This window comes from Bradyrhizobium sp. B025 (assembly GCF_042257955.1).
In the GTDB taxonomy this organism is placed as follows: domain Bacteria; phylum Pseudomonadota; class Alphaproteobacteria; order Rhizobiales; family Xanthobacteraceae; genus Bradyrhizobium; species Bradyrhizobium diazoefficiens.
Map to the genome: position 1 here is coordinate 6,616,234 of NZ_CP170150.1, position 57,671 is coordinate 6,673,904.

Consider the following 57,671-nt stretch of genomic DNA (forward strand, 5'->3'; position numbering starts at 1 on the left):
GCCGGTGAGCGAGCCCGATCAGGTCGCGGCGGTGACGAGTGAGGCTGACGCTCAGCCCCAGGTCGCTACACCTTCGGCTGACACCTCGGCCGCCGAACCGGCCAAGGCCGAGACGACGACGGAAGCCACGGCACCAGCTCCCACCGACACGCTCACCCCTGCCGACACCACGGCATCGATCCCCGAGGCCCCCCCTGTCCCGACCGCCGGCGCGCCGGCCCCGGCTGACCCTAGCCTCGCCCTGGAATCCTCGGCGCTCGATGCCGCCTCAGCCAGGATGGCTGCACTGAACGATCCCGCGACCACGGCCTGGAAGGATCCGCCGGCCAAGGCCAAGGCGGACAGCAGCGCACCGGACAGCAAGGCGACGAAGCCGCGGGCGAAGGCGAAGAAGCGGCACCGCGTGGTGCGGCGCCCGCCGCCTCAACAGCTGCAGCAGTCGCTTGACCCGTTTGGACAGCCGCAGCAGACCTTCGCTACGACGACCACGCGCGCGCGCCAGTAAGCTTACGCCGGCCCGGTCGCGACCGGCGGGCCGCCGGCCTGGCCCCATTCCGACCATGAGCCGTCATAGAGCGCGGTATCGGTGATACCGAGGCGATAGAGCGCGAGCGTCAGCACGCCGGCCGACACACCCGAGCCGCAGCTCGTCACGATCGGCGCATCGAGCTTGACGCCGGCACCGGTGAAAGCGGCACGCAGATCGTCGAGCGGCTTCATCGTTCCGGTCGCGGCATCGAACAGGAGATTGTAGGGCACGTTGCGGGCGCCGGGGATGTGGCCGGAGCGGATGCCCGCGCGCGGCTCGGGCGCGCGGCCCTCGAAACGGTCGGCGGCGCGTGCGTCGATCACCTGCTCTTTGTTGCTTTCGACGTTGGCGATGAGCTGCTGCATGCTGCGCACGCGTTTTGAATCATAGCTCGCCTTGAACGTCGCAGGCTTTGGCTTCACCTCGCCGCTCTCGACGGGACGCCCCTCGGCGCGCCACTTCTTCAGGCCGCCATTGAGGATGCGTACATTGCCGTGGCCGAAAGCCAGGAACATCCACCACGCGCGCGGCGCGGCGACCCAGCCGCCGGCATCGTAGATCACGACCGTGTCGGCATTACCGATGCCGAGATTGCCGACGTCGCGGCCGAACTGCTCGGCGCTCGGATACATATGCGGCAGCGGGTTGGAATGATCCGACACCGCGTCGACGTCGAAGAACACCGCGCCGGGCAGATGCGCGGCGAGATAGTCGTCCTTCGGCAGCGGCAGCACGCCCGGCAGCTTGAAGCTGGCGTCGAGCACTTTAAGGTTGGCGTCGTTGATATGGGCGGCGAGCCATTCGGTGGACACGAGGGGGTCGGGGGTCATCGGTCTTTCCTTGTCATTCCGGGGCGCGCGTAGCGCGAGCCCGGAATCTATCGCGCGGCAGAGATGGTGGATGAATGGATTCCGGGTTCGCGCTACGCGCGCCCCGGAATGACGAAGGGAGAGATCTAACCCTTCTTCTTCGGCTCCCACTGCTCCGTCGGGCCGCCGGCGTCGCGCCAGGCGGCGTAGCCGCCGGCGATGTGGGCGACGGGCTTGAGGCCCATGTCCTGCGCGGTCTTGGCAGCGAGCGCGGAGCGCAGGCCGCCGGCGCAGTGGAAGACGAACTTCTTGTCTTCCTGGAAGATCGGCTTGGCATAGGGGCTCTGCGGATCGATCCAGAATTCCAGCATGCCGCGGGTGCAAGCGAACGCGCCGGGGATGCGGCCGTCGCGCTCGATCTCGCGGGGATCGCGGATGTCGACGATGACGACGTCGCCGTTCTTGGAGATCTCGATGGCGTCCTTGGCGGTGAGCGTCTCGATCTCGGCATTGGCCTCGTCGATCAGCGCCTTGATGCCGCGGGTGATGGTCTGGGGCATGGGTCTTCCCTTCTTCTCTTCCGTCGTTCCGGGGCGATGCGAAGCATCGAACCCGGAACCTCGATCGTCACACTCCATCTCGAGATTCCGGATCGGCCGCTTTGCGGCCGTCCGGAATGACGGTGGAGGGCGCTAGTGCGTCAATTCCTTCATCGCACCCTCCAGCCCCTCGATCGTGATCGGGAACATGCGATTGGTGAAGATGCGCTTGATGATGGTGGTCGATTCCGAATAGTCCCAGTGCTTCTGCGCGACCGGATTGAGCCACACCGTATGCGGATAGGTGCGGATGATGCGGTCGAGCCAGACCGAACCCGGCTCCTCGTTGACATGCTCGACCGAGCCGCCCGGCACCATGATCTCGTAAGGCGACATCGAGGCGTCGCCGACGAACACGACCTTGTAGTCGTGCGGGTATTTGTGCAGCACGTCCCAGGTCGGCGTGCGGTCGGTGAAACGGCGCTTATTCTGCTTCCACACGCCTTCATAGAGGCAGTTGTGGAAGTAGAAATACTCCATGTGCTTGAACTCGCTCTTCGCCGCCGAGAACAGCTCCTCGACCTGCTCGATATGCGAATCCATCGAGCCGCCGATGTCGAAGAACACCAGGAGCTTCACCGCGTTGCGCCGCTCGGGCCGCATGTGCACGTCGAGATAACCGTGATTGGCGGTCTCGCGGATGGTGGTGTCGAGATCGAGCTCATCAGGCGCGCCGGTGCGCGCGAACTTGCGCAGGCGCCGCAGCGCCACCTTGATGTTGCGGATGCCGAGCTCGACATTGCCGTCGAGATCCTTGAACTCGCGCTTGTCCCACACCTTCACGGCGCGGTTGTTGCGGTTCTTCTCCTGACCGATGCGGACGCCCTCGGGATTATAGCCGTGGGCCCCGAACGGCGAGGTGCCGGCGGTGCCGATCCACTTCGAGCCGCCCTGATGCCGCCCCTTTTGCTCCTCGAGGCGTTTCTTCAGGGTCTCCATGAGCTTGTCCCAGCCCATGGCCTCGATCTGCTTCTTCTCTTCCTCGGTGAGATACTTCTCCGCGAGCTTCTTCAGCCACTCCTCGGGGATCTCGGCCTTGTCCATGGCCTCGAGCAGGCTCTCCAGCCCCTTGAACACGGTGCCGAAGACGCGGTCGAACTTGTCGAGATTGCGCTCGTCCTTCACCAGCGAGGCGCGCGACAGATAGTAGAAATTCTCGACGGTGTAGTCCGCGAGGTCAGCGTCGAGCGCCTCCATCAGCGTGAGGTATTCGCGCAGCGTCACGGGGACCTGCGCATCGCGCAGAGAAGTGAAGAATTGCAGGAACATGGGTGACAGATTGCCCGTCGGGGGGCGGACGTCAAGGGGCGCTTCATCTCTCCCATTGGGAGAGGTGAAGCGAGATCGCGAACGCTGCTGGACCGGGAGGCTTTTTGCTCTAGAATTGGCCACCTCACGGGGTTGTTTTGGGGACGTTTGCAATGGGAATTCTCGCAGCACTCATCATCGGCGCGATCGCCGGCTGGCTCGCCGGCAAGATTGTCCACGGGGCGGGATTTGGGCTGATCGGCAACATGGTCGTCGGCATCATCGGCGCGCTGGTGGCGGGCTGGGTGCTGCCTCAGCTGCACATCCAGCTCGCCACCGGCACGGTCGGCGCCATCGTGGATGCCACCATCGGCGCGGTGATTGTGCTCGTCATCCTTTCGCTGATAAAACGGGTCTGAAAGCCTGACCGAACCAGGAACGGCCGCCATGAGCGGCCGTTCCGTTTGTTGGACCAGGGCGATGCCTGCAGGGCAAGATCTGGGACGACGACCAACAAGGACGCGCGATGAAATTTACCGGCACCAAGGACTATGTTGCGACCGACGATCTCAAGGTCGCCGTCAATGCCTCGATCGTGCTGGAGCGCCCGCTCCTCATCAAGGGCGAGCCCGGCACCGGCAAGACGGTGCTGGCGGAGGAAGTGGCCAAGGCGCTGAACGCGCCGCTTCTGACCTGGCATATCAAGTCCACCACCAAGGCACAGCAGGGCCTCTACGAATACGACGCGGTGTCGCGCCTGCGCGACAGCCAGCTCGGCGATGCCCGCGTCTCCGACATCAGGAACTACATCAAGCGCGGCAAGCTGTGGGAGGCGTTCACCGCCGAACAGCGCCCGGTGCTGCTGATCGACGAAATCGACAAGGCCGACATCGAGTTCCCGAACGATTTGCTGCTCGAGCTCGACCGCATGGAATTCCATGTCTACGAGACCAGCGAGACGATCAAGGCGAAGCAGCGCCCGATCATGATGATCACCTCCAACAACGAGAAGGAGCTGCCGGACGCGTTCCTGCGCCGCTGCTTCTTCCACTACATCAAGTTCCCCGACGCCGACACCATGGGCCGCATCGTCGACGTCCACTTCCCCGGCATCAAGAAGCGCCTGGTGGAAGAGGCGCTGCGCATCTTCTTCGAAGTGCGCGAGGTGCCCGGCCTGAAGAAGAAGCCGTCCACCTCGGAGCTTTTGGACTGGCTCAAGCTGCTGCTCAACGAGGACATGAGCGTGGAGCAACTGCGCGAGCGCGATCCGCGCAAGCTGATCCCGCCGCTGCACGGTGCGCTGCTGAAGAACGAGCAGGACGTGCATCTGTTCGAGCGGCTGGCGTTCTTGAGCCGAAGGGAAGTGTAGGTCGGCGCGCCGCCAACCACACGCCCGGTGTCGTCCCGGCCTAGTTGTGGAGCCTCAAGAGGTTGTCCTCGGTCAAACCGAGCCGGCTGATCGGCGTTTGAGAGTTTATACCACCGTGGGGCCGGTGCCAGTTGTATTGGTGCAGCCAGATGGGCAGCTCCCGGGCGCGCCGATCTGATGTGGGATAGGCTTTGGCATAAGCCCATTCGCGAAGCGCTGTCTGAATGAAGCGCTCGGCTTTGCCGTTTGTTCTCGGCGTGTAAGGCTTGGTGCGGATATGCTTGATGCCGAGGTCCCGGCAAGCGTCGCGGAAGGCGAAGGACTGGTAGCAACTCCCATTGTCGGTCATGACACGCGTGACGGTGACGCCGAGCCTTTTGTAATAAGCCACAGCGGCCTTGAGAAAGGGAACAGCGCTGTCCGCCGTCTCATCGGGCTTGATCTCGGAGAAGGCGACGCGGGAATGGTCGTCGATGCAGACGTGGACGAAATCCCAGCCGGCGCCGCGGCTCTTGTTCGGACCACTCGGATCGCCAGTGATGCGGTGGCCAACACGCTTGAAACGCCCGAGCTTCTTGATGTCGATGTGAATGATCTCGCCTGGGGTCTCGCGTTCATAGCGGCGTTCCGGCTCGACCGGTTCGAGATCACGGATCCGGTTTAGTCCCAAGCGGCGCAGAATGCGGCTGACAGTGGCCGGTGATACAGCGGCCTTAGCTGCGATCTGCTTGCCGGTATGACGTTGGCGGCGCAAGACCTCGACAACCGTGCAAGTGGCTGGCGGGGTTTGGCTCGGCGATGAGTGGGGTCTGGAGGAGCGGTCGCGCAACCCTTCTACGCCTTCCTCGCGGAACCGCTTGACCCATTTGGCAACGGTCTTCGGCGTCGTGTTGAACTGGAAAGCCGCGTCGGCCTGGCTCAGCCCGCCCTCGACCACGCTTCGCACCATCGCCTCTCGACCTTTGGGCGTCAAAGGCGCATTCTTGTGGACGTTCATCTGGTCTCTCCTTGGAACACTGAAGCTTCGCAACCTCAGCTTCCTCGGTTCAGACCAGATGGACAACCTCCTGAAAGACCACACCTAGTGCGCAATTGCGCACGGGGGCCGGGACCCATACCGCGTGATTTATCGATAAGACTCCGGGGCCAGTACCGCCCACCAAACCACTCCCTGGGGTAATGGGTCCTGGCGTTCGCCAGGACGACGTTGGGGAGGCATTTGCGCGCTGCCCCAACCTCGTCATTGCGAGCGCAGCGAAGCAATCCAGAAGCCCTCCGCGGAAACAGTCTGGATTGCTTCGCTGCGCTCGCGCAATGACGGAGGATGAGGTATGGGCTGGTTCTCCAGATGACGCTGTCATTCCCCGCGAAGGCGGGGAATCCAGTACGCCGCAGCCTCTCGGCTCCATCACAACCGCCTCTGGAATACTGGATCGCCCGCCTTCGCGGGCGATGACAGCGAGTGTGTGGTCACAGACACGACTTCGCATCCTCGCGGCTCATCTCGCCCGAGCTTTGCTCTCTCCATCACACCGTCCAGGAAAGAGGGCGCAGGGAAGGCCGGGTGCCGGCTGGCACCCACGGTCCGCCGTGCGAAGGCACACGCAGAAAAACTGCACAGCGGCATACAGGTGAAGCCCAACACACGGCCTTCCCTGCGCAGTGGTCGGACGGCTTATGCCGTGCTCTCCCGGGAGCCGAGTTCGTTCTGGCCTCCCTCGTCCTCGCGGAATTCACCGACACCGCGCCGGTTGACGCGACTGTCGCATCAGCAAGAGCTTGACCGTAGCAACGACGGCCAGGACCACACGGTTTTGCCGTACGCACGCAGCGCCGTTCGTCCGCACGAAGTTTTGGGCTCACGGAGAGCAATCCGCCCTGCCCTCAGCCTCTCGCACACGACGCTGCCGCGTCCACCGCAACCCGGCCCGCGTTTCGAACGACTCGCGAACCGCCCCTCTTCGTCGGGCCGGGCTGGCTCGATGTATGCCGCAATTCCGAATTTCGGTAAAGTGGAATATTTTTGCGGGGAGGGATTGACGGGTGAGCGACACAGCAAATCTAGTAGGGTGGGTTAGCAACAGCGTAACCCACCTCTTTTGTCTCCGCGTCCAGAGAGGTGGTGGGTTACGCCGCGCGGACTGCTCTTCGCGCAGCCGCTAGCTAACCCACCCTACGAAGATCTCACGCCACCGCCGCATCCGGAATCCGCGCGGCTTCCATCGGCACCTTGCCGCGGATCAGGTCCGAGGCACGGTCGGCGATCATCATCGTGGATGCGTTCAAATTCGCCGAGATCATGCGCGGCATCACGGAGGCATCGATCACGCGGAGGCCCTCCAACCCGTGGACGCGAAGTTGGTCGTCGACCACTGCCCACGTGCTGTCCGCCGGACCCATGCGGCAGGTGCAGCCGGGGTGGAAGGTGGTGGTGCCGCGTTCGGTGGCGGCGGCGAGGAATTCGTCGTCGGTGTTGATGTTGGGGCCGGGGAAATCCTCGTAGGCGTAATAGGGCGACAGCGGCGCACTCTTCAAAAGGCGCCGTGCGAGCTTCATGCCGCCGACGATGACGCGGCGGTCGAGCTCGGCGTCGAGGTAATTGGTCTGGATGATCGGCGGCGCGAACGGATCGGCCGAGCGAATGCGGACATAGCCGCGGCTCTCGGGGCGCTGCTGCCAGGAGGCCACCGTCATGCCGGGCTCGTCCTCGAGCTGGCCCTGCACGCCTTCCTTGTAGCTTGCCGGTGTGAAGGTGAGCTGCAGGTCGGAAGACTCGGCGCTCTCGCCGGAGTGCCAGAAGCAATAGACCATGGTCGGCGACAGCGAGAGCAGGCCGCGGCGCGCGGTTGCCCATTTCAGCGCCTCGATCCACAGCGAGAAGCCGCGGCGGAGTTCGTTGATGGTCTTGATGTCTTTTACGCGCGCCACCGTGCGCGGCGCGTAATGATCCTGGAGGCCTTCGCCGACCGGCAACGCATGGCGCACCGCGATGCCATGGGCGGCCAGCAGGTCCGGCGAGCCGACGCCGGAGAGCTGGAGCAGTTGCGGCGAATTATAGGTGCCGCCGGACAGGATCACTTCCTTGTTGGCGCGCACCTCGACCGGCGTGCCGCCGCGGCCGCCCTTGGTGTAGCGCACGCCCACCGCGCGCTTACCCTCGAAGATGATCTCGGTCGCGTGCGCGTGGGTGTGCACATGCAAATTGGGGCGCTTCATCGCGGGCTTCAGGAACGCGGTCGAGCCGGAGACGCGCAGGCCCTTGTCGATGGTGCGCTGGCAGTAGGAGACGCCTTCCTGCTTCGCGCCGTTGTAGTCGGGGTTACGCGGGATGCCGAGCGAGACCGCGCCCTCCATGAAGGCCTCGCAGAGCGGATCGCGCCAGTCCATGGTGGTGACGATGAGGTTGCCGTCGCGTCCGCGATAGGTGTCCTCACCCTCGCCGACCCGCTTCTCCAGCCGCTTGAAGTAAGGCAGCACGTCGGCATAGCCCCAGCCGCGATTGCCCATCTGCGCCCAGGTGTCGAAATCCATGCGCTGGCCGCGATTGTAGATGTGGCCGTTGATCGAGGACGAGCCACCGAGCGTCTTGCCGCGCGGCGCGTAGATGCTGCGCCCGCCGGTGTAGGGCCCCGGCTCCTGCTGGTAGGCCCAGTTGATGCTCTTCATGTGGAAGGTCTTGATGAAGCCCGCCGGCAGATGGATGTACGGGTGCCAGTCGCTCGGGCCCGCCTCCAGCACGCAGACGCTAACGTTCGGATCTTCGCTGAGCCGGTTGGCAAGCACGCAGCCGGCGGAGCCCGCGCCGACGATCACATAATCAAATCTGTCCATGGTGCCTCGGCCGCTCAGCGCGGCTTGTCGTTGAGTTGAAATTCGAGATGCGCCTGCACTGTCGGCCATTCGGCGGCGGTAATGCTGTAGACCACGGTGTCGCGCAGCGTGCCGTTCGGCGCGACCTGGTGGCTGCGCAGAATGCCGTCCTGCTTGGCGCCCAGGCGCTCGATGGCGCGGCGGCTCTGGTGGTTGAAGTAGTGCGTACGGAATTCGACCGCGATGCAGTTCAGCGTCTCGAAGGCGTGCCGGAGCAGCAGCAGCTTGCACTGCGTATTGAGCGGGCCGCGCTGCGCGCTCTTGCCATACCAGGTCGAGCCGATCTCGACGCGGCGGTTGGCGGCATCGATATTCATGTAGGTCGTCATGCCGACGATGTTGCCGCCGGCGTCGAACACGGTGAACGGCAGCATCGAGCCTGCGGCTTGCAAGGCCAGGCGGCGGTCGATCTCCTTGCCCATGTTCTCAGGCAGGGGAATCGCAGTGTACCAGAGTTTCGAGAGCTCGCCGTCCTTCACGGCCTCGGTCAGCCCCTCGATATGCTGACGCGACAGCGGCTCGAGACGGGCGTGCTGTCCACGCAGGGTGATGGGATCAGGCCAGGGCATTGAATCGTTCCTCATGAATGTCATTCCGGGATGGTCCGAAGGACCAGACTATGGTGCGCAATTGCGCACCTGAGAATCTCGAGATCCCGGGTTCTATGCTCCGCATAGCCCCGGGATGACAATCGCGTTTTACGCGATTGTCACTTGTTCAAGAAGTTCAACGGCAAACCGCCGCGCGGCCAGTCCATGGCGATCAGCTCGCCCTTGCCTGACAGCGTGATGTAGGCGGTCTTCAGCCCGGGGCCGCCGAAGGCGATGTTGGTGGTGACGCGGTCGCCGGTCGGCACCTGCTCGACCAGGGTGCCGTCAGGCGCGATCACCGAGATGCAGCCGGAGACGAGGGTGGCGACGCAGACATTGCCGTTCGCCTCCACCGCAAGCGAGTCGAACATCTGGTAGCCGCCGAGGCCGCAGATCGGCTTGCCCCGCTCGCCGCGATAGATCACCTCGCGCGGCCTCAGCGTGCCGGGCGCGGAGAGCTCATAGGCCCAGAGCCGCGCCGTCGGCGTCTCCGCGATGTAGACGGTGTTCTCGTCCGGCGAGAGCCCGATGCCGTTGGCCGGCAGCACGCCGTGCACGACCTCCACGACCTCTTTCATGCCGGGCTTGAGATAATATATGCCGCCGACGTCCATCTCGCGCGCGCGGCGCTTGCCGAGATCGGAGAACCAGAGGCCGCCGTGCCTGTCGAACACCAGATCGTTCGGCCCGCGCAGATCGTGCTCGCCGCATTTGGTCACGACGGTCTCGACCTTGCCGGATTGCAGGTCGACTCGCTGGATCGAGCCGCCGAGATAGTTGTCCGGCTGCGGGCCCGGCATGATCATCTGGCCGGTCGGAATCCAGGAGAAGCCGCCATTGTTGCAGATGTAGATCTTGCCGTCGGGGCCGAGGGCGGCGCCATTCGGTCCGCCCGGCACCTTCGCCACGATCTCCTTGCGGCCGTCGGGATAGACGCGGGTCAGGCGCTGGCCGCGGATTTCCACCAGCACCACCGAACCGTCCGGCATCACGACCGGCCCTTCGGGAAATTCGAGGTCGGTGGCGAGAACGCGGACGTCAGACATTGAGACCCTCCCGGCTGCTTGTTATGGCTTGCACGGGATGTCCGGCACGGGCCCCACACGCAAGCTTTGCCTGCGGTTATGACAAAGTCACCGGGGCTTGCCAAGCAAGCGGGACGGTATGCCAGCGTTGCGCCGCAAGGCGCGATTAAGGGTCATCGCGGATCGTGCTACCCGCGCACCGGCACCCAGATCTCGAAGCCGCCATTGCCGGTCGCGGGATCGAATTTTTCGTCGTAGCGCTCGAAGTTCGGCGCGTCTGCGGCCTTCAGGCCGGAGGCGGGCAGCCACTGATTCCAGATCGTGTTGACGGTGCGCCTGATCGAGGCGACGTGGTCGGTGTGGGCGAACACCGCATAGCGCTGCTCGGGGATGCGGATGCGGCCGAAGCGGCGCGGCAGGTCGGAATAATCGCTGACCTCGACACCGGCGATGTAGTCGAAATTGCCGGCATCGTCGCCGTTGCAGCAGACGCCATAGGCGACGTTGCCGACACGCGCCGGAATGTCGCCAACCTCCTGGTGGAAGCGCTGCCACATCCCCGGGATGATCGCGCCGTTGTCGCAGGAGATGCGCTCACTGATGCCGGCGACAAGGAAGGCGGTTGCGGTCTCGAAACGCGGCGGGGCGAGAGTGTCTGAGATGGTGGAGTCCATGAGGATCGGCTCCTGAAGCTTGAGATGGCCGGTGCACGTCGCGACCCGCACCGCTTCGGGTGTGGTGCCGAACTGGTCGCGGAACGCGCGGGTGAATGCTTCGTGCGAGCCGTAATCCGCCTCCAGCGCCAGCGACAGGATGTCCGGCGCGCCGTTCGCAAGACTGCGCGCCGCCTCGGTCAGCCGCCGCGCGCGCACGTAACGCATCACCGGCAGGCCGGTGGCTGCGGCAAACGCGCGCACGATGTGGAACCGCGACACGCCGGATATCGCAGCGATCTCGTGGAGCGTCATCGGCTCGGCCAGATGGCTCTCGATATACCAGAGCGCGCGCTGGGCTGGATTCATGCTGGTTCGGGCCCTCGTTCGAAGCGCGACCATGATGCACGGAACGCCGCGGGCTTCGCTTGATCGGCGTTGCGGTCCCGCAAGAGAATAACGCCGGCACAGCCACTGGCAACGTCCCGCCGTTCATGGCTACACTCGGGACGTCCTTGAAACCGCTCACAAGAAAGCAGGAGGAACCGCGTCATGAAGATCACCGATGTGCGGGCGCACCAGATCCGCATCCCCTATGACGCCGGTGTCGCGAGCTTCCGGCAGGGCGCCTCCGCCATCACCGCGCTCGACATGGTGATCGTCGAGGTCACGACCGATGCAGGGTTGACCGGCTGGGGCGATGCCTTCGCCTATGTCTGCCCCCGCACCACGCGCAGCGCCGTCGAGGAGATGATCGCACCGCAGGCACGTGGGCTTGAGGTTCCCGATGCCGCCGGCATTCCCGCGGTGATGGAGCAGATCCAGCGCAATCTGCATCTGTTCGGCCGCTACGGCATCACCATGTTCGCGATCTCCGGGCTCGACATCGCGCTTTGGGACCTCGCCGCGAAGATCAAGGGCGTGCCGGTGCACCGCCTGCTCGGCGAGACCAGGCGCCCGGCCATTCCGGCCTATGCGAGCCTGTTGCGGATCGGCACGCCCGACAACATCGCCAGCGAATGCAAGAAGGCGCTCGCGCTCGGCTATGGCGCCATCAAGCTGCACGAGACCACGGCGCCGGCGGTCTATGCCGCGCGCGAGGCGATCGGGCCGGGCATACCGCTGATGGTGGACATGAACTGCCCGCTGTCAGGCGAGCAGGCGATCGCGTTCGCCGGGACATGCCGGGACGCGCAGCCGATGTTCCTGGAGGAGCCGGTCTGGCCACCGGAGGATTTTGCCGCGCTCGCCGAGGTCCGCAGCAAGGGCGGGCTCGGCGTCGCCGCCGGCGAGAACGCCTGCACGGAATATCAATTCCGCCAGATGATGAATGCGGGCGCGGTGAGCCACGCCCAGCCGTCGGTGATCAAGGTCGGCGGCATCACGGAGTTTCTGAAGGTCGCGGCGCTCGCCGATCGGCTCGGCGTCAAGATCGTCCCGCACTCCCCGTATTTCGGCCCCGGCCTGCTTGCGACCTTGCATCTGCTGGCGGGGCGCGACGACGGGTTCGTCGAGATGTTCTACCTGAAGCGCGAGGCCTGCCTCTGGGGCGGCCGCGCCGACGTCGATGCCACCGGCCATGTCGCGGTGCCGACTGGGCTTGGGCTCGGCTATGAGCCCGACCGCGGCGTGATGGAGCGATATCGCGTCGCGTGAGCGCGGCGCCTATTTCGCCGCGTCCTTGGCCGGCGGCGCGTCCTGCTTCTTCTTCACGTCCTCCGCGATCTTCGTTTGCGCGGCCTGGAGATCGCCGAGCGTCTTCTGCAAGCCGGCAAGGCTCGTCTTCAACGCGTCGATCTGGCGATTGGCGGCATCCAGCTTCTGCTGGTGATCGAGGTTGAGCCTGGTGATCGTCTTCTGGAGGAAATCGACGTTGCTCTGGAGGCAGCTCGTGCGCCGCTCCATGGTCTTCTCGACGGTGCAGATCTCGATGCCGGGCACGTCCTGCGCGCGGAGCGGCGCGATCGCCAGCGTGGCGAGCAGCAACATCACGACACAGACGCCGGCGCTTCGAAACGGCATGCAGGTTCCTCGTCAAATTGATCACGGCAATGTGCGCTGTTTGCGCACAGCCGCCGGACGCTACCACACTCGTACCGCATTCTCGCGTTGAGCTTGGCTTGTTCCCTTGGGACAGGGAGCAGTGAACCGCGCGCGGAAGAAATGGGCGCTCTTTCCGCGGCTTTGATTAGGGGAGATTTTTGGAATGGCAACGCGCGATAGACGTCTGGCGGAATTCGACGGCGCTGGAGAGCCGCCACCTGGCTTGCCGGTCGAAGTGCTGTGCGAGGATCACAGCGGAACGTATCAACTGCCGTTCGCCTGCCGCTATGTCGAGGGACGCTGGCAGAACCACGAGGCCGGCATCGCGGTCGAAGCGACCGTGATCGGCTGGCGCTTGCCGCGTGTGAAGCACTCCGGCGTCGCCTGACAGCGGCTTCTGTTCCAAAATGCAACGGGGCCGCGCTCCGCCTTAACCTTCGGAACGCGGTTCGAACGAATCGCGTCCGAATCAGCCGAATCGCCTCGTCCACGCCTGTTCACGGCTAGATGTCGATGCGGGTCTGTCTTCGCGCACAATATCTGCGCGACGGCCGGGCGGGCTCAAGCCTGGAGCCGGCGCCAAAGGTTAACGGTGGACAAGGCATGGCTCGCACCGCCGCCCCAGCCGGTCCCCGCCCCCTAAACAGGCAGGCCAGCGCAACGCCTGCCTAATATTCGACCTCGAGCTCCTCGATCTCGGCCGGCTCTTCCTTGGCCGCCGCGATCCATTCCTTCATCTCGGGCATGGCCATGATGGTATCGGCGTAGGCCTTCAGAAGCGGCTCGAGCTTGACGTCATAGGTCACGAAGCGCGTCACCACGGGCGCGTACATCGCATCCGCCATGGTGCGCCTCTCACCGAACAGGAACGGGCCGCCCGATTTCTCCAGGCAATCGCGCCAGATGGACCAGACGCGGTCGATGTCGGCCTGCGCGCGCGACCAGATCTTGAAGCCGGGGAAGTGCCCCTTCAGATTGACAGGCAGCGAGGCGCGCAGCGTGGTGAAGCCGGAATGGATTTCGCCGCAGATCGAGCGGCAATGAGCGCGCTGGACGCGGTCATCCGGCAACAGGCCGGCGTCCGGCATCACCTCGTTGAGGTATTCGGCAATCGCCAGCGTATCCCAGACAGTCGCGCCCTCGTGCCGCAGGCATGGCACCAGGATCGACGACGACAGCAACAGGATTTCGGCGCGCGCGGAGGCGTCGTCGGGCGCGGTCACGATCTCCTCGAAATCGAGCCCGGAAAACTTCGTCAGCAGCCAGCCACGCAGCGACCAGGACGAGTAGTTCTTGCTGCTGATGGTCAGTGTCGCCTTCGCCATATGGCCTCTTCCCTCACGCCTGAGATGGGCACCCCGCCCGGCCCGCGGGCATGCCCACTACCTGTGCTTCCAATGTGTACACCCCGCTTGAAGAGCAAGCGATGTGCCAGTTTTGCGGGCGATTTGACTCAGTTTTGGCTTCGATATTGCATGGCACCATGGGACAGGTGGGCGCTTCAGTATGATGTCGATGTATTATCAAGCCTTTCAGAACCAGATGGACCTGACGGCGCCGTGGCGCGCGGGCGCCTCGTCTGCGCTCAAGTTCCTCAATCTGGTGCCGCAGGGCGTATCGCACCAGGTCGTCGGCCGGCTGTCGGCGGCGCTGGAGCTGATCTCGCGCTCCACCCTCACCTACCATCGCCCGGCCTACGGCATCGACAGCGTCATGGTAGGCAACCGTGAGGTCGCCGTCACCGAGGAGATCGCCTACGCGACCCCGTTCGGCTCGCTGCTGCACTTCAAGAAGCAGGGCGTGCCCGAGCAGCCGCGCATGCTGCTGGTCGCGCCGATGTCCGGCCATTTCGCGACGCTGCTGCGCGGCACCGTGAAGACGCTGCTCCAGGACCACGACGTCTACATCACCGACTGGCACAATCCGCGCGACATTCCGCGCAGCGAGGGCCGCTTCGGGCTCGACGACTACACCGACCACCTCATCGACTTCCTCGGCCAGCTCGGCCCGCGCCCGCATATGGTGGCGATCTGCCAGCCGTCGGTCTCGGCGCTCGCGGCCGCCGCCGTCATGTGCGAGGACAACCATCCCTCGCGTCCCGCCACGCTGACGCTGATGGCAGGGCCGATCGACACGCGGATCCAGCCGACCAGGGTGAACGAATTCGCCAAGAGCAGGCCGATCGACTGGTTCGAGCAGAACCTGATCAACTACGTGCCGGTGCAGTGCCGCGGCGCGCTGCGCAAGGTCTATCCGGGCTTCGTGCAGCTCACGGCCTTCGTCTCGATGAATCTCGAGCGGCACATCAAGCAGCACATGGACCTCGCCAACCACATCGCCAAGGGCGAGAAGGAAAAGGCGGCGACCATCAAGACCTTCTACGACGAATATTTCGCGGTGATGGATCTGCCCGCGGAATTCTACATCGAGACCGTGCGCGACGTATTCCAGGAGCATCTGCTGCCGCAGGGCAAGCTGATGCATCGGGGACGGCCGGTGAACACCAAGGCCGTCAGCCGCATGGGGCTGATGACGGTCGAGGGCGAGAAGGACGACATCTGCTCTATCGGCCAGACGCTCGCCGCGCAAGACCTCTGCACCGGCGTGCGCGCCTATCGCCGCGTGCACCACATGCAGGCCGGCGTCGGCCATTACGGCGTGTTCTCCGGCAAGCGCTGGAACAACGAGATCTATCCGCTGCTGCGGGATTTCGTGCACGTGAATTCGTGAGGCGCACGCCGCGCTAGGGCTGCTCTTCAAGCCCGTATCGAGCCGGGCCACGCGACGACTTGCCCTGACATCACAAGGCGGTTGCGTCCGCTCTCCTTGGCGGCGTAGAGCGCTTTATCCGCAGCCACAATCAACGACGTGCAATCCGCCTTGTCGGCGAACGACATATGTGTGGCGCCACCAATACTGAGGGTGACCTGCTTGGATGGCGGGTTGAGCGCGTGGAGGATGCCGAGGTCCTGAATCGCTTGCCGGATTCGTTCGCCGACCTGCTCGCACCCTCCCATGTCGGTGTTTGGCAGCAGCAACGCGAATTCCTCACCACCATACCGAGCGGCTACGTCTGCAGGCCGTCTGGCCTGCTCTGCCAGGACCCCGGCGACCGAGCGAAGACATGCATCGCCCGCCTGATGCCCGTACTGATCGTTGAAACGCTTGAAATGATCGACGTCCATCAGCAACAGTGACAGAGGCGTTCCTTCGCGCCTCGCCCGGTCCCATTCCGCCTCTAGCCGCTCGTCGAAGTGTCTGCGGTTTGCCAGGGCCGTCAGGCCATCCGAACTGGCGAGAGCCGACAGCTTATCCTCCAGGTCCTTACGTTCGGTCATGTCGCGCGAGATCGCCACCACGCCGTTGATGTCTCCACTCTGCGCGCTCCTTGCGACGCGCAGCGCGGTTTCGATCCAGACCTCGCCTTTCTCGCGATGCCGAGTGCGATAAGTGATTCTAGCCTCCTCGGCTTCGCCGTTCATCAGCGCGGAGATCGTTTGCTCAACCCGGGCCAGGTCCGCGGGATTTATGCCGGCAAGGGCCGACGTATCCACCAATTCGTTCGGAGCCCAGCCGAGAACCCGCGCGCTGGACGGCGACGTATAGAGGATGCGTCCATCGAGCGCGATGCGCATGACCATGTCTCCCGACTGCTCCGCAAGGAGGCGAAAATCCGCCTCCTTGGCGATCAGGGCGGCGGCCATCTTTTGCCGCAGGTGCAACTGGCGCACCAGCAAAAGCCCCGCAACAGCGAGCCCTCCTATCAGTCCCAGCACCGCAGCCATGCGCATCAGCGCGGCCCTGCGCCATGGAGCCAAGACGTCGTCTTCCGATTCCGTCGCAACCACGAGAACGGGGTAGCGACTGCTCAGTTGATAAAAGCTCAGTCGCCGAACGCCGTCGAGAGGCGACGTGAAGTAGTAGACGCCCGCAGCCGGCCGTTCGCGGAAATTCCTAAAGAGCGGTGCATTCGACAGATCGCGGCCCGTATATCCGTTGTCCGGGCTACGCGCGAGGACAATGCCTTTCGCTGTCGCCAGTGAGATTGAGCCGTTCTGGCCAACGTCGAACCCGCGATAGAATTGCAGAAAGTAGTCGACATCGATCGTGGTAAGAGCCACTCCGGCAAAACTGCCGTCAGGATGATTGAAGCGCCTTGACGCGGTGATGATCCATTGCCCGCCCGACCTGCTCCTCACTGGAGGCCCGATGAAGGTTCCCCGGTCAGCCATGGCGCGATGATGCTGGAAATACTCTCGGTCGCTGTTGTTGAGACTGGCGAAATCCACAGGCTCGCTGGTCGCGAGCCAGCGGCCGGTCTCGTCATAGACGAACACGGCGCGGATCCGGTTCGCGGCTTTGCGCCGGGAAAGAAAGGTCTGAATCTTGGCGATTGCCGCCGGGCTGGTTCCCTCGAGTTCGAGTTGGCCAACTAACACATTGAGAACGGTGTCCGCGAGTTCGAACGTATCGTCCGCGTGTTGCGTCACCGACCGGGCCAGATTGGCCATGTCCGTTTCGGAGCCCTTCAGCAGCGTCTGTCGCGAGGACCACTCCCGCCAGCCGCTGAGCGCGACCATCGCCAAGCAAGCGACCGCCACAAATGCGGAGACCCAGAGCGTCAGACGCCCCTGGCGAACATCACTACGGTGATCGATCAAGAGACGCTCCCTCCACCCTCAACCCCGTAAACGCCTTGGGCTAAGGAATGGTTGCTCGTTCCGGTTGAGGTTTTTGGCAGAGCACCGGAAGGAGACTGACGGCATCGATGAGCGGCCTGACCGTCGATCGATAGCCCATGGACTGGTCGGACGAGAAGGATAACACAGCAATCAGCTCAGCTTGACGGCCTCGAGCACTGTGCCGGCCACTCGACCAAAGTGAGGTTCAGTAAAACTCGCCGGATGACGGCTTCGAACTCCGGCAAGATGTGCCAAGTCGTCGATCCGCGGTTGAGGCCGAATGACCAGGCTCTCTGCCGGCAGACGTTCGGTCGGCGAAAGCGGCGCGGGCTTGGCGCCGCCTGCAACAATGTGGGGCAACGGCGCGGCCATTGACCAGATGTTCTTGAGCATCGCCCTGTTCACCGAGCACGCGATGACGCCGTTGCCCCTCAGGCGGGCGACGGTAAAGAGCTTGCGGATCAGCAGGTCTCGTTCAAGCGACTGCGGCAAATGGAACTGCAGCCCGACGAGATGGCCTCTTTGCTGCATGACCATCGCGTCGATCCACCCCACCTGCGCGATGTGCACGCGCAGCGGTTCTCCAGCGCGAGGACAGTCAATGCCGGCGCCGAGCAGAACGCCGGCGCCAGAGAGGGAGACGTTGCTCACGCGCCCAGAAAGCACCTCGCCGGTCCCAGTCAGGATCAAGACTGATTCATCGACATCGAAACGCTCCTCGGCACGTCCCATCCGCGCCTGCAGCGAGGTCATGCAGACGAAGAAGAGCACGACGATGTTCACGACCGACCAGAAGGCGACCATCGGTAAAGCGCCCGGATGATCGATGATCCGCCATTCCGGGATGGTGTTGAGAACCACGCCGACGACCGTCAACGCCATCAGACCCGCCGATGGCCAGAATATCTCCGCGGCGTAGCTTGCGCGTCGCGCGGCTGCGCCCTTGGGCGTTACCCTGAACGCATGCCCCGTCGGCTTGACGAGAGTCCCGAGCACCGTTGGCAAGATCTTGAAGCTCTGGATAGTCGCCGATACCTGAGCGGCGAGCGGAAAGTGCTCGTGCGGCGCGAACCAGGAGATGCCGCCGTTAAGCGCCAGGATCGCGGGGAACAAGTAATAGAAGACCGACTCAGGAGTGACGTCGACGACAGGCGCTAGCCCAGTCCACATGAACACGATCGGAACCAACACGACCGCGAGCGCCCGCAGGCCCATTGAGAGCCAATGCGTCGGAAAGAAGAGGAGCCGATGCATCAAGCCCAGTCCGGGGCCGAGCGGGCCGTCGGCGAGATACAGCGTCTGGATCGCGCCACGCGCCCAGCGTTGCCGCTGCACGAAAAAGGCGTCAAGGCTTTCCGGCGCCAGTCCAATCGCCAGCGGCTCGCGTAGATAGCGAGTAACGTACCCCTTGCGCAGCAGGACCAGCGTCAACAGCATGTCTTCCGTAATGGACTGGGTCGGCAAGGCATCGCCCACCGCGCGGAGTGCCGCGCGACGCGTGACGGAGTTGGAACCACAACAAAAGGCACCATCCCAGCCGTCGCGCGCCGGCATGATGGAATCGAAGAAGAACCGTTGCTCGTCCGGCAGTCCCCTGTGCAGGCCGAGATTCGCCTGCATCGGGTCCTCATTGTAGAAGGTGTGCGGGATCTGAACGATTCCGATCTTTGGATCGGCGAAGAAGCCCATCGTGCGCATCAGGAAATTGCGCTGCGGCACGAAGTCCGCATCAAAGATCGCGAAGAATTCGCCGCTCGTCTTCGTCAGGGCATGATTGATATTGCCGGCCTTGGCATTCAAGTTGTCGGCGCGCGTGAGATAGCCGGCGCCCTTTTGCTTGCAGAGTTCCCTGAGCCAGGGCCTGCGACCATCATCCAAGACCCAGACCTGGAAATTTGGATAGCCCAGGCACAGCGCGCCCGTGATCGTCTTTTCCAGCACCTCGAATGGCTCGTCATAGGTCGGAATAAAGACGTCGACCGAGGGCAACTCGTCATCCGGCAGGCTGCGAAGCCGACGCTCGTGCTGATCTGCTTCGCTGCGGCGATCGGTCCTGCGAAGGAAAGTCAGATAGAGAATGAACTGATCTGTGAAGGTCAGAAGCTCGACGAACAGACAGAGCCAGATCCAGCCGACCTGATACCAGCTCCCGCTTGCCGGCAGCACGGTGGTGCAAATACGCCATTCGAGATAGCGGGCGACCACGAGCCAAACCACGACAAAGACCGCGACTCGCGCCCAAGGGCGCGCGACTGGAAAGGTCGGCGCCAACAGGTACATCGCCGCAAAGATGCCCAGCATCGGCGCGAACAGCTGAGAGAGAGGCAGAGTCATGGCCTGCATGGAACATCTCGCTTACAGGGACGACTGGTCGAGCTCCAGGCGAGCGGTCAGCCATTTCAACTTCGAGCTGACCAATCGTAGCAGGCCGTCGGCGCTGCGCTCGAAGCGCACCTCAGCCAACCGTCCGATATCGCAGGAGCCGTTGCGGTCGGCCGACGTCTCATTGGGCGGAAGCGATATCTCTACGGTGATGTTGCCCGGATCAGGCCGCGGCACCCGAGCCGCAAGCAGCCGATCATCGCCGTAGGCTGCCGATCCGCGGACTTGCCGGATCTGGCCGGTCTTCCATTCGCGGCTCCCAATCAGGCGGACGGTAGCCGCATCTCCGGCCTTGATCTTCTCGAAATCACGCTCGGGGAGTTCAACAACGATGAACCGGCGCTCGCAATCTGCAAAATCGAAGACCGATTGCCCTTCCGTGACCATCGAGCCCGGGCTGGCCGCGACCGACCAGACCACATGGGCTGCGGGCAAGGACAGATCGTAGTGATCGAGACGATCAAGTCGAGTGCGTTCCTCTGCGATCTCCGCGGCCAGCTGCGCGGCACGTGAGCTGTTCTGCAACAGGTCCGTCTCGAGCTCCTGGCGGCGGAGGACAAGCCGCTCGCGCTGCTGCTGAGAATAGGGCACGTCATTGGCATCGCCACGAAGATAGATGCCCTTCTCGACCGCCCCCATCTCGGTCTTGAGGCGCTGCAGGCGTTCATCGGCCATCTGGCACCGCGTTGCGGTTGCCTCCTGCGAGGCCTGGGCCTCACCGGAGCGGATCTGCGAACTGATGCCGAGCTTCACGAGCCTCTCCATCCGGCCCGCGACATCGTTCCGCTGCCGCGCCTCGGCGAGACAGCCGCCTTTTTCAGCTTCCGTTTCGCCGATCTCGTGGCTCAGGCGCGCCACCATCCCCAAACGATAGTCCTCGCTGCGCTCGCCGAGCTTGCGATCGAGCTCGGCGATTTCCTCCAGTTGCCGACGTGCGAGCTCGGCGCGTTTGGTGGACATGGCAAGCTGCTGATCAAGGTCCATGAGGTGCCGGCGATCCGGCGAACGCGCCTCGACCAGCGGCACCACCCGGGTGCGCTGGAAATATTCACCCTTGCGTGGAAGATCTGACGAGAGCTGACCCGCCATCGGTGCAGTCACCCGCATGAGCTCGGCATTGACATAGGCGGAGGGAGCGATTCGGTAGGTCACATACGGCAACAGGGTCCATCCGCTCAGAGCGATGATCCCGAGCGCCAAGGATCGGCGAACAATCCGGCTGCGAATGAAACGTTCGACATGCAAGCGAACCACGACTGGATCTCCAATGGGCTTTGGTCGCTGCGCCTGCCCCGGCGAAGGCAAGCCAATCGCCGCATGGCCCGGCCCTGGGATGGAGTCTGCGCCTTGAGGCACTGAGCAATCCGACAACATTGGTGCTAGCCGAGATCGGGATTCGCCGCCGCAGCAGACTCGCGTTCACAACCAAGAGAAGCGTATTTAGCTTTCACCACATTAGGTTAAGCTGTGTCAAAACCGGAAGACTACGGCTCCCCGAATCGAAGACCAGGATGCCGACCTATTCCGGCTTGAAGTCGGCGCGCCGGTTGCGCCGATCGAATGGCGGCGCGGCTAACGCCCATTCCTAAGCAGCTCTTTCGCTTCTTCGACTTCGGGAAGATTTCGTTCCGCCTCGAATTCGGCGAGGACGGGAGCGAGCAGTTCGAAAACCGCGCCCGCTCGGCCATTTGTCTTGTGCAGGCGCGCAAGTCCAATGGCGCTGCGCAGCTCGAAAGTCTTCGCCTGTTGGTGGCGTGCGATTTCCAGTGCCCGGTTGAAGGCATTTTCGGCCCCGGAATCGTCCGGAGGGTCATGTCGCGACAAAAGCTCGCCCTGGACGCGATGCAGCTCGGCATCAAGCCAATGCTGACCGGATTGTCCCGCCCATGCGATCAATTCGCTCAAGATCTCCAGCCCGGTTTCGAGTTGGCCCACCTCTGCATCGGCCATCGCGACCTGCATCCCCCAAAACGGTTCACAGAGGTAGCAGTCATTCTCGCGCAGCATGGTCCATCCGCGACGCATTTCCGTCAGTCCGGCCATCCGGTCGCCGGCACGCCACTTGGCGAGGCCATTCAGATAGGTACCGGCGGCCACATACAGCGGCATCGTGTGGTCGCGCGCGAGACCGAGCGCCAGGATGGTATCCGTCTGCTGCAACATGCCCCCGCACAGTCCGTCGAACACGGCCCGATGAACAAGCGCATTGGCCCGGGACAGCGCCCGTTGTTCTCCTGAAGCGCTCACCGCTTCGGCTGCGAGCCGGCGCGCGCGAGCGATGCTGCCAAGCGGCCAAAGCACCAGAGCAAGAAACCTCATGATCACGAACGGCAGATCCAGCGCCGAGGGCCTGAACGTCGCGGGATCCGGCTCGGCACCATAGATCGCCAGTGCCCGCTCGAGATGCGTTCTCGCGTTCAAATAGTCGCCCCCGAACCAGCAGGTGACGCCGCCTGTCCAATGCGCAACGACGGCGGCCACCGGCGCGTCCGGTCGTCGCTCCGCGGCACTCATGATGGCGTCGGCCAGTTCCCGCATTGGAGCAAGTTCGCCGTGTGTCAGACAGGCATTGAAGAGGCCCGAATGTATCGGCGCAAGTTCCACCGGATCATTGATGTCGGCAGCGAACTGCCGGGCGCGCGTCCATGCGGCTACCGTTTCGGGGGCGCTGTGCCCGAGGCCGCCCCTTAACGCGCGGCCATATGCGATTTGAAGATGCAGCCTGCTCATCATCCGGCGAGGCTCGTCAGGCAACTCATCGGCGATGGCAATCGCCTTGCCGAGATGCGCAATTGCCTCGGAATAGGCCGAGCGTTTCAGCGCCTGCTGGCCCGCCTTGCGCCACCACTCGAGGGCGACCTCGTTCAGCCCAGCCTCGGTGAAGTGGTGTGCCAGAACTTCCGGCTCGGTCTCGGCGACGACTGGAAACTTTTCGCGCAGGACATCGCCGATGCGCGTGTGAAGCACCTGCCGTTTGCTCTTGAGCAGGCTCTCGTAGGCCGCCTCCTGAACGAGAGCGTGCTTGAAACTGTAGTTTGCCTCGGGCGGAGCCCCGCGACACACCAGCAGTTCGGCCTCCTCGAGTTGCCCCAGCGCAGCGCTCAGCGTCAGATCATCGCGTCCCGCCACATACCTCAGCAGCGCGTACGAGAAGTCGCGGCCGATGGCGGCGCCTATCTGCGCCACCTCCTTGACCGGAGCCAGCCGGTCGAGCCGCGCCATCAGCGAATCCTGCAGCGTCGCGGGAATAGCCAGCGGCGGGAGCGGACTTTCGAGGCGATAGCGCCCGGCACCTTCGACGAGCCATCCGGACTCCAGCACCATCTTGGTCAATTCCTCGACGAATAGCGGGACGCCATCCGTCCTGTCGATGATCTGCTTCATCATCTCGCGTGGCAGCTGGCGACCGACAGTCACCTGCTCGACCAGCGCCCGCGTGTCCTGCCGATCGAGCCGGTCGAGCCGCAACAGAGTGACGTTGGCAAGGCCCGACCAGGAGGGCTCGAACTCCGGCCGCGACGTCATGAGCACGAGTATCGGCAGTCGCCTGATCCGGTCGACCGTGAGATCGAACAGTTCAAGTGTCGTGGCATCGGCCCAATGCATATCCTCGCAGATGATCAGCAGGGGCTGCTCTCGCGCCAATCCCTCAAGCTGATCGAGAAGGGTGGCAAAGGTCTGTCGCCGCAGCTGCGCCGGGCTCAGACCGAGCGGCGGATAGCGGTCGCCGGTTGGGATCGAAAGCAGTGCCGCAATGAGCGCTGTCGCCCGGGCAACCTGCTGCGTTCCAAGCGCCAGCATCGCCTCGAGCTTGTCGAGCTTTTGCCCGGGCGTGTCGTGCGAGCAAATGCCGGCAGCGCGCTCGAGTTGCGCGACAAAGGGATGAAGCGCACTGTTGGTGTGGTACGGCGAGCACTGATATCGCACGCGGCGGTGCGCCCCCAGCACGGGGCTTTCGGACAGCATTGCGACCATGCGCGACTTGCCGATGCCGGCTTCGCCGGAAATCAGCACCATCTGCCCTTGCCCCTGCCATGCCAACCGCTGGCGCGAGAGCGTGAGTTCGATCTCCTCCTTGCGGCCGACAAAGCCGATCGAGCGCGCCGCGTGGACCGCCTCGAAGCGACTTTCCGATGCGGGCGCACCCTCGACCGCCCAGACCGCGATGGGTTCGGATATCCCCTTGACCTCGCGGCGGCCGAGGTTGCGAAAAGTGAAGAGATCACCGAGCAGCCGGCGCGTCGACGAGGCAACGACGACCGCTCCCGGCTCCGCCAGGCTCTGGAGCCGGGCAGCGAGGTTTGGTGTATCGCCGACCGTTGCGCTCTCCTCTGACGCATCTCCGCTGATGAGGTCGCCGACCACCACAAGCCCGGTCGCGATTGCGATCCGCAACTCAACCCGTTCGTCGCCGCTCGTCTTGAGCTGTCGCATCGCAGAGATGGCGTCGAGGCCCGCGCGCACTGCGCGCTCCGCGTCATCCTCGTGGGCGCGCGGATAGCCGAAATAGACGAGTATTCCGTCGCCGACGAACCTCGCTATGCTGCCGTCATAGGCGGAAATGACCCTCGCGCAGGCAGCGCGATAGGCCCGGATCACTTCCCACATATCCTCGGGATCGAGACGCGCCGAGAGTGCAGTCGAGCCGACCAGATCGCAAAACATGACGGTGAGGTGGCGCCGCTCGGCGTCATGAGGAGGAGCCGGCGATGCGATCAACGCGGCGGGGTCGAGGTCGGCAATAGCACGCAGCATTTTGCGGCGATGGCCGAGCAGGACTCCGAGCTTATCGAAGTCCTCGTCCATCAGCTCGGGAAGGACGCCCATGTCGACGCCATTTTGGACAAAACGCTCTGCGTACTGCCCAAGTCCCAGCTTCTCGAGCCACTCCGCAATCTGCATTGGCTCCACCGATCCTGTGGTTGGCGGTTAGCAGAATTTTGGACCACGGCGCGGGGACGATATCCCAACATCATCATGATGGCACGTCTTGTTTGTTGCGCGATAAACTCAGGTTGCTCAGCACCGATACGGCTTCCAAGCAGCGGCATTGCCCGATGCGAACGGCAGCGCCACCAAAAATCGTCAGCACGCAGCGTTGAACGACGGAGGTTGCGATGATTCGTGGCTACTCCCCCCGTACCTGAGGCCCCCTCCAACACTGCGGCTCGTGCCCGCGTCACCACGCCTGGAAGACGCTTTCCGTGAGCGCAGTCCTTCATTCCTTGTCCATCGACGCTTCGTAGCTGCGAGCCATCGTGCCCGCCGCAACTTGAAGCGAAGAGCCAACCACCCAACAGCCGGCAACAAAGCCTATCAGGCCGTTGGGGAGATTTTGATCAAGGACAAGGATGCTGACTGACAGGGTTGCGGCAATGGCGGCGACGAACGTTCCGGCCGCGCTCATGATCTCAACCGCCTCGGAACCGGTGTATTCTTCCGAGAGGCTCGAGATCGACTTCCGAGCGACACTGCGAGACAAATCAATTCCGACATAATAGCTGAGAGCTCCGTAGAGCGTGGTCATCAGCACAATCCAGCCGCTTTCAAACAGTCCGTCTCTCTGACGCAACAGGGTCGCGCCCACATAGAGGCCGCAAGAGGCCCCAACGGCTGCGAGCCCAATTCTTTCAAGAAGATGGGCCGATTTGATCAGGCTGGAACGAGCGATCCGAAGATTGCCGGCTTGCCTCGTTTCGGACACTGCACTGGAAACTGCATCGCCTAGCTTCATTGGTGAGCTCCTTCTTGGGTAAGTAGCAGCCTACCGGCCGACCCCGAATAGAGGCAGCCTCGTGGACGCGTCTTGCGATTCCCCTGATTCCAATTTCTGAAAAATCTGTGCTGAGTGATGGGGCTGGCTTGCTCGCGAGCAAGACGAGAGCCAATCCAAAGCTGCGAGCACGCGGCTTCGCAGGCATTGCATCTCACCCGTGTCTGTCAGTTAGCTTCGGGTGCGGCAATTTCTTGCGGAATTGGTAGCTCGAGAAGAGTGTGATGGAATATGAGATCGTTCACATTCCGCAGCTCCCTGTCGTTCGATCCGGTCACGATTTCCGGAGGACGAGTCTGCATCTGCCCGGCGCTTTCGCCGACATCAAACCTATCTACACTTGCCTGCTTCGTACACGTCAACTCATGCGTTCGGTCACGTCATCGGAAACGTACCGCATCCTGCGCGCCTCAGGCCGACCACTCCTCGCCCCACACCTGGACGACGTGACCAGGCGAGACCTCGCGATATTGCCGCACCGGCGGCTGGTAGTCCGGCGCGCGCACCGGGCTCCTGATCTCGTCGTTGGAGGCCTCGCGCCTGGTGCCGCGGCGCGCGGGATCGGGGACCGGCACGGCGGCCATCAGCTTCTTCGTATAGGGATGTTGCGGATTGCCGAACAGGGCTGCGCGCGGGCCGATCTCGACGATCTCGCCGAGATACATCACCGCGACCCGGTGGCTCATGCGCTCGACCACCGCGATGTCGTGGGAAATGAAGAGGTAGGCAAGGCCCATGCTGGCCTGAAGGTCGAGCATCAGGTTGACGACCTGCGCCTTCACCGAGACGTCGAGCGCCGAGACCGCCTCGTCCGCGACGATCAGCTTCGGCCCGAGCGCGAGCGCGCGCGCAATGCAGATGCGCTGGCGCTGGCCGCCGGAGAATTCATGCGGGAAGCGCGCGGCCATGTCGGCGGTCAGGCCGACGCGCACGAGCAGGTCGGCGACCTTGTCGCGCCCCTGCGCAGCGGTGGCGAGGCCGTTGGCCAGCAGCGGCGCTGCGATCGCCGTGCCCACCGACATGCGCGGATTGAGGCTCGCGAACGGATCCTGAAACACGATCTGCATCTGCTTGCGGAAGTCGCGCAAGGTGCGGCCGTTCATCGCCAGCACATCCCGGCCGTCGAGCAGGACCGTCCCGCTGTCCGGCTCGAGCAGCTTGAGGATCGAGCGGCCGGTCGTCGACTTGCCGCAGCCGGATTCACCTACCAGCGCCAGCGTCTCGCCGGCGTGCAAGGTGAAGGAGACGTTCTCGACCGCGTGGACGCGGCCGGAGACCTTGCCGAACAGGCCCGAGCGGATCGGAAAGCGCGTGGTGAGGTTCGAGACCTCGAGCAGCGGGCGCTCGGCAGTCGAGACCGTATCCGGTGTCTCGGTCGGCTCATCCGAGGTGCCGGTGACCTTGTCGACAATCGGAAAGCGCATCGGCCGCGGACGCCCGTCCATCGAGCCGAGGCGAGGCACCGCCGCGAGCAGCGCGCGGGTGTAGGGATGCGAGGGCGCGGCGAAGATGCGCGAAGTCGCATCGGTCTCCACCGCCTGCCCGCCATACATCACGACCGTGCGGTCCGCGATCTCGGCGACCACGCCCATGTCGTGGGTGATGAAGAGGATCGACATCCCCTCTTCCTGCTGGAGCTCCTTCAGGAGCTCCAGGATCTGGGCCTGGATCGTGACGTCGAGCGCGGTGCTCGGCTCGTCGGCGATCAGGAGTTTCGGCTTGCAGGCCAGCGCCATCGCGATCATCACGCGCTGGCGCATACCGCCGGAGAAGCGGTGCGGATGCTCGTGGAAGCGAGATTTCGCGGCGGGGATGCGGACGCGATCGAGCAGCCGGACCGTCTCGGCCTCGGCCGCCGCCCGCGACATGCCGCGATGCTGGATCAGCGCTTCCGCAATCTGGAAGCCGATGGTGAGCACCGGATTGAGGCTCGTCATCGGCTCCTGGAAGATCATGGCAACGTCGTTGCCACGGATGTCCTTCATGCTCGCTTCGGGCAGCGCGAGGAGATCGCGGCCGGCGAGCGTGACGCGCCCTTCGATCCGCCCGCTCTCCTTCGGAATGAGTCGCATGATCGATAGCGCAGTGACACTCTTGCCCGAACCGGACTCGCCGACGATCGCCACGGTTTCGCGCGGCGCGACGTCGAACGACACGTTGCGGACGACAGGGATCCATTGCCGCTCGCGCATGAAGGACGTGGTCAGGCCCGCGACCGACAGCACCGGCCCCTGCGCTTCGGCAATGACTTGGTCAGATCTGCCGGCGCCGATGCTCATGCGAGTGTCCTAGTAGCCGCGCGTACGATCGACACGCCCCGGCAGATCCTCGCCGCGACGGTGACGTGCGATGACGTCGAGCACATAGTCGACGGCCGTATCCGGCGTGGTCATGCTGGCGTTGTGCGGCGTCAGCAGGATGCGCGGATGGCTCCAGAATGGATGGCCCGCCGGCAGCGGCTCGGGATCGGTGACGTCGAGGATAGCCCCCGAGAGTGCGCCGCTGTCGAGAGCCGCGAGGATATCGGGCTCGACGAGATGCGGGCCGCGCCCGACATTGACCAGGGAGGCGCCGCGCGGCAGGCGCGCGAACAGGTCCGCGTTCAGGATCCCGCTTGTCTCATCGGTCAGAGGCAGCAGGCAGACGAGAATGTCGGTCTGCGCAAGGAAGTCGGGCAAGGCGTCCATGCCCGCATGGCAGATAACGCCCTCGATCTCGCGCGGCGAGCGATTCCAGCCGAGACGCGGGAAGCCGAACGCCTTGAGGCGTTCGAGCACGGCCTGGCCGAGCTGGCCGAGCCCCATCACGCCGACACGCCGCCGCTTCGCCGGCGTGATCCGGATCTCGCGCCAGACCTGTTCCTTCTGCTGGGCGATGAAGTGCAGGAGATCGCGATGCAGGGCGAGCACGGCCATGGTGACGTATTCCACCATGGTCTCGGCAATGCCGGGCTCCAGCATGCGCACCAGCGGGATGTGCGGTGGAAGTTTGCTGGCGTCGAACTGGTCGACGCCGGCGCCGACCGAGAAGACCAGCTCGAGGTTTGGAAAGGTCGCCGCGATGTTATCAGGCGGCACCCACGCCACGAGATAGCGCACCTCGGCGGGATCGCCGATGTCGGGCCAGAGCCGGAACGGCAGATGCGGCGCGCGCTCCGCGAAGAAGCGCGCCCACTCCGCGCCGCGCACCATGTTGGCCTTGTAGAGAACCGTCATGCGGCCAAGGCCCTCAGAACGGGCTGACCGGCGCGAGCCGGCGGCCGTCGATCATGCGCTTGTGGCTGTAGGGCTCAGGATCGACCAGCGGCGTCGAGCCGGTCACGATGTCGGCGGCGAGCTTGCCGGCCGCGGGGCCAATGCCGAAGCCGTGGCCGGAGAAGCCGGTGGCGAGGAAGAAGCCCGGCAGCGCATCGACCGGCGAGATCACCGGGATCGTATCGGGCGTGCAGTCGATCGTGCCGCCCCAGGCTTCCGCGATCTCGATGTCCTTCAATTCGGGGTTCGACTTGATCAGCGCTGATAGCGCCGCATTGACCAGCGACATGTCGGGCGCGGGATCGCGCACCCGTTCGGTCTCGAACGGCGACGGCTTGTCGAGGCTCCAGCTGGTGCCGCGCATGAGCTGGTCGAAGAACGACTTGCCGAACGACATCTTCAGTCCGTTGCGGCGATGCAGATAGGTCGGCCAGAAGGTGCGCGCGTAGCGGAACAGATCGGGCGACAGCTCGACCGTGCCGCGGTTGCGCAGCGCCAGCGTAAAGCCGCCGTCGAGGCGGCGGCGGATGCAGTAGAAGTCGGTGCCGAGCGCCCCTGAGGTAATCTCCGGCGCGGGTGTGGTCCGGCATGCAGTGGCGTTGACGAGACCGATCGGCAGCTCGATGCCGTGACGGCGGCAGAACAGCGACGACCATGCCCCGCCCGACAGCAGCACGGATTGCGCGCGGATGGTGCCCTTCTCGGTGACGACGGCGCTGACCCGCCCGCCGGTCGTCTCCAGCCCGCGCGCGGCGCAGCCCTGGTGGATCGTAACGCCGTGCTTTCGCGCGGCAGTCGCAAGCGCGGGCACGGCCATCGACGGCTCGGCGCGGCCGTCGCTCGGCGTGTGCAGGCCGCCGACCCATTTGTCGGCATTGCCTGGCATGCGCTCGGCAACCTCCGCCGGGGTCAGGACGGTGGAATGCACCTGCTGCTCGCGCGCGATCGCGGCCCAGCGTTCCCAGCCGGCGAGCTCGTCCTTGCTCTTGGTCAGGAACAAGACGCCGGTGCGGCGGAAGCCGGCATCGACGCCGGCGTCGTTCTGCATGTCCTCCCACAGCCGCAGCGCCTCGCGCGCCAGCGGAATCTCCTCACGCGCGCGGCCCTGCTGGCGGCACCAGCCCCAATTGCGGCTCGACTGTTCGCCGCCGACATGCCCCTTCTCGACGAGCGCGACGGAAAGCCCCTTCTTCGCCAGATGATAGGCAGCCGAGACGCCGATGACGCCGCCGCCGATGACGACGACGTCGGCCTGCGCCGGCAGGCGTTCGTCGCTATTTATACGGTTGAGCGGCGGGGACATCGGGCACTCCTGGACTTCAGTTCGATCGAGCTCTTGCTCGTCATGGGATGTTCATTCGCGGATCGAGCGCGTCACGCAGGCCGTCGCCGAGGAAGTTGAAGCTCGTCACCGCGAGCGTGATGGCGAGGCCCGGCGCAATGGCGAGCCACGGCGCGCTGGTGAGATAGATCTGCGCGTTGTTGAGCATGTTGCCCCAGCTCGCGGCCGGCGGCTGGATGCCGTAGCCGAGATAGCTGACATAGGATTCGAGCAGGATCGCCTTGGCGACGTTCAGCGTCGCCGCGACCACGATCGGCGCGATCGCGTTGGGCACGAGCTCGCGGAACATGATCCGCAGGTTCGACGAGCCGAACGCGACGGCGGCGACCGCGAACTCGCGCTCCCTGAGCGAACGAACCTGGGCCTCGACGACGCGGGCAACGCTCATCCAGGCGGTCGCCGCGATCAGCACGGTGGTGGTGACGAGGCCGGGCTCGGTCAGCGCGGCGAGCGCAAGCAGCAGGAAGATGGTCGGAAAGCACAGCACGGCGTCGACGAGCCGCATCAGGACCGCACCGACCACACCACCATAGAAGCCGGCGAAGGCGCCGACGGCGATGCCGACCGCCATCGCGATCACCATCGCGACGATGCCGATCGAGAGCGACACCCGTCCGCCCATCATCAGCCGCGCCAGCACGTCGCGGCCGAGCTCGTCGGTGCCGAGGATGTGCGCGCCCGAGAGCGGCGGCGCGAACCGCTTCATGATGTCGATATAGGTGTCGTCGAACGGCAAAAGATATGGACCCAGCGCCGAGCCGAGGACGAGGACGAGGATGATCACGGCGCCCACAAGCGCGAGCCGGTGACGGCGGAAGCGCCGCCATGCGGCCTGGCCGGGCGCGAGCTGGTCGGTGGAGAGAACCGCGCTCGTCATCGCTAACCCACCCGGATGCGCGGATCGACGACGGCATAGAAGATGTCGGCGAGCAGCGAGCCGATCAGCACCATGGTCGCCGAAAACATCAGGATGCCCATCACCACGGGATAGTCGCGATAGCCGATGGAATCGAGAAACAGCCGTCCCATGCCGGGCCAGGTGAACACGGTCTCGGCGACCAGCGCGCCGCCGAGCAGCGTCGGAAACTGCAGGCCCGCGACCGTGATCATCGGCAGCAGCGCATTGCGAAGCCCGTGCACGGTGAGGATCCGCCATTCCGGCATGCCCTTGGCGCGCGCGGTACGGATGTAATCCTGGTTGATGACCTCGAGCATCGAGGAGCGCATGAAGCGGCCCCACATCGCGGTCTCGACCAGCGCCAGCACCAGGGCCGGCGCGATCAGATGATGCAGCAGGTCGAGGAAGGAGCCGTCGCCGACGGTCTCGCGGTTACCGGCCGGCAGCCAGCCGAGCTTCACCGAGAACACGTAGATGGTGACGAGGCCGAACCAGAAGGTCGGGATCGACAGCGCGATCATGGCGCCGACGGTCGCGAGCGTGTCGAACAGCGAGTAGCGGCGCAGCGCGCCAAGGATACCGATCCAGCAGCCGAGCAGCACCGCAATGATCGTCGCCGTCGCCATCAGCTCCAGCGTTGCGCCGAGATGCGACGAGATCACCGACAGCACCGCCTCGCCGTCGCGGTAGGACTTGCCCCAATCGCCCTTAAGCATGCGGCCGAACCAGTCGAGATACTGGATCGGCAGCGGCCGATCGAGGCCGAGCTGCCTGGTGACGCGGTCGAGATCCTCCTGCGTCATCTGCGCGGAGGCGGCAAATTGCGAGAGCGGACCGCCCGGCGCCAGATGCAGCAGGGCGAAGCCGATCGCCGAGACGATCACAAGCAGCATGATCGCCTGCGCCAGGCGATTGACGACATAGCGGGCCATCTCAGGCGATCCAGCGAGCCGGATCCATCAGGCCCAGTACCATTCGCGGATGTTCCAGCAATTGATCGAGGTGTTGATGTTGGGACGGAAACCCTGCAGCCCTTCCTTCACGCCTTCGGCGATGAAGCCCTGGAACATGGGCAGGATCGCGAGGTCGTTGCGGATCAGCTTTTGCAGATCGCCATAGGTGGTCTTGCGCTGCGACAGATCGAACTGCTTGGCGCCTTCGGCGAGAAGACGATCGGCCTCCGGGCTCTGGTACTGATAGGTGTTGTAGCCGCGGCCGCCCTTGGCGGGAATGGCGCCGGAGCCGAAGCGCGGCGTCACGTCGGGGTCGCTGCCCAGCATGAAGTTCACCGACACCAGCACCGAGTTGAACTTCGACTGCTGCCAGAAGTCGCCCCAGATCACCGCCGCCGGCATGTTGTTGACGCGCATCGCAGCACCAATCGCGCGCCAGTCCTGGACCAGGAGCTGCTGGGTCTGCTCGCGCACCGCATTGCCTGACGTCGTCGAGTTGGTGAATTCGAGCTTGACGCCGCCCTTCTCGCGAACGCCGCTGGAGCTGCGAACCCATCCCGCCGCATCGAGCAGCGCATTGGCCTTGGCGGGATCGTATTTGTGCTGCGGCAGGCCCTTCTGGAACGACCACGCCTGCTGCGGCACGAAGCTCTCGGTCTGCGTCGGCAGGCCGTAATAGAGCGCGTCGATGATCGCCTGCTTGTTGATGGCGAGATAGAGCGCCTCGCGCACCGCGCGGTCGGCGAAGGGACCGAAATCCAGGTTGGGCGCGATATGCTCCACCGAGGACGTCGCCGAGACGAAGATCTTGCGGCCCTTCAGCGTCTTCGCCTCCTGCACGAAGTTCGGCAGGATGCCTTGCAGGCCGGAGTAGTCGACCTGGCCGGTGCGGAACTGGGTGTAGAGCACGGTGAGGTCGGGGATGTACTTGAACACCACGCGTTCGACGTACGGCCCCTTGCCGTGATAGCCGGTATGGGCATTCAGGAGGATGTGGTCGCCGGGCACGCGCTCACCCCAGCGGAACGGTCCGGTGCCGACAGGCGCATTGTGGAACGGCGAGGCGTTCGGATCTGACACCTTCTCCAGGATGTGCTTGGGCACGATGAAGGTCAGCGATCCCAGGATCGACATATAGGGCGAATAGGGAGCTTCCATTCGCCAGTGGATCTCGTCCGCCGCGACGACCTTGATGTCCTTCACGAGGCTGTGGCCGACGCGGCTGCGCGCGCGGAAATCGGGATTGTTGATCAGCTCGAGCGAGAACTTCACGTCGTCCGCCGTGAACGGCGTGCCGTCATGCCACTTCACGTCGCTGCGCAGCTTGATCTTCCAGGTCAGGCCGTCGGCCGACAGGCCGCCATTCTCGATGGTCGGGACCTCGCGCGCCAGATCGGGAACGAAATTGCCCTCGGGATCGATGAACCAGAGCAGCGAGAACACCTGCCACCAGACGCCCTGATCGACCTCGATGCCGGGCATCAGCGGATGGAAGACGGTCGGCTCCTGCGACAGCGCCGCAATCACCTGCCCGCGCGGCTTGTCCGGCGGATTGGTCGGGCGCTCGGTCTGGGCGAAGGCATTGCCTGCGAGGCTCCATCCCGCCGCGGCGCCGGCCCCGAGCTGGAAGAATTGACGGCGATTCGGACTACCGAGATGCACTGCCCCAACGCCGAACCTGCCGGTGTCGTTTGCCATGACCCACTCTCCGTTGTCGCACACGGCACCGTCCCCCGCGCCCCGAGACCCCGGCAGGGGACAGGAGTGGGCTTTAGTGCTTCTAAATTTTTCGATCAAAAGTTCATCATGACTAAATACAGCTGTCAATCGCATTGCTAGTATGCGCGACCTTTTCACTCCGACTGAAGCCTCGGACCGATGCGGTCCAAGGCTGAGATGATGCATGGGAGAGCGACATGGATGGTCGCGGCGATACCAACGGTCCGAAGGACGCTCCGACGATCGAGGCCGACGATGCGGTCGACCAGCGCCTCGGCGAAACCGTACGGCTGCTGCGTCAGCGCGCCGGCCTCTCGATCCAGGACGTCGCCAACAAGACCGGCCTGTCGAACGGCATGATCAGCCAGCTCGAACGCGCGCGCGCCATGCCGTCGATCCGCACGCTGCGCCTGCTCAGCATCGCGCTCGACGTGCCGATCTCCTATTTCTTCGAGACCACCGATCCCGGCGACGTGCAGCGCTACATCGTGCGCAAGAACAGCCGTCGGCTGCTGCGCCTCACCGCGAGCGGCGTCGTCAAGGAAGCGCTCACCCCCGATGGCAAGGGCCAACTCGAACTCTACGAGCTCACGCTCAATCCCGGCGCCTCGTCCGGCACCGACTTCCTGCAGCACACCGGCGAGAAGGCCGGCTACATCCTGTCCGGCAGCCTGCGGCTGTGGCTCGACAACCAGGCCCACGTGCTCGAGGCCGGCGACAGTTTTCGTTTCCCGAGCATCGTGCCGCACATGTTCGACAACCCGACCCAGCAGACGGCGCGCGTGATCTGGGTGACGACATTGCGCCAGACCGATTCGCCGGCGGGTTGAAGCCCGAGGCAGGCCGGGCCTCGTTTCCGGGACGGCCGGCCGTCCCGCGCCACCTGAAATTGCCCCTCGACGGAAACGCACGGAATCTGTAGCTCACATAATGCCGGACTCCTCGACAGGACGGGGCCGGTACGGTCCGCGGCTGGCGTCTTGGGTGTGAGGCCATGAAACTCAGGGGGGTTGTGACATTTGCGATGGCCGCCCAGGTCGTCGTGACCGCCGCACTCCTTCTCGCTTCCTATGCCATGACCGGCACCGCCGGCCCGCGCGGGTTCGGCATGGCCCAGCTCATCGCCCTGATGGCGAGCGGTGTCGTTGCGGTGCTGCTCGCGCGTCTCTGCACGCGCGCGATCGAGACGTCGCAGGCCGAGCGGGCTGCCGCGCAACTGGCCGATCGGGCGAAGGCCGTCGCCGAGAGCGCACAGATGACGCAAGCCGTCATCAAGACCGCGCTCGACGCCTTCATTCAGACCGACGAACGCGGCATCGTCGTGGAATGGAGCTTTCAGGCCGAAGCCCTGACCGGATGGTCGCGGCAGGAGGCCATCGGCGCCGACGTCGTCGACCTCCTCGTCGCCGAGCCGCTCCGCGCCGGCTTCAGGCAGCGCATGATGCGGCTGCTGCCGGAACTGTCGGATACGCCGATCGGCATTCGCTTCGAGGTAAGCCTGCTCCACAGGAACGGCGATGCGATCCTGGTCGAGGCGTCGGGCACGGCACTCCGGCTCGGCGGGCGCACCATCATCAACAGTTTCGTCAAGGACATCACCCAGAAGCGCGCCGCCGAGGAGCAGCTGATACAGGCCCAGAAGATGGAGGCGGTCGGGCAACTCACCGGCGGCATTGCGCACGAATTCAACAACATGCTCACCGTGATCACCGGCACGATCGAGATCCTTGCCGACGCCGTGAAGGACAATCCGCCGCTAGCAACCATCACCAAGCTGATCAGCGAGGCCGCCGATCGCGGCGCCGCGCTGACCTCGAGCCTGCTGTCCTTCGCAAGGAAGCAGGCGCTGCAGCCGACGGAGATCGACGTCAACGAGCTGCTCGAGGAGCTGGCAAAACTGCTGCTGGCGACCTTCGACAAGAAGATCGAGATCGTGACGAAGCTCGACAGCAAGGTCTGGCTCGCCCTCGTCGACCGCGGCCAGTTGAGCTCGGCGCTGCTCAACCTCGCGATCAACGCCCGCGATGCCATGCTGGACGGCGGCAGGCTGACCCTGACGACGCGCAACGTCGTGTTCGGCGTGCGCGAGGCCGTGGCGGTCGGCGCCGGCTATGCCGGCGACTATGTCGAGATCGAGATCGCCGACACCGGCACGGGCATCCGGCGGGCCATCCTGGAGCGGATCTTCGATCCGTTCTTCTCGACCAAGGAGGTCGGCAAGGGCACGGGGCTCGGGCTCAGCATGGTGTTCGGCTTCGTCAAGCAATCCGGCGGCGGCATCAAGGTCGCGTCCGAGGAAGGCCGCGGCACGACATTCACGATCTATCTGCCGAAGGCCGAGACCAGCACGCTGCGCCCCGCCGGCTATGACGATCGCAAGGTCGTGGGCGGACAGGAGACTATCCTCTGCGTCGAGGACGATCGCGACGTCCGCCAATACGTCACGGTCCAGCTCGAGAGCCTCGGCTACAAGGTCATCCCCGCCGCCAACGCGACGGAAGCGCTCGCCATCGCCGCTGAGGGCAAGGCGTTCGACCTGCTGTTCACCGACATCGTGATGGCCGGCGGCATCAACGGACGCGAACTCGCCGAGCAGATGGTGGCCGCGCGGCCGTCCCTGCGGGTGCTGTTCACCTCCGGATACGCCTACGACTCGATGCACGCGCAGGGCCGCGCCACGAAGGGCGCCCCGCTTCTGACAAAACCCTATCGTAAGGCCGAGCTCGCGCGCATGCTGCGCCGCTCTCTCGACACCGCCGTCGATTCCGTGGGCGACCCGATCCCGACGCCCTACTCGGTGCAGGCCGATGTCGAGGGCTTTTTGCGCAGGCAAGCAGCTGAAGACAGCGGCACGACGCGGTCGCGAAAGTAGCTCTCTGCGCTAGCTCATCCTTCGCCGCAGCGTTGCCGACGGCGTCTCGCCAAATTTTTCACGATAGGCGCCGGCCATGCGGCCGAGATGAGTGAAGCCGAGATCGAAGGCGATCTCGGTGATGGAGGCATCGGGCCGGGCCTGCGCGAGCCGGGCGTGCAGACCAGCGAGGCGCATGTCGAGCAGCATCTCCGAGATCGAAACCCCGAAATGACGGCGGAAGCCGAGCTGGAGCGCGCGGATGCCGATCCCGGCGGCGCAGGCAAGCTGCGCAAGGTTGAGCGGCTCGCCGGCATTGTCCGCAAGACGGTCCCGCGCCACGCGAAGCGCACGCGGCAGACGCTCGGCTTGCCCCGAGAACGTCCTGATCGCATCCGACAGGCCGTGACGCTGGCCATTGAGCAGGTGATCGAGCAGCGCCTCCCGCCAATCTGCGGTCGCGACCGGTGAAAGCCTGCCGGAGGGGCCAAGACGTTCGGCGAGCGTCATCAGCCCGCCAAGGCTGGTCCGCAAGGCCCGCCCCGACGGCGCGTCCAGGTCGATCACAGGATCGAACTCGACCGTGCCCGCGACCCTCCCCGACAAGGCCGCGGCGCGCTGCTCGACCATGCGGCGGTCAAGCAGCAGGATCACTTGGGCACAGTCGCTCCACATCATCCGGGTCGGGATCGTCGGCGACAGCAGCGACGCCGTCCGGTCCGGTACGGCATCGAAATCGCCGGCGCCGGCACGAATGCGGGCGGTGCCCGTGAGCGGAACCTGCAGCAGGAAGAAGCGCTCGAGGCAGCCGGGATCGATGCTGACCGATCCGCCATAGGTAACGTAGTTGATGGAAAAGCCGTCGAACGCCGCGCAATTGTGCCGGGCGGAGAAGCCGGCCGCCCGCGCCTGCGCCGGCTTGAGATCGTGCGGACAGAAGATGCGTCCAATCTGCTCGGCCGCCTCATCGACATCATCGGTGGCGACGCGGGCAAAGTCCGCAAGCCGTTCTGCTGCGGACGCACTTGCGCTCATTTCCAGCACGGCTGCGGACATCGTCGACCACGCTTCGCGTCACGGAATTGCTTTAAGCCTATAATAGTTCCCTGGACGCGGAAAGGGCCGCGTCGCAAAATCGTCGTGCTGCATGGCAAAAGCTCCATCCGGATTCGTTTAGCGGATAGACAGGCAGCCGGTCGCCGGCCGAAGCTCCATCCTCGCCGGAATCCATGAGGAGCGAGCCATGACTGCACTCGAAAAGGGCATAACCGCTGTTGGCACGGGCTATGGCGGCAAGAGCTGGAACATCCTTGGTCAGGTCTATTTCCCCAAGGCCGTCACCGACTCCACCTTCGCGTTCGAGACCAACAGCGATCCCGGCCAGTTCGTGCCGGTGCACATCCATCCGACCCAGGACGAGTTCATCCTGGTGCAGGAGGGCACGCTCGACCTCAAGCTCGACGGCGTCTGGGTCAAAGCCCATGCCGGCGACCTCGTGCGCATGCCGCGCGGCATCCCGCACGGCTATTTCAACAAATCCGACAAGCCGTGCCGCGCGCTGTTCTGGGTCTCGCCGATGCAGAAGCTGGAGGCGCTGTTCAACCAGCTCCACAATCTGACCGACCCAGCCGAAGTCGTGCGCATCTCGGCACTGCACGAGGTCGACTTCCTGCCGCCCGAGGCCAACGACTAAAGCGCGATCGTCGCGCTTTAGTTGTTGTTTGAGCATGATCTTTTCGGAACACCGCTTCACACTTTTCCGGATCATGCTCGAGGCAGCCGCCTCCCCGTCGCCTTTCATCAGCTTGCAGCCCCGCCGGCCGCACCTTGCGGCCGAACGTGGCCGCTTGCGCGCGAAACACCCTGATTGCGAGCAATCCCATGGTCAGTCCCAAGCATGTTTGCGTGATCGGTGCCGGAGTCTCCGGTCTCGCCGCCGCAAAGGCATTCTCCAGCCGCGGCCACCGCGTCACCATTCTCGAGCGCAGCGGCGATCTCGGCGGTGTCTGGGAGCCTGCGCGCTCCTATCCTGACGTGCAGACCCAGAGCCCGAAGGATCTCTACCGCTACACCGATCGCGCCATGCCGGACGCTTATCCGGAATGGCCGACCGGGCCGCAGGTCCACGCCTATCTCGCCGACTACGCCAAAAGCTTCGGCCTCGACCGCATGCTGCGCCTCAACACCGAGGTCGCCGGCATGGCGCGCCGCGCCGACGGGAAGCCGGGCTGGACGCTCGCGCTGACCACCAAGGACGGCAAGGCGACGAACGAGGATTTCGATTTCGTCGCGGTCTGCATCGGGCAGTTCAACGAGCCGCGTGAGCTGCATTGCCCGGGCGAGGACGGATTTCTGGCGCAGGGCGGCCAGATCCTGCATTCGTCGAAATACAGCGATCCCGCGCTGGCGAAAGGACGCCGCGTCGTCGTGCTCGGCGGCTCGAAATCGGCGACCGACATCGCGGTGAACGCGGTGAAATCAGGCGCACGCGAAGTCACCATCGTGATGCGCGAGCCGGTCTGGCGGATCCCCTATTTCATCGGCGGCCTCGTGAACTTCAAGCGCATCCTCTACATCCGTGCGCAGGAGGAGATGTTTCCGGGCTGGGGCGCCAGCGCGATGGCGCGGCTCGCACACCGCATCGCAGCGCCCCTGATCTGGGCGAACTGGCGCGGGCTGGAGAGCCTGTTGAAGGCGCAGCTCAAGCTTGGCCCGTGCAAGATGGTACCGAAAGAGCGGATCGAGGACGGCGTCAACTGCTCGGTGCCGATCGCAACGCCCGGCTTCTATCCGATGGTCGCGGACGGTCGCATCAAGGCGGTGTTCGGCACGTTCGATCATTACGAGGGCGACAGCATCGTGATGAGCGGCGGCGAGCGCGTCGGCGCCGACGTCGCGGTGCTCGCGATCGGCTACAAGCTCGGCGTGCCGTTCCTGCCCGCAGCCTATCAGCAGAAACTGGTCGACGCGGACGGTCAGTACCGGCTCTACCGGCTGATCGCCAACCCCGATCTGCCGGAGCTCGGCTTCGTCGGCTTCAACTCCTCGTTCTGCACCGTGCTCTGCGCCGATCTCGCCGCCAACTGGCTGGTGCGCTACGCCGACGGCCAGCTCGCCAACCAGCCGACGGCGCAGGCGATGCGCGACAACATCGAGATGATGCTGCACTTCAAGCGCGTCGAGCGGCCGGCCGCCGGCGTCTATGGCGGCTTGTGCGTCGCGCCCTATCACTATCGCCATTTCGACGAGCTGATGGCCGATATCGGCGCCAAGAACCAGAAGCGCGGCGGGCTCAAAGGACACTTCCAGCCGCCGGATGCGGATGCCTATGCGAAGTTCCTGGCGACGGCGCCGGACTACCGGGCCACAGCGTAAGGTCGGAGAACCCGGGCTGAGCGGGATTTGCAACTCGCCAGTCCGCGCGTTTGATGTTTACGATCCCATGATCGACGAATCTCCGGCACACGGGAACCCGCCATGGGACGACGATGTCACGCCGCCGCAGCCCTGGCGGTGCTTGGGCTGATCCTCACGACGTTCACGGCGAGCCAGGCACAAACGCTCACGGCGAGGCAATCGGAGGCGCTCGCCACCTACGATCGCGCGCTCGGCGATTTCAAATCCATCCTTGCCGAGCGGCGCCGACAGATCGCGGCGAAGGAGCCGCTGCCGAACCTGCCGGGACAGGCGCTCTATCTGGCACGCGTCGCGGTCATCAGTGCTTACAAGGATCTCACCGACGCCATGCCGTCGCGGATCGGCAAGCCCAACAAGTTCGAGATTCCGCCGGCCTATTTCGACGCCGACATCGAGCCGCTGGTCGACGAATATGCTGGACTCTTCGAGATCATGGAGGCGCCGCCCGCCGGCGCGCAGAATTCGCCGACGCCGTTCAAGGACGTCGTCGATCTCGCAGTCGCTATCGCACGCGCCAAGGGACTTGCGCCTGGCCACGCCGAAGCTGCGGGACGTATCAGCCTCGGGCTGTTCTTTGCCGAGACCAACGGCAAGCAGAACGTCCGCAATGCGCGCTCGAACACCTATATGGGCAGCTTCCAGACCGGCCCGTCCGAGGACCGCAACGGCCGCAGGAAATGGGAGTCTATCAAGAGCGAGATCGCGGCGGCCAATCCCGCGCTGGCCGCGCGTGACGACAGGGAAGAGGCACGCGCCCGCGGCACCGATCACCGTTTCAATCACTGGACCAATGTGCGCGACGGCCTGATGAACGCGCATGCCGATCTGTTCCGAGAGATCCCGGGAATCGTGAAGACGCTGCCCGACCCGATCGACCAGATGAAGCTGTTCGAGCTGATCCAGATCGTTCCCACCCCGACGCGGTCCGCGCTCAAATCGGGCGATCTCCTGAACTACCGGGTGTCGAGCCCCACGATCATGAGGCACTTGCGCAACAACAGCATCTTCGCCTTTGGACAGGCCGACAGATCGCGCAGCTCGGCAAGCTTCCGCGAGATTCTCGCTGCGATGTGGCTGTTCAACCGGAAGTTCGAGAAGGCGATGGCGAAATACGCGGAGATCAGAGCGCACTGAGGCATCGGTTGTAACCGCTACCGGACGTAGTAGGCTCGTGATCTCATCAGCAGCACGGGCAGTATCATGCGCATCCTCATCCTTGGCGGCAGCCAGTTTCTCGGACGCGCGATTGCGGCCCATGCCTGCGCCAACGGTCACGACGTGACCTGCGCCGCCCGCGGTCTCGCCGGGCCGATCGCGGCAGGCAGCCGACTGATCCGGATCGATCGCGACGTCGCGGACGGTCTCGCGCCGCTCGCGGGTGAGACATTCGATGCCGTCGTCGACGTCTCGCGTCATCCCGGCCAGGTTCGCCGCGCCGTCGCGGCGCTGAAGCGGCCGGGCATGCACTGGACCTTCGTCTCCACGATCAGCGTCTACGCAGACAACCGCATACCGGGACAACGCGCCGACACGGCGCCGCTGCGCGAGCCCATGACCGAAGACGTCGAGCACAGCGCCGACGCCATTTATGGCGCCGCCAAGGTCGCGTGCGAGCAGGCCGTCGGCAATGATGCCTTCATCTGCCGGGCCGGCCTCATCGCCGGGCCGGAGGATCCGACGGGACGCTTCGCCTACTGGCCGGCCCGGCTTGCGCGCGGCGGCGAGGTGCTGGCGCCGGGAGCACCTGATGATGCCATCCAGTTCATCGACGTGCGCGATCTCGCACAATGGATCGTGCATGCGGCCGAGGTTCGCCTGACCGGCATCTATGACGGGATTGGACCGGTGCGCACGCGCGGCGAACTCCTGACCGAATGTGCATCCGCGCTGAACTCCGCGTGCACCTTCACCTGGGTCGAGCGCGCCTTCTTGGAAGCGCATGACGTGCGGCGCTGGGCAGGTCCGCGATCACTGCCGATGTGGCTGCCCCTGCCCGACTTCGCGGGCTTCATGACGCGCGACACCTCGCCGGCACGCGAGGCCGGATTGACCTCGCGCCCGGTGGCCGCCACCGCGCGCGATACGTTCGACTGGCTCCGTGCCAGCAACGGGCCGGTCATCGGCCTCACCAGTGATGAAGAGAAGGACGTGCTCGCCGCGTGGCACGCGGGCATGACGAGCTAGGGCAGACTCATAATCTTGATATCGTCTTGTGACCGACAGCGGTCGTTCCTTGGTAACGACGACATGCAGAAGGGCGAGATCACCCGCCACAATTCTAGATAGAGTGTGAGCTGTTTCATATCGGCGGCCCCATGCCGCGCGTAGCTTGGCGAGAAGATGTCTCGCTTCCCGGCGCCAAGGCGTCATGGGTTTCCGGACGTCAAGTCGAGCGAACATCTGTCAACCCATAGGAGGACAGGTCATGAAGTTCGCAGCACTGCTTTTGATCTTTGCTCTCGCCGCATTCGCGACGGCTATTCCGGCAGATTCGGCCAACGCATGCGCGCGCCCCTGCGGAAACTATTGTTGCGGATAATCGGCGGAGAATTCCAATGCGCCCATTGATCAAGTGGGGGGCATTAGTGACGATCGTGAGCATCGCACCACTGGCATCCGTGGCTGCGATACGTCACCACACGCCCCCAAATAAACTCAACGAAGCAATCACCGCTATCGGCTTTCACCCGATAACGCCGCCGGTGCTCCTGCGCGCTCCAGGCTCCATCTATCATGTCTCTCCGAACGGCCAGGATTACGACATGCTGTGCGAAGTCTCGCCTGAGCGACTGGTTGGCGTCACCCGCACGTCATCTTCTGCAACCCAAGTCACCTCCGAACTACGAAAGACGCAATATTCGCTCGACTCAAAAGTCGTGCGTTCGATTCAGTCACATACCGACGCAAAATTGGCGGAAGCTGTAAAGCTGGAGCTCGATGACGTTCAAGTGCTGGAGATCTCACTTGAAGACCTATCAATCATCGCTGAGGAGCTGTTCCGTCGCGAGTCCTGTGATCGGGAAGTGAAACGGTATCTGGAAAACGGCGAGTACGTTTGCCAGGGACAGCGGGTCCTCAAGGCGTCGACGAAATACGTGGCGGCCTACGACAATTCAGCGGCGGGCTCCGTGGAACAAACGACAGACCTGATAAAGAATAATTTCGATCCGACTGTCAGCATACAGGGCGGTCAGAGCGTCTCCGGAGCGAACCTTTATTACGGGATGAGACTGGCACCGCGGTGTCTATCCCTAAGGGATGCCAAAAGGCAGCCACGGCCACCGTTCTCGCTCTGGGACAGACTGGTCAATCACTTTCCTTCGCTCGAGTTCTTTTGAATATAGCCGCGACACGCCGTGGCAACGGCCAGCGTGTTCATGCAGGCGACAACCGACTCTTTCGGCTCAACCGCGGCGACCACGGCCGAGGCCTTGGTGGCGCCGGCGCCCCCCGCACGCCCAGACCGCTTTCGCCCTAATTTTCCGGTTTGTAGCCGTCCGTCAGCGTCTTCAGGAACGCGATGATGTCGGCCTCGTCCTGCTCGGTCATCGCCGGCCTGTCGCCGGGGCGACGATCGAACGGCGGATCGGTGACGTCGACATTGGCGTGATATTTTTGCGGCAGGTCATCGTACTTCAGCACGGTGCCGTCGGCGGCGCGCGGAAAGACCCTCTCCGGATTGGTGTCGCGGAAATTGTAGAAGTCGAGCACCTGCTCGAGGTTGCGGAAGACGCCGTTGTGGAAGAAGGCGTGACGCACCGCGGTGTTGCGCAGCGTCGGCGTCAGGAACATGCCGCAATATTGGGTCTGCTCGGGCATGTCGGTGCGGTGCGGGCCGCAAACGCCGAGGTCGAAATAATTGGGGTCGCGATTGTTGGCAAGCTCGGCGTTGCGCGGGGCGCCGAGCGCCTCGTATTGGTGATCGGTGAACAGCGGCGGCAGCCCGTCGCGGGTCGGCGCCGAGGTGTGGCAGCCGGCGCAATTGGCCTTGTCGGGATCGTTGAACGCTTGCAGGCCGCGCAGCTCGCTCTCGGACAGCCGCGCCTTGCCCTCGAGCCAGTAGTCGTACTTGCTGGTGTAGGGATGGAAGCTCGGCTCCTCGACCTGATAGCGCGCCACCGCGAACATCGCTTCCGCGATCAGCAGCCGCTGATTGTCGAGCACGCGGGCGCCGAACAGCTCGACGAAGCGGCTGGCGTAAGAGGCGCGGCGCAGCTTGCTTGCGACGATCTCGGCGCTGCCGCCGTCCATCTCGTTGGGATCGAGCAGCGGAAACAGCGCCTGGTCCAGCAACGTGTCGGCGCGGCCGTCCCAGAACAGGCCGCCCTGCGGCACGATGTTCGCCGACGCGCCGCTACCGCCCGCGGTCTTGGTCGTGCGCGCGGCGTGCTGGCCGAGCGCCGCCATCTGCGCGAGGTCGACGACGTTGTCGTCGTCACCCTTGTCGGGGCCGATGCTGAAATTCGGATGGCGCTCAAGATAGGTCAGCGACGGCACCGCGCGTGCGCCCGGGCGCGACAAGGTCGCGCCGCCGAGCATGACCGGCCCGTCATTGGGCGGACCGTAGGCGTGATCCGGGCTGTGACAGGACGCGCATGACAGCGCGCCCGAGGACGACAGCGAGGCGTCGTAAAAAATCTCCCTGCCGAGCTGCGCCATCGCCGAGAGCGGAGCGGCCGGCGGACGCATGAGACGAACCGGGTTCGGATTCGCACCCGCGGGATTTGCTTCCGCAAATCCCTGCGTCGCGACGGCAAGGACGGCGCCGGCCAGACAAAGCAGGCCGGCGCCGAAAAGCCACATGGTGCGGCTGTTCATATGACCTTGCGTCTTAGTGATGGTGATGCTCGTCCGGCGGGCTGGTCATGACAGTGCCGGAGGTCGGGTCAAGGAACAGCGCGTCCACCCGGAGATCGTGGCGATGATCATGATCGAAGTCGAACAGGTCCATGATCGACCCGGCGCCGGCGTCGAACGAGCCGCCGCCGAGACGCTGGCCGCGCAGCCAATTGTCCTCGATGAACCGCACCACCGAGGCCTGCGAGATGTAGGTGTGGCTGACGAAGTTCGTCCTCGCATAGGGCGAAACCACGATGAAGGGAACGCGGGTGCCCGGACCGCAGCGGCCGTTCACCGGCTTGCCGCTAAGCCCCTTCGGCGCCGGCTGCTTCTGCGGGCCGAGACCGCACAGGCCCGGACCGTTGACCTGGTCGGCGGTCGGATCGTAGGAGGCGCTCTTCGGCGCGACGTATTGGTGATCGTACCAGCCGTCGGAGTCGTCATAGGTGATGATGACCGCGGTCTCGCGCCACTCCGGCTGCTTCTGGAGGAAGTTGATCAGCTCGACATTGCCCACCTGCTCGTCGAGCGGATCGGAATTGCCGGCATGACCGTCCTGGAAGGCCGGCATCTTGATGTAGGAGACGGCCGGGAAGTTGCCGGCCTTCACCGCGGCGTAGAAGTCCTCGAGATCGTAGTTGTGGTTGGCCGGATCAACCTTGCCGTTGAAGTCGTGGGTATGGCCAATCGCCTGGACCGAGCTCGGCCGCGCATGGGTCGGGTTGGCGGTCGACTTGTAGTACTGGAAGAAGGCGTGGTGCGGACTGTAGTCCACAATGGTGCCGTTGACGTTGCTCGAAAAGGTGCTGCGGCCGCAACCGGTGGTGCCGTTGGCGTTCTTGAGCGTCAGGTCGAAGCCGCCCATGAAGCTGCCCCAGCTGATGCGCTCGTCGTTGAGCAGATCGCCGATGTTCCTGCTGGTCATCAGCACGGTGCTGGTCGTGCTCGAGCAGGAATCGTAGGCAGGATCGGTGTCGCCGATCAGCGTCAGGCCGCCCTGGCCGTCGGCGATCGAGGACGAGGTGCCGACGACGTTCTGCGCGCCGTTGGTCTGGCCGGAGACCACTTCCAGCATGCCGGGCGTGGACGGACCGAACGTGTCGGTCCAGTGATTGTCGCTCATGGCGAAGTGCTGGGCGTAGTTCCAGAAGGCCGTGACAGTGTTGCCGTCGAAATAGCCCATCACCTGGCCGTTGGTGCCGAACGCGCCGGCGCCGCCGGCCGTGCCGCGGCCGGTGAATTTCGGGAACAGGTCTTCCTTGCCGTTGTCCACCGCCTGCTGCTCGGGCGTGTAGGCATGGTTCTGCGAGCGCGTGTTGGCCTGGGTGCGGTCGAGACGGAACGGATCCGTCGCGCCGGTGCCGTTGGCCGGGCTGTTGTTCGGGTTGTTGACCAGCAGGTTCGCCGTGACGAGGTTGTTGACCTTCGGCGTGTGCGGCTTCGGCACGAAGGGTATGGAGCCCGACGGATTGGCCGCGTTCGGATAGGTCGCGAAATAATGATCGAACGAGCGGTTCTCGTTGAAGATGATCACGAGATGCTTGATCGGCGTCTCGGTGTGGATGTCATGCGGATGACGGTGATGATCGTGATCATGATCGCGGTCCCGACCGAAATCGTCCGCGAGAACAGGCATGGCGCATGCTAGTGCCGTCGCGGCCGCAAAAATCGCGGCCGTCGTCAGAAATCTGGATTTCATTGTTGTGTTGCCCCGAAGGATTGACGCCGACCCCGGGAACGTTAATGGCGCGCGATGACAGAGCTGTGTCAGTTTGACGCAAGAGACACTTTGCGCAGTTGTTCAGACAAGATTTTCTACACGGGCGATTTGCCCGAAGCTGCCTTCCTTGACCCTCATGGTGAGGAGCCCGCCACAGCGGGCGTCTACTCGGTGCGGATCGGAGAATCCTTCAGGCCATTGTTGTCATAGGCCTTGCGCAAGGTGCCGTTGATCGTCGCCTCGTTCATGAATTTGGTGACGAAGGTCAGCGCCCGGCTGTGGCCGAGCGGCACGGCGACGGCCGTCACCGTCTTCTTGAACGTCTCGTCCAGCACCTTTGTACCGGGAATCTTCTGCGCCATCTTGTTGAGCTGGTCGCGCGACAGCGCGAAGGCGTCGATCTCGCCGCTCTTCAGGAGGCCGAAGATCTCGTCATAGGTCTGATAGCCGGTGACCTCAGCGTTCTTGAGATGCGCGACAGCGCCACGCATGGTGGTGGTGGCGTTGACGGCCGCGACCTTGATGCCGGGCTGGTCGAGCGAGGCAAAATTGGTCACGTTCGAACCGGCCTTGACGATGTAGGTGGCGTCCGCGACCTCGTAGATCGGGCCGAACATCATCTTGCTCTCGCGCTCGGGGTCCTTTGGCAGCCAGGTGACATCCCAGGTGCCTCTGCTGGCCGCGTCGGTGATCTGTCCGGAATTTTGGTGCACGACATATTCGACACCAACGCCGAGCTGGGCCGCCATCTCCTTGCCGAGGTCCACCGGCACGCCGGCATAGCCGGTTTCCGTCCTGGTCGACCAGAATGCGCCGCCTGCGGGGCTGATTGCGATCGCGACCCGCAGCTTGCCGGTCGGCGCGATCTCGTCCTTCAGCCCATCGGCTAGCGCGGGCATGGCAACCGCCGCCGCGAGAACGAGACCGGAGAGGGCCGATTGGACGGACGCGGACATGTCATGTTCTCCTCGCGTTTTCTTGTTCTCGTCGTCCCGACCGCTTCGCTTCCGCCACACGACCTTTGACACAATTCTGGTCGATCGTGCGCGCGGTGAAAAGCGGTTTGTCATGACAAACCTGTCAAAGGCCACACCGCCGTTCGCCGTGCAAGGCCGACGACCGCCATGGCTATGGTGTTCCACGGCCGGACATTTGTTGGTAGCCTGCCGCACCGACAGACAGCAATCGGGGGCCACCGAATGACGCGCGCGAATCCCGCATCTCCCGCACATCGCAATGGAGCGTGGAGACATGTTGGACGGGCGCTAGCCGCCACGGCCGCCGTGATCGCGCTCGCCGGCTGCGAGGACAAGAACGCCTACGTGGCTCCGCCCCCGCCCAAGGTGGACGTGGCGACGCCCGTGCAGCGGCCGGTGACGCGCTATGTCGAGGCCACCGGCAACACCGCGCCGATCAAGAATGTCGACTTGGTGGCGCGCGTGCAGGGTTTCCTGCAGTCGATCGACTACCAGGACGGCACCTTCGTCAAGCAGGGCACCCAGCTCTTTACCATCGAGCCCGAGACCTACAAGCTGAAGCTCGAGCAGGCCCAGGCGGCCGAGGCCGGCGCCCAGGCCTCGCTCCGGCAGGCGGAGGCCGACTTCAAGCGGCAAAGCGATCTGGTGCAGCGGCAGGCGGTCTCGCAGGCCACCCTCGACACCTCGACGTCAACGCGCGAAAACGCGCAGGCGAATCTCCTGCAGGCGCAGGCCAACACCAGGATCGCCGAGGTCAACTACGGCTACACCAAGGTCACCGCGCCGTTCGACGGCGTCGTCAGCGCCCACATGGTCTCGATCGGCGAGCTCGTCGGCGTCTCCTCCCCGACCCAGCTCGCGACCATCGTCGCGATGGACCCGATCTGGGTGAACTTCACCGTCAACGAGCAGGACGTGCTACGCATCCGCGCCGAAGCGGCCCGCCGGGGACTGACGCCCACCGACCTCAAGCAATTTCCGATTCAAGTCGGCCTCCAAAACGAGACCGGCTATCCGCATGAAGGCAAGCTCGACTACGTCTCGCCGACTCTCAACCAGTCGACCGGTACGCTTGCCGTGCGCGGCCTCGTCCCCAACGACAAGCGGGTGCTGCTGCCCGGCTATTTCGTCCGCGTCCGCGTGCCCTTCGACCAGGAGAAGGGCGCGCTCCTCGTTCCCGACACCGCGCTCGGCAGCGACCAGGGCGGCCGCTATCTGCTGGTGGTCAATGGCGACAACGTCGTCGAGCAGCGCAAGGTGCAGATCGGCCCCACCGATAACGGCCTGCGCGTGATCGAGAGCGGGCTGAAGCCGGACGACCGCGTCGTGATCGCGGGGCTGCTGCGGGTGATCCCGGGCCAGAAGATCGACCCGCAAGTGACGAAGATCGAGCAGCCGCAGGCGTCTGCCAAGTAGGAGCTGCCTGCCATGATCTCAAAATTCTTCATCGAGCGGCCGGTCCTCTCGAACGTCATCGCACTGCTGATGATCCTGATCGGCGGCGTCGCGCTGTTCAACCTCGCGATCGCGCAATACCCCGACGTGGTGCCGCCGACGGTGCAGGTCACCACGCGCTATCCCGGCGCCAGCGCCAAGACCGTGATCGACACGGTTGCCTTGCCGATCGAACAACAGGTCAACGGCGTCGAGGACATGCTTTACATGCAGTCCTACAGCGGCTCCGACGGCACCTATACGCTGACCGTGACCTTCAAGATCGGCACCGACCTCAACTTCGCGCAGGTGCTGGTGCAGAACCGCGTCTCCAGCGCGCTGTCGCAACTGCCGACGTCCGTGCAGAACCAGGGCGTCACCGTCCAGAAGAAATCGACCTCGATCCTGCTGTTCGTGACGCTGACCTCGCCGGACTCCCGGTTCGACAGTCTCTATTTGAGCAACTACGCCACCATCAACATCCGCGACGAGCTCTCGCGCCTGCCCGGCGTCGGCAACGTCACGGTGTTCGGCGCAGGCCAGTATTCGATGCGGGTGTGGCTCGACCCGAACAAGCTGCAAGTCCGTGGCCTCGTGCCGCAGGACGTGATCCAGGCGATCCAGCAGCAGAGCCAGCAGGTCTCCGCCGGCCAGGTCGGCGCGCCGCCGACGCCGCCGGGCCAGGCGTTCCAATACACGCTCAACGTCAACGGCCGGCTCGACGACACCAGCCAGTTCGAGAACATCATCGTCAAGTCAGGCACCAGCGGCGACGTCACGCGGGTGCGCGACGTCGGCTGGGTCGAACTCGGCGCGCAGACCTACAGCCAGATCTTCTCGCTGAACAAGCAGCCCGCCGTCGGCATCGGCGTGTTCCAGTCGCCGGGCGCCAACGCGCTCCAGGTCGAGCAGGCCGTCGAGAAGAAGATGGCGGAGCTCGCCAAGCGCTTCCCGGAAGGCATCAAATACGACACGCCGTTCGACACAACCAAATTCGTCGAGGCCTCGGTGCACGAGGTCTACATGACGCTGATCGAGGCCGGCCTGCTCGTGCTGGTCGTGATCCTGGTGTTCCTGCAGGACTGGCGCGCCATGCTGGTGCCGGCAACGACCGTGCCGGTGACCATCATCGGCGCCTTCGCCGCGATGGCGGCGCTCGGCTTCACCATCAACATGTCCACGCTGTTCGCGATCGTGCTGGCAATCGGCATCGTCGTCGACGACGCCATCGTGGTGGTCGAAGGCGCCGCCCACAATATCGAGCAGGGCATGAACGGCCACGACGCCGCGATCAAGGCGATGGACCAGCTGTTCGCGCCGATCGTCGGCATCACGCTGGTGCTGATCTCGGTGTTCCTGCCGGCCTCGTTCCTGGCGGGCCTCACGGGCCGCATCTACTCGCAATTCGCGCTGGTGATCGCGGCGACCGCGCTCTTGTCCGCCATCAACGCGGCGACCCTGAAGCCGACGCAATGCGCACTGTGGCTGCGGCCGGTGGTGCCGCCGGAGCAGCGCAACTTCTTCTATCGCGGCTTCAACAACGTCTATGACCGGGTCGAGCGCGGCTACACGCGGCTGATCACCTTCCTGGTCAGGCACGCCACGGTGTCGGTCGCGGTGGCGCTGGTGCTGATCGGGATCGGCGGCTACGGCCTGTCGCGGGTGCCGACCGGCTTCCTGCCGATCGAGGACCAGGGCTATCTGATCGCCGCCATCCAACTGCCCGACGGCGCCTCGCTGGAGCGGACCCAGAAGGTGCTCGACCGGGCCAGCGAGATCATCAAGGAGACGCCTGGCGTCCAGCAGGTCATCACCATCGCCGGCATCTCCGCGCTCGACAGCAGTGCGAGCCTTGCCAATGCCGGCGTCGCCTACATCATCCTGAAGGATTGGGACGCGCGCAAAGGTCCCGGCGAGGATCTGCGTTCGCTGGTCTACGGTCTCAACGACAAGCTCGCTGTGATCATGGAGGCGCGCACCATCGTGCTGCCGCCGCCGCCGATCCAGGGCATCGGCAACGCCGCCGGCTTCTCGATGCAGGTCGAGCTGCGCGACGGCAACAGCGATTTCGCCAAGCTGCAGGCGATCACCGGTGCGATGGTCTCCAACGGCCAGAGCCAGAGCGCGCTCCAGCGCGTCCAGTCCTCGTTCCGCTCGTCGGTGCCGCAATTCAACGTCGAGATCGACCGCATCAAGACCCAGACTTTGCATGTCACCACCGATCAGGTGTTCTCCGCGCTGTCGACCTATCTCGGCTCGTCTTTCGTCAACCAGTTCAACAAGTTCGGCCGCGTGTTCCAGGTCTATACGCAAGCCGATCCGGCCTTCCGCGTCACCGAGCGCGACATCGCCAACATGCAGGTGCGCAACTCGAACGGCGACATGATCCCGATCGGCACGGTGGCCACGATCACGCCGGCCACCGGCCCGTCGCTGATCAGCCTCTACAATCTCTATCCCTCCTCGACAATCATCGGCCTGCCGGCACAGGGCTACTCGTCCGGCCAGTCGCTGAAGCTGATGGAGGAGATTGCCGACAAGACGCTGCCGCAGGGCACGGGTTATGAATGGACCGCGATGTCCTACCAGGAGAAGGCGGTCTCGAACCAGATCTACTGGGTGTTCGGCCTCGCCATGCTGCTGGTCTATCTCGTGCTCGCCGGCCAGTACGAGAGCTGGTACGCGCCGATCTCGGTGATCCTGGCGGTGCCGCTGTCGCTGATCGGGCCGATGCTGATCCTCAACGCCCTCAAGATCGACAACAATCTCTATTGCCAGATCGGCCTGATCCTCTTGATCGCGCTGTCGGCCAAGAACGCCATCCTGATCGTCGAGGTCGGGCTGGAGCTGCACGGCCGCGACGGCAAGCCGATCCTGGTGTCGGCGATCGAGGCGGCCCGCGCCCGCTTCCGCCCGATCCTGATGACCTCGTTCGCCTTCATCCTCGGCGTGGTGCCGCTGGTGATCGCGACCGGCGCCGGCGCCAGCGCCCGCAAGTCGATCGGCATCACCGTGTTCTCGGGCATGCTGGCCTCGACCTGCCTCGCGGTGCTGTTCGTGCCTGCGTTCTTCGTGGTGGTGCAGCGGTTCGAGAACTGGCGGGCGTCGAAGAAGGCGCCGAAAACGCAGCCGGCCGTGGAGGTGAAGCCGTAGGCTTTTTCTGCGGAGGCCCGCTCCGATAAAAAAAGTCGAAAACAACCCCATGCACAGTAGAACGGCGTTGATGGCGTTGAGGTTTTTTCAGCGACGCCAGCGTTTGACCCGTCGGGCAAGACACTGGCAGAATGGCATCATCGGCAGGCATGGCGCGAGCCGCCGCCGCATCCACCGTCATTGCCATCTTCCCCGTCATTGCGAGCGCAGCGAAGCAATCCAGAGTCCCTCCGCGGAGGCAGACTGGATTGCTTCGCTGCGCTCGCAATGACGAGGTGGAGACAGTTGCCTGCTTCGCGACAATCACTTACGCCGCCTGCGGCGTCCGGATCTCGCGCGGCAGGATCAACGCGGCGGCGATCGCGAGCAGGCAGAGCGCGGCGAAGGCGTGCAGCATGGTGACGAACCCGCCCTGCTCGTAGAGCCAGGCGACCAGGCCGACGGAGGCGCCGGCCGCGGTGAAGCCGACGAAATAGCGCACCGCATAGGCGCGCGAGCGCCACTCCTCCGTGGTGTATTTGCCGACCATGGCATCGTTGACCGTGACCTGCCCGAACGCGCCCATGACGATGCCGATCGAGACCAGGATCAGCGGCAGATTGGACAGGCTCGCAGCCAGATACAGGAACGGCGCCAGCATGAAGGACAGCGGCAGCGCCACCGTCTTCAACGAATAGCGGTCGAGCAGCCGGCCGATCGTGTACTGGGTCATCGCGCCGAACACGTAGACACAGGCGGCGATGACGCCGAGCAGCGCCGGGCTCCTGGTGAGATCGGCGAGCCGCTCCGCGAACAGTTTTGGCAGCGCGACGGTGACGGCGTTGAAGGTGGTGGAGATCGCGATCACCACGATCAGCAGCGCCAGGATCACGCGCCACATATCCTGCTTGGCGACGCGCGCCTGCGCCGCCGCCTGCTTCGAGCCCTTGCGGTCCTCGTGCACGACCATCATCGCAAAGGCGATGCCGATCAGGATGGTGACGACGCCGGGGACGATGAAGGCAAAACGCCAGCCGAGATACTGGCCGATCACGCCGGTCACCAGCGCGGAGGAGGCCACGCCGAGATTGCCCCAGACGCCGTTGATGCCCATCTCGCGGCCGAGCCGGTCGGCATAGGACACGATCATGGCGGTGCCGACGGGATGGTAGATCGAGGCGAAGATGCCGATCGCCAGCAGCGCCGCGCCGAGCTGAACCGGGGTCTGCACGAAGCCGACCGAGATCATGGAGAGGCCAATGCCGACGAAGAAGATCAGCATCATGTGGCGGCGGCTCCAGCGGTCCCCGAGCCAGCCTGTCAGCAGCGAGCCCGCGCCGAACGCGATGAAGCCCGGCGTCGCGTAAGGCAAGAGTTCCGAATAGGCCATGCCGAGCGCCGGCCCCATGATGATCACGGCGGCGGCGAAGATCAGCATCGAATAATGGTCGATGAAATGGCCTGCGTTGACGAAACTGATGACCCGGCTGGGGCTGTTCATACGAATCCTCTCCTGCTCCGAAATGAGTTATATTTCGGGCAAATGACGGGATGCAGCCAATGACTGTCTTGGAAACGCCAATCCTCCGGGAGGTCCGGAGCAACCATCGCTCGCCTGCGGGCGTGCACCTGGTCGCGCGTGACTACCCCAGGGGCCTGCGGCTCGATCCGCACATGCACCGCGAGGCGCAGCTCGTCTATGCCGCCAAGGGCACGATGCAGGTGACGACACCGAAGGGCCGCTGGCTGGTGCCGCCGGACCGCGCCGTCTGGGTCCCGGCCGGGCTCGAGCATGCCATCGACCTGCTTGCCGACATCGAGTTGCGCACGCTGTATTTCGACCTGCCCTGGCTGAAGCGCGAGCAACGCTATGAAGGCCTGACCAAGGAATTCGTGGTGCGGGTCTCGCCGCTGCTCAACCAGGCGATCCTCGCGCTGTTCGACGCGCGCAACACGGAAGAGCGCACCGAGCTGCTGGTCCGCCTCGTCATGCTGGAATTGCACCAGGCCGAGGATTCCGCGACCTTCGTGCCGCTGCCGCGCGAGCCGCGCTGCCGGCGCGCCGCGATGATCGTGCTCGACGACCCAACCGGCCTGCACGACATCGATACGCTGGCGCGCGAGGTCGGAACCTCCGCGCGCACGCTGTCGCGGCTGTTCTCCACGGAGACGCAGCTGAGCTTCAAGAGCTGGTGCCAGCGCGCCCGGATCGCCGCGGCAATCCAGCGGCTGTCCACGGATGCGAACGTCTCGGTGAAGCAGCTCGCGACCCAGCTCGGCTATGCCAGCGTGCCGGCGTTCTCGGCCGCGTTCCGCCAGGTGACAGGGCGGACGCCGACGGCGTTTGCGGGGAAGGGGTAGCGGCAACCTCGGTGTCGTTGCTCGCCGCTCCACTCCCGGTGTCATTGCCCGCGAAGGCGGGCAATCCAGTACTCCGAGACGGCGCGGCTAGAACCGAGACGCCGCGGCGTACTGGATGCCCCGCCTGCGCGGGGCATGACAGCGGTTGTGAAGCGCGACGGTCTTCGCGGGGCATGACAACGTTCCTGAGTCGCCTGCCCTGACTAAAGTTGCCAAATTCGCCTGCTTGATTGTGATCGGCTTCTGCCTAAATCCCGTGTAAGCTTCCGCACCGCACAAACCGGTTTCGAAAGGCCCAGATGGCTAACGCCTTCTTCTCCGATCTCCTCGCCACCATCTCCGAGCGCGGCCGTACGCTGCTTCGTCGCGATTCCGCGGATACCAAACAGGACGCCGACGGGCTGATCGCGCTCTGCGGTGCGCTGCTGTCGGGCCGGGGCGAAGCCTCCGGCACAGCCATGGCGCGCGAGGTGCTCGATCTCTACCAGGACCTGGATGCGGCAGGACGCCGCGCCTTCTTCGAGGCGCTGGTGCGCGATTTCGGCCCCGACCGGGAACGCCTGTCCAAGGCGATAGAGAAATGGCGCGCCAAGCCCAGCGACGAGGACGCGAGCTCGCTGCATTTCGCCTCCGAGCCGCGCCGGCAGGAGCTGATCCGCCGCCTCAACCGCGCGCCCGGCGGCACCGGCGACCTCGTCAACATGCGTGCCGACCTGCTCGGCATGATGAACGGACACACCGATCTCGCCGCGCTCGATCGCGACGTCTCGCATCTGCTTTCTTCGTGGTTCAACAGGGGGTTTCTCGTGCTGCGCAGGATTGACTGGTCAACCCCGGCCAACATCCTCGAAAAGATCATTCGCTATGAAGCCGTCCACGAGATCAGCGACTGGGACGATTTGCGCCGTCGCATCGATCCGGTCGACCGCCGCTGCTACGCCTTCTTCCATCCGGCGATGGTGGACGAGCCCCTGATCTTCGTCGAGGTGGCGCTGACCGAGACGATTCCCGGCGCGATCGCGCCGCTGCTGGCGGTCGACCGCCAGCATCTGCCGATCGAGCGCGCGCGCACCGCCGTGTTCTATTCGATCTCCAACACCCAGCGTGGCCTCGGCGGCATCTCGTTCGGCAGCTTCCTGATCAAGCAGGTGGTGGAAGAGCTGCGCCGCGAATTGCCGAAGCTCGACAGCTTCGTGACGCTGTCGCCGGTGCCGGGCTTCATGCAATGGGTCAAGCAGGACAAGGAGCTGCCGCTGTCGGACGAGGATCGCGAGGTGCTGAAGCGCCTCGACGATCCCAAATGGTTCGAGAACCCCGAGACGACGGCACTGCTGCGCGGCATACTGGAGCCGCTCGCGGCGCACTACTTCCTGAAGGCCCGCACGGCGAAGGGCCGGCTGATCGACTCCGTCGCCCGCTTCCATCTCGGCAACGGCGCGCGGCTCGAGCGCATCAACTGGCTCGGCGACCTCTCGCCCAAGGGCGTGCGCGAGTCGGCCGGCGTGATGGTCAACTACCTCTACCGCCTCGACGACATCGAGAAGAACCACGAAGCCTACGCCAATGACGGCGAGATCGTTGCCTCAAGCGCGGTGAAGAAGCTGCTGAAGGGCGAAGGACGGCGGCTGCTGGACATGCGGCTGTCGTAAGGTTCTGTCGTCCTGGCTTTCGCCAGGACGACGTTGGGGAAAGTTCTCGCGACTATCGCAACGATACATGCGCGGCGTGGAGTGAACTACTCCGCCAGCGCCTTCATCTCCTTGTAGAGATCCGACTTTCCCTCGAAGCCGATGCCCGGAAGGTCCGGCATGGTGATGTGGCCGTTCTCGACGCGCACGCCATCGGGGAAGCCGCCGTAGGGCTGGAACAGGTCCGGGTAGCTTTCGTTGCCGCCGAGGCCAAGGCCGGCGGCGATGTTGAGCGACATCTGGTGGCCGCCATGCGGGATGCAGCGGCTTGGCGACCAGCCATGGGTCTTCAGCACTTCGAGCGTGCGCTGGTATTCGCAGAGGCCATAGGACAGCGCGCAGTCGAATTGCAGCCAATCGCGGTCCGGACGCATGCCGCCATAGCGGAGCAGGTTGCGCGCGTCCTGGTGGCTGAACAGGTTTTCGCCTGTCGCCATCGGACCGGGATAGAATTCGGCGAGCGCGGCCTGCAGCGCGTAGTCGAGGGGATCGCCGACCTCCTCGTACCAGAACAGCGGATAATCGCGCAGCATCTTGGCATAGGCGATGCCGGTCTCGAGGTTGAAGCGGCCGTTGGCGTCGACGGCGAGCTGCGCGTCCTTGCCGATCTCCTCCAGCACCGCCTCGATGCGCATGCGATCCTCCTCGATCGGCGCGCCGCCGATCTTCATCTTCACGACGTTGTAGCCGCGGTCGAGATAGCCACGCATCTCGCCGCGCAGCATCGAGAGCCCCTTGCCGGGATAATAGTAGCCGCCGGCGGCATAGACGAACACGCGCGGGTTGGCTTTGACGCCGTGACGTTCGGCGAGCAGGCGAAACAGCGGCTTGCCCGCGATCTTCGCCACCGCGTCCCACACCGCCATGTCGATGGTGCCGACCGCGACCGAGCGCTCGCCATGGCCGCCCGGCTTCTCGTTGATCATCATCGCGGCCCAGACCTTGTCGGGATCGAGATTGTCGCCGGCCTCGTTCAGAAGCTTCTTCGGATCGGCCTCCAGGATGCGCGAGGCGAAGCGCTCGCGGATCAGGCCGCCCTGCCCGTAGCGGCCGTTGGAATTGAAGCCGTAGCCGACGACGCGCTTGCCGTCGCGCACAACGTCAGTGACGACCGCGACGAGGCTCGTCGTCATCTTGGTGAAATCGATATAGGCGTTGCGGATCGGCGATGAGATCGGCTTGGTGATCTCGCGGACGTCGACGATGCGGACGGACATGGGGTTGGCTTTCTCTTATCGTCATTCCGGGGCGATGCGCAGCATCGAACCCGGAATCTCGAGATTCCGGGTTCTCGCTTCGCGAGCCCCGGAATGACAGCATGTTACTTCTTATCCCTGAAATACGGCTCGACCGGCCCGTGCACCTTGATGGTCAGCGGGTTGCCGTGGCGGTCCTTGGCGTTGCCGGCGGTGACGCGGACCCAGCCTTCGCTGATGCAGTACTCCTCGACATTGGTCTTCTCGATGCCCTTGAAGCGGATGCCGACGTCGCGCGCCAGGATGTCCGCGTTGTAA

Annotated in this window: 45 protein-coding genes (2 of these 45 only partly in view); 17 read left to right on the plus strand and 28 right to left on the minus strand. The window is 64.5% G+C overall.

The window, feature by feature from the left end; all coding sequences use genetic code 11:
• Positions 1–505 carry the 3' portion of a hypothetical protein gene (locus ACE10W_RS31170; RefSeq protein WP_375762783.1) on the plus strand. Its footprint begins 263 nt before the window's first position, so the window shows 505 of its 768 coding nt (coding positions 264–768); its start codon lies off the left edge, out of view; its stop codon occupies positions 503–505.
• Positions 506–507: 2 nt separating this feature from the next.
• On the opposite strand, the gene sseA is transcribed toward ACE10W_RS31170, so the two are convergent.
• The 3 genes from sseA to ACE10W_RS31185 all read right to left on the minus strand — a co-directional run bounded on the left by sseA (position 508) and on the right by ACE10W_RS31185 (position 3,206).
• Positions 508–1,359, minus strand: a complete 852-nt coding sequence (sseA, locus tag ACE10W_RS31175) for a 3-mercaptopyruvate sulfurtransferase (protein ID WP_028174595.1) — start codon at positions 1,357–1,359, stop codon at positions 508–510.
• A 125-nt stretch (positions 1,360–1,484) separates the two neighbouring features.
• Positions 1,485–1,898 (minus strand): rhodanese-like domain-containing protein, encoded by a 414-nt coding sequence (locus ACE10W_RS31180; protein WP_018641027.1) that lies wholly within the window; start codon positions 1,896–1,898, stop codon positions 1,485–1,487.
• Between the two features lie 132 nt (positions 1,899–2,030).
• On the minus strand, positions 2,031–3,206 hold the full coding sequence (locus ACE10W_RS31185; protein WP_011089432.1) for a VWA domain-containing protein: 1,176 nt from the start codon (positions 3,204–3,206) through the stop codon (positions 2,031–2,033).
• A gap of 152 nt (positions 3,207–3,358) precedes the next feature.
• On the opposite strand from ACE10W_RS31185, the gene ACE10W_RS31190 reads away from it, so the two are divergent.
• Both ACE10W_RS31190 and ACE10W_RS31195 read left to right on the plus strand, forming a co-directional pair.
• Positions 3,359–3,604, plus strand: coding sequence for a GlsB/YeaQ/YmgE family stress response membrane protein (locus ACE10W_RS31190; RefSeq protein ID WP_011089433.1), 246 nt, complete (start codon positions 3,359–3,361; stop codon positions 3,602–3,604).
• A 107-nt stretch (positions 3,605–3,711) separates the two neighbouring features.
• A complete protein-coding gene (locus ACE10W_RS31195; RefSeq protein WP_060908657.1) occupies positions 3,712–4,554 on the plus strand; it encodes a MoxR family ATPase in 843 nt (280 codons plus the stop codon).
• Between the two features lie 40 nt (positions 4,555–4,594).
• On the opposite strand, the gene ACE10W_RS31200 is transcribed toward ACE10W_RS31195, so the two are convergent.
• From ACE10W_RS31200 to ACE10W_RS31220, 5 genes are all read right to left on the minus strand, one after another.
• The gene (locus tag ACE10W_RS31200) at positions 4,595–5,551 is read right to left on the minus strand and encodes an IS481 family transposase (protein WP_182871944.1); all 957 of its coding nucleotides are present in this window, start codon (positions 5,549–5,551) and stop codon (positions 4,595–4,597) included.
• A 1,187-nt stretch (positions 5,552–6,738) separates the two neighbouring features.
• On the minus strand, positions 6,739–8,385 hold the full coding sequence (locus ACE10W_RS31205; RefSeq protein ID WP_211433794.1) for a GMC family oxidoreductase: 1,647 nt from the start codon (positions 8,383–8,385) through the stop codon (positions 6,739–6,741).
• A gap of 14 nt (positions 8,386–8,399) precedes the next feature.
• A complete protein-coding gene (locus ACE10W_RS31210; protein ID WP_038967669.1) occupies positions 8,400–8,993 on the minus strand; it encodes a GNAT family N-acetyltransferase in 594 nt (197 codons plus the stop codon).
• A 140-nt stretch (positions 8,994–9,133) separates the two neighbouring features.
• Positions 9,134–10,060, minus strand: coding sequence for an SMP-30/gluconolactonase/LRE family protein (locus ACE10W_RS31215; RefSeq protein ID WP_375762350.1), 927 nt, complete (start codon positions 10,058–10,060; stop codon positions 9,134–9,136).
• 167 nt (positions 10,061–10,227) lie between these two features.
• Positions 10,228–11,061: a GyrI-like domain-containing protein gene (locus ACE10W_RS31220; protein ID WP_375762351.1), complete on the minus strand. Its 834-nt coding sequence runs from the start codon at positions 11,059–11,061 to the stop codon at positions 10,228–10,230.
• Between the two features lie 183 nt (positions 11,062–11,244).
• Here ACE10W_RS31220 and ACE10W_RS31225 point away from each other — a divergent pair, with 183 nt between their 5' ends.
• Positions 11,245–12,348, plus strand: coding sequence for a mandelate racemase/muconate lactonizing enzyme family protein (locus ACE10W_RS31225; protein ID WP_375762352.1), 1,104 nt, complete (start codon positions 11,245–11,247; stop codon positions 12,346–12,348).
• Positions 12,349–12,357: 9 nt separating this feature from the next.
• Here the strand turns inward: ACE10W_RS31225 and ACE10W_RS31230 are convergent, their stop codons facing one another.
• Positions 12,358–12,714 carry a hypothetical protein gene (locus tag ACE10W_RS31230; RefSeq protein ID WP_110117158.1) on the minus strand — a complete coding sequence of 119 codons (357 nt, stop codon included), beginning with the start codon at positions 12,712–12,714 and terminating at the stop codon, positions 12,358–12,360.
• A 184-nt stretch (positions 12,715–12,898) separates the two neighbouring features.
• On the opposite strand from ACE10W_RS31230, the gene ACE10W_RS31235 reads away from it, so the two are divergent.
• On the plus strand, positions 12,899–13,123 hold the full coding sequence (locus ACE10W_RS31235) for a hypothetical protein (RefSeq protein WP_011089440.1): 225 nt from the start codon (positions 12,899–12,901) through the stop codon (positions 13,121–13,123).
• A gap of 280 nt (positions 13,124–13,403) precedes the next feature.
• Here the strand turns inward: ACE10W_RS31235 and ACE10W_RS31240 are convergent, their stop codons facing one another.
• A complete protein-coding gene (locus ACE10W_RS31240; protein ID WP_375762353.1) occupies positions 13,404–14,060 on the minus strand; it encodes a glutathione S-transferase family protein in 657 nt (218 codons plus the stop codon).
• A gap of 181 nt (positions 14,061–14,241) precedes the next feature.
• Here ACE10W_RS31240 and ACE10W_RS31245 point away from each other — a divergent pair, with 181 nt between their 5' ends.
• Positions 14,242–15,465 (plus strand): polyhydroxyalkanoate depolymerase, encoded by a 1,224-nt coding sequence (locus ACE10W_RS31245; RefSeq protein ID WP_375762354.1) that lies wholly within the window; start codon positions 14,242–14,244, stop codon positions 15,463–15,465.
• 26 nt (positions 15,466–15,491) lie between these two features.
• Here the strand turns inward: ACE10W_RS31245 and ACE10W_RS31250 are convergent, their stop codons facing one another.
• From ACE10W_RS31250 to ACE10W_RS31300, 11 genes are all read right to left on the minus strand, one after another.
• Positions 15,492–17,315, minus strand: coding sequence for a diguanylate cyclase domain-containing protein (locus ACE10W_RS31250; RefSeq protein WP_375762784.1), 1,824 nt, complete (start codon positions 17,313–17,315; stop codon positions 15,492–15,494).
• Between the two features lie 252 nt (positions 17,316–17,567).
• Positions 17,568–19,760, minus strand: coding sequence for a glycosyltransferase (locus ACE10W_RS31255; RefSeq protein ID WP_375762355.1), 2,193 nt, complete (start codon positions 19,758–19,760; stop codon positions 17,568–17,570).
• A gap of 12 nt (positions 19,761–19,772) precedes the next feature.
• Positions 19,773–21,053, minus strand: coding sequence for an HlyD family efflux transporter periplasmic adaptor subunit (locus ACE10W_RS31260; protein ID WP_236842121.1), 1,281 nt, complete (start codon positions 21,051–21,053; stop codon positions 19,773–19,775).
• A gap of 318 nt (positions 21,054–21,371) precedes the next feature.
• A complete protein-coding gene (locus ACE10W_RS31265) occupies positions 21,372–24,701 on the minus strand; it encodes an adenylate/guanylate cyclase domain-containing protein (RefSeq protein WP_060908663.1) in 3,330 nt (1,109 codons plus the stop codon).
• Positions 24,702–25,017: 316 nt separating this feature from the next.
• Positions 25,018–25,533, minus strand: a complete 516-nt coding sequence (locus ACE10W_RS31270) for a hypothetical protein (RefSeq protein WP_028174581.1) — start codon at positions 25,531–25,533, stop codon at positions 25,018–25,020.
• 449 nt (positions 25,534–25,982) lie between these two features.
• The gene (locus tag ACE10W_RS31275; protein WP_375762356.1) at positions 25,983–27,851 is read right to left on the minus strand and encodes a dipeptide ABC transporter ATP-binding protein; all 1,869 of its coding nucleotides are present in this window, start codon (positions 27,849–27,851) and stop codon (positions 25,983–25,985) included.
• Between the two features lie 9 nt (positions 27,852–27,860).
• A complete protein-coding gene (locus tag ACE10W_RS31280; RefSeq protein ID WP_375762357.1) occupies positions 27,861–28,787 on the minus strand; it encodes a 2-hydroxyacid dehydrogenase in 927 nt (308 codons plus the stop codon).
• 13 nt (positions 28,788–28,800) lie between these two features.
• Positions 28,801–30,129: an NAD(P)/FAD-dependent oxidoreductase gene (locus tag ACE10W_RS31285; RefSeq protein ID WP_375762358.1), complete on the minus strand. Its 1,329-nt coding sequence runs from the start codon at positions 30,127–30,129 to the stop codon at positions 28,801–28,803.
• 40 nt (positions 30,130–30,169) lie between these two features.
• Positions 30,170–31,045, minus strand: coding sequence for an ABC transporter permease (locus tag ACE10W_RS31290; protein ID WP_375762359.1), 876 nt, complete (start codon positions 31,043–31,045; stop codon positions 30,170–30,172).
• 2 nt (positions 31,046–31,047) lie between these two features.
• Positions 31,048–31,998 carry an ABC transporter permease gene (locus tag ACE10W_RS31295; RefSeq protein ID WP_375762360.1) on the minus strand — a complete coding sequence of 317 codons (951 nt, stop codon included), beginning with the start codon at positions 31,996–31,998 and terminating at the stop codon, positions 31,048–31,050.
• A gap of 27 nt (positions 31,999–32,025) precedes the next feature.
• On the minus strand, positions 32,026–33,717 hold the full coding sequence (locus tag ACE10W_RS31300; RefSeq protein WP_375762361.1) for a peptide ABC transporter substrate-binding protein: 1,692 nt from the start codon (positions 33,715–33,717) through the stop codon (positions 32,026–32,028).
• Positions 33,718–33,935: 218 nt separating this feature from the next.
• Here ACE10W_RS31300 and ACE10W_RS31305 point away from each other — a divergent pair, with 218 nt between their 5' ends.
• Positions 33,936–34,568 carry a cupin domain-containing protein gene (locus ACE10W_RS31305; protein ID WP_028174575.1) on the plus strand — a complete coding sequence of 211 codons (633 nt, stop codon included), beginning with the start codon at positions 33,936–33,938 and terminating at the stop codon, positions 34,566–34,568.
• 164 nt (positions 34,569–34,732) lie between these two features.
• Positions 34,733–36,610 carry an ATP-binding protein gene (locus ACE10W_RS31310; RefSeq protein WP_375762362.1) on the plus strand — a complete coding sequence of 626 codons (1,878 nt, stop codon included), beginning with the start codon at positions 34,733–34,735 and terminating at the stop codon, positions 36,608–36,610.
• 9 nt (positions 36,611–36,619) lie between these two features.
• On the opposite strand, the gene ACE10W_RS31315 is transcribed toward ACE10W_RS31310, so the two are convergent.
• Positions 36,620–37,645, minus strand: coding sequence for an AraC family transcriptional regulator (locus ACE10W_RS31315; RefSeq protein WP_375762363.1), 1,026 nt, complete (start codon positions 37,643–37,645; stop codon positions 36,620–36,622).
• A gap of 187 nt (positions 37,646–37,832) precedes the next feature.
• Here ACE10W_RS31315 and ACE10W_RS31320 point away from each other — a divergent pair, with 187 nt between their 5' ends.
• The 5 genes from ACE10W_RS31320 to ACE10W_RS31340 all read left to right on the plus strand — a co-directional run bounded on the left by ACE10W_RS31320 (position 37,833) and on the right by ACE10W_RS31340 (position 43,344).
• On the plus strand, positions 37,833–38,282 hold the full coding sequence (locus tag ACE10W_RS31320) for a cupin domain-containing protein (RefSeq protein WP_011089457.1): 450 nt from the start codon (positions 37,833–37,835) through the stop codon (positions 38,280–38,282).
• Between the two features lie 188 nt (positions 38,283–38,470).
• Positions 38,471–39,964: a flavin-containing monooxygenase gene (locus ACE10W_RS31325; RefSeq protein WP_375762364.1), complete on the plus strand. Its 1,494-nt coding sequence runs from the start codon at positions 38,471–38,473 to the stop codon at positions 39,962–39,964.
• 102 nt (positions 39,965–40,066) lie between these two features.
• Positions 40,067–41,140, plus strand: coding sequence for a hypothetical protein (locus ACE10W_RS31330; RefSeq protein ID WP_375762365.1), 1,074 nt, complete (start codon positions 40,067–40,069; stop codon positions 41,138–41,140).
• Positions 41,141–41,206: 66 nt separating this feature from the next.
• The gene (locus tag ACE10W_RS31335; RefSeq protein ID WP_375762366.1) at positions 41,207–42,190 is read left to right on the plus strand and encodes an SDR family oxidoreductase; all 984 of its coding nucleotides are present in this window, start codon (positions 41,207–41,209) and stop codon (positions 42,188–42,190) included.
• Between the two features lie 371 nt (positions 42,191–42,561).
• Positions 42,562–43,344 (plus strand): hypothetical protein, encoded by a 783-nt coding sequence (locus ACE10W_RS31340; protein ID WP_039185849.1) that lies wholly within the window; start codon positions 42,562–42,564, stop codon positions 43,342–43,344.
• A gap of 136 nt (positions 43,345–43,480) precedes the next feature.
• Here the strand turns inward: ACE10W_RS31340 and ACE10W_RS31345 are convergent, their stop codons facing one another.
• From ACE10W_RS31345 to ACE10W_RS31355, 3 genes are all read right to left on the minus strand, one after another.
• Complete coding sequence (locus ACE10W_RS31345) at positions 43,481–44,824, minus strand: cytochrome-c peroxidase (RefSeq protein WP_375762367.1); 1,344 nt, start codon at positions 44,822–44,824, stop codon at positions 43,481–43,483.
• A gap of 13 nt (positions 44,825–44,837) precedes the next feature.
• On the minus strand, positions 44,838–46,544 hold the full coding sequence (locus ACE10W_RS31350) for a phospholipase C (protein WP_375762368.1): 1,707 nt from the start codon (positions 46,542–46,544) through the stop codon (positions 44,838–44,840).
• Between the two features lie 185 nt (positions 46,545–46,729).
• Entirely contained in the window at positions 46,730–47,521 is a 792-nt protein-coding gene (locus tag ACE10W_RS31355; RefSeq protein ID WP_375762369.1) for an ABC transporter substrate-binding protein, read from the minus strand.
• A gap of 243 nt (positions 47,522–47,764) precedes the next feature.
• Between ACE10W_RS31355 and ACE10W_RS31360 the strand changes: the two genes are divergently transcribed.
• Entirely contained in the window at positions 47,765–48,958 is a 1,194-nt protein-coding gene (locus tag ACE10W_RS31360; RefSeq protein ID WP_028174566.1) for an efflux RND transporter periplasmic adaptor subunit, read from the plus strand.
• A gap of 12 nt (positions 48,959–48,970) precedes the next feature.
• Positions 48,971–52,129, plus strand: a complete 3,159-nt coding sequence (locus tag ACE10W_RS31365; protein WP_375762370.1) for an efflux RND transporter permease subunit — start codon at positions 48,971–48,973, stop codon at positions 52,127–52,129.
• Between the two features lie 307 nt (positions 52,130–52,436).
• Here ACE10W_RS31365 and ACE10W_RS31370 read toward each other — a convergent pair whose 3' ends face one another.
• Positions 52,437–53,609 (minus strand): MFS transporter, encoded by a 1,173-nt coding sequence (locus ACE10W_RS31370; RefSeq protein WP_011089466.1) that lies wholly within the window; start codon positions 53,607–53,609, stop codon positions 52,437–52,439.
• Positions 53,610–53,668: 59 nt separating this feature from the next.
• Between ACE10W_RS31370 and ACE10W_RS31375 the strand changes: the two genes are divergently transcribed.
• Positions 53,669–54,469, plus strand: a complete 801-nt coding sequence (locus tag ACE10W_RS31375) for a helix-turn-helix transcriptional regulator (protein ID WP_038967656.1) — start codon at positions 53,669–53,671, stop codon at positions 54,467–54,469.
• A gap of 299 nt (positions 54,470–54,768) precedes the next feature.
• Positions 54,769–56,118 carry a malonyl-CoA decarboxylase gene (locus ACE10W_RS31380; protein WP_011089468.1) on the plus strand — a complete coding sequence of 450 codons (1,350 nt, stop codon included), beginning with the start codon at positions 54,769–54,771 and terminating at the stop codon, positions 56,116–56,118.
• A gap of 86 nt (positions 56,119–56,204) precedes the next feature.
• On the opposite strand, the gene tarD is transcribed toward ACE10W_RS31380, so the two are convergent.
• Both tarD and ACE10W_RS31390 read right to left on the minus strand, forming a co-directional pair.
• On the minus strand, positions 56,205–57,374 hold the full coding sequence (gene tarD / locus ACE10W_RS31385) for a D(-)-tartrate dehydratase (RefSeq protein ID WP_060908677.1): 1,170 nt from the start codon (positions 57,372–57,374) through the stop codon (positions 56,205–56,207).
• A 104-nt stretch (positions 57,375–57,478) separates the two neighbouring features.
• Positions 57,479–57,671, minus strand: the 3' portion of a protein-coding gene (locus tag ACE10W_RS31390; protein ID WP_011089470.1) for a DUF3297 family protein. 65 nt of this gene lie beyond the right edge of the window; the window shows 193 of its 258 coding nt (coding positions 66–258); the start codon falls outside the window, past its right edge; it ends in the stop codon at positions 57,479–57,481.

Excerpts from the sequence above, each read along its gene's own strand:
- ACE10W_RS31380 (WP_011089468.1), top strand. The coding sequence starts at position 54,769 with ATGGCTAACGCCTTCTTCTCCGATCTCCTCGCCACCATCTCCGAGCGC.
- ACE10W_RS31300 (WP_375762361.1), bottom strand. The coding sequence starts at position 33,717 with ATGGCAAACGACACCGGCAGGTTCGGCGTTGGGGCAGTGCATCTCGGT.
- ACE10W_RS31195 (WP_060908657.1), top strand. The coding sequence starts at position 3,712 with ATGAAATTTACCGGCACCAAGGACTATGTTGCGACCGACGATCTCAAG.
- ACE10W_RS31355 (WP_375762369.1), bottom strand. The coding sequence starts at position 47,521 with ATGTCCGCGTCCGTCCAATCGGCCCTCTCCGGTCTCGTTCTCGCGGCG.
- ACE10W_RS31315 (WP_375762363.1), bottom strand. The coding sequence starts at position 37,645 with ATGTCCGCAGCCGTGCTGGAAATGAGCGCAAGTGCGTCCGCAGCAGAA.
- ACE10W_RS31360 (WP_028174566.1), top strand. The coding sequence starts at position 47,765 with ATGACGCGCGCGAATCCCGCATCTCCCGCACATCGCAATGGAGCGTGG.
- sseA (WP_028174595.1), bottom strand. The coding sequence starts at position 1,359 with ATGACCCCCGACCCCCTCGTGTCCACCGAATGGCTCGCCGCCCATATC.
- ACE10W_RS31335 (WP_375762366.1), top strand. The coding sequence starts at position 41,207 with ATGCGCATCCTCATCCTTGGCGGCAGCCAGTTTCTCGGACGCGCGATT.
- ACE10W_RS31340 (WP_039185849.1), top strand. The coding sequence starts at position 42,562 with ATGCGCCCATTGATCAAGTGGGGGGCATTAGTGACGATCGTGAGCATC.
- ACE10W_RS31270 (WP_028174581.1), bottom strand. The coding sequence starts at position 25,533 with ATGAAGCTAGGCGATGCAGTTTCCAGTGCAGTGTCCGAAACGAGGCAA.
- ACE10W_RS31325 (WP_375762364.1), top strand. The coding sequence starts at position 38,471 with ATGGTCAGTCCCAAGCATGTTTGCGTGATCGGTGCCGGAGTCTCCGGT.
- ACE10W_RS31190 (WP_011089433.1), top strand. The coding sequence starts at position 3,359 with ATGGGAATTCTCGCAGCACTCATCATCGGCGCGATCGCCGGCTGGCTC.
- ACE10W_RS31205 (WP_211433794.1), bottom strand. The coding sequence starts at position 8,385 with ATGGACAGATTTGATTATGTGATCGTCGGCGCGGGCTCCGCCGGCTGC.
- ACE10W_RS31375 (WP_038967656.1), top strand. The coding sequence starts at position 53,669 with ATGACTGTCTTGGAAACGCCAATCCTCCGGGAGGTCCGGAGCAACCAT.
- ACE10W_RS31225 (WP_375762352.1), top strand. The coding sequence starts at position 11,245 with ATGAAGATCACCGATGTGCGGGCGCACCAGATCCGCATCCCCTATGAC.
- ACE10W_RS31305 (WP_028174575.1), top strand. The coding sequence starts at position 33,936 with ATGGATGGTCGCGGCGATACCAACGGTCCGAAGGACGCTCCGACGATC.
- ACE10W_RS31295 (WP_375762360.1), bottom strand. The coding sequence starts at position 31,998 with ATGGCCCGCTATGTCGTCAATCGCCTGGCGCAGGCGATCATGCTGCTT.
- ACE10W_RS31230 (WP_110117158.1), bottom strand. The coding sequence starts at position 12,714 with ATGCCGTTTCGAAGCGCCGGCGTCTGTGTCGTGATGTTGCTGCTCGCC.
- ACE10W_RS31235 (WP_011089440.1), top strand. The coding sequence starts at position 12,899 with ATGGCAACGCGCGATAGACGTCTGGCGGAATTCGACGGCGCTGGAGAG.
- ACE10W_RS31350 (WP_375762368.1), bottom strand. The coding sequence starts at position 46,544 with ATGAAATCCAGATTTCTGACGACGGCCGCGATTTTTGCGGCCGCGACG.
- tarD (WP_060908677.1), bottom strand. The coding sequence starts at position 57,374 with ATGTCCGTCCGCATCGTCGACGTCCGCGAGATCACCAAGCCGATCTCA.
- ACE10W_RS31200 (WP_182871944.1), bottom strand. The coding sequence starts at position 5,551 with ATGAACGTCCACAAGAATGCGCCTTTGACGCCCAAAGGTCGAGAGGCG.
- ACE10W_RS31250 (WP_375762784.1), bottom strand. The coding sequence starts at position 17,315 with ATGGTCGCGCTCAGCGGCTGGCGGGAGTGGTCCTCGCGACAGACGCTG.
- ACE10W_RS31370 (WP_011089466.1), bottom strand. The coding sequence starts at position 53,609 with ATGAACAGCCCCAGCCGGGTCATCAGTTTCGTCAACGCAGGCCATTTC.
- ACE10W_RS31180 (WP_018641027.1), bottom strand. The coding sequence starts at position 1,898 with ATGCCCCAGACCATCACCCGCGGCATCAAGGCGCTGATCGACGAGGCC.
- ACE10W_RS31255 (WP_375762355.1), bottom strand. The coding sequence starts at position 19,760 with ATGCAGGCCATGACTCTGCCTCTCTCTCAGCTGTTCGCGCCGATGCTG.
- ACE10W_RS31215 (WP_375762350.1), bottom strand. The coding sequence starts at position 10,060 with ATGTCTGACGTCCGCGTTCTCGCCACCGACCTCGAATTTCCCGAAGGG.
- ACE10W_RS31240 (WP_375762353.1), bottom strand. The coding sequence starts at position 14,060 with ATGGCGAAGGCGACACTGACCATCAGCAGCAAGAACTACTCGTCCTGG.
- ACE10W_RS31210 (WP_038967669.1), bottom strand. The coding sequence starts at position 8,993 with ATGCCCTGGCCTGATCCCATCACCCTGCGTGGACAGCACGCCCGTCTC.
- ACE10W_RS31365 (WP_375762370.1), top strand. The coding sequence starts at position 48,971 with ATGATCTCAAAATTCTTCATCGAGCGGCCGGTCCTCTCGAACGTCATC.
- ACE10W_RS31220 (WP_375762351.1), bottom strand. The coding sequence starts at position 11,061 with ATGAATCCAGCCCAGCGCGCGCTCTGGTATATCGAGAGCCATCTGGCC.
- ACE10W_RS31330 (WP_375762365.1), top strand. The coding sequence starts at position 40,067 with ATGGGACGACGATGTCACGCCGCCGCAGCCCTGGCGGTGCTTGGGCTG.
- ACE10W_RS31245 (WP_375762354.1), top strand. The coding sequence starts at position 14,242 with ATGATGTCGATGTATTATCAAGCCTTTCAGAACCAGATGGACCTGACG.
- ACE10W_RS31290 (WP_375762359.1), bottom strand. The coding sequence starts at position 31,045 with ATGACGAGCGCGGTTCTCTCCACCGACCAGCTCGCGCCCGGCCAGGCC.
- ACE10W_RS31310 (WP_375762362.1), top strand. The coding sequence starts at position 34,733 with ATGAAACTCAGGGGGGTTGTGACATTTGCGATGGCCGCCCAGGTCGTC.
- ACE10W_RS31275 (WP_375762356.1), bottom strand. The coding sequence starts at position 27,851 with ATGAGCATCGGCGCCGGCAGATCTGACCAAGTCATTGCCGAAGCGCAG.
- ACE10W_RS31345 (WP_375762367.1), bottom strand. The coding sequence starts at position 44,824 with ATGAACAGCCGCACCATGTGGCTTTTCGGCGCCGGCCTGCTTTGTCTG.
- ACE10W_RS31320 (WP_011089457.1), top strand. The coding sequence starts at position 37,833 with ATGACTGCACTCGAAAAGGGCATAACCGCTGTTGGCACGGGCTATGGC.
- ACE10W_RS31285 (WP_375762358.1), bottom strand. The coding sequence starts at position 30,129 with ATGTCCCCGCCGCTCAACCGTATAAATAGCGACGAACGCCTGCCGGCG.
- ACE10W_RS31185 (WP_011089432.1), bottom strand. The coding sequence starts at position 3,206 with ATGTTCCTGCAATTCTTCACTTCTCTGCGCGATGCGCAGGTCCCCGTG.
- ACE10W_RS31280 (WP_375762357.1), bottom strand. The coding sequence starts at position 28,787 with ATGACGGTTCTCTACAAGGCCAACATGGTGCGCGGCGCGGAGTGGGCG.
- ACE10W_RS31265 (WP_060908663.1), bottom strand. The coding sequence starts at position 24,701 with ATGCAGATTGCGGAGTGGCTCGAGAAGCTGGGACTTGGGCAGTACGCA.